At 58.4% G+C, this 55,062-nt stretch carries 62 protein-coding genes (1 of these 62 running past the window's edge); 45 read left to right on the forward strand and 17 right to left on the reverse strand.

The genetic code is table 11. The annotated features are described in order from the left end of the window. A protein-coding gene (gene moaA / locus ACR0AD_RS01095; RefSeq protein WP_480486236.1) for a GTP 3',8-cyclase MoaA crosses the window boundary here: on the reverse strand, positions 1-323 show its beginning. 685 nt of this gene lie to the left of the window's left edge; 323 of the gene's 1,008 nt are visible here — the first part of the coding sequence; the start codon lies at positions 321-323; its stop codon lies off the left edge, out of view. Between the two features lie 90 nt (positions 324-413). On the opposite strand from moaA, the gene ACR0AD_RS01100 reads away from it, so the two are divergent. Continuing rightward, a complete protein-coding gene (locus ACR0AD_RS01100) occupies positions 414-845 on the forward strand; it encodes a hypothetical protein (RefSeq protein WP_209597710.1) in 432 nt (143 codons plus the stop codon). Here ACR0AD_RS01100 and ACR0AD_RS01105 read toward each other — a convergent pair. The 4 genes from ACR0AD_RS01105 to glmU are packed head-to-tail and all read right to left on the reverse strand — an operon-like array spanning position 833 to position 5,250. After that, complete coding sequence (locus tag ACR0AD_RS01105) at positions 833-1,519, reverse strand: DNA alkylation repair protein (protein ID WP_480486234.1); 687 nt, start codon at positions 1,517-1,519, stop codon at positions 833-835. The two genes, ACR0AD_RS01100 and ACR0AD_RS01105, sit on opposite strands and share 13 nt — an antisense overlap. A gap of 5 nt (positions 1,520-1,524) precedes the next feature. Further along, positions 1,525-2,067 (reverse strand): pyridoxamine 5'-phosphate oxidase family protein, encoded by a 543-nt coding sequence (locus tag ACR0AD_RS01110; RefSeq protein WP_209597707.1) that lies wholly within the window; start codon positions 2,065-2,067, stop codon positions 1,525-1,527. Positions 2,068-2,070: 3 nt separating this feature from the next. Further along, the gene (gene glmS / locus ACR0AD_RS01115) at positions 2,071-3,894 is read right to left on the reverse strand and encodes a glutamine--fructose-6-phosphate transaminase (isomerizing) (RefSeq protein ID WP_480486231.1); all 1,824 of its coding nucleotides are present in this window, start codon (positions 3,892-3,894) and stop codon (positions 2,071-2,073) included. 3 nt (positions 3,895-3,897) lie between these two features. Continuing rightward, positions 3,898-5,250, reverse strand: coding sequence for a bifunctional UDP-N-acetylglucosamine diphosphorylase/glucosamine-1-phosphate N-acetyltransferase GlmU (gene glmU / locus ACR0AD_RS01120; RefSeq protein ID WP_480486229.1), 1,353 nt, complete (start codon positions 5,248-5,250; stop codon positions 3,898-3,900). 134 nt (positions 5,251-5,384) lie between these two features. On the opposite strand from glmU, the gene ACR0AD_RS01125 reads away from it, so the two are divergent. The 3 genes from ACR0AD_RS01125 to ACR0AD_RS01135 all read left to right on the forward strand — a co-directional run bounded on the left by ACR0AD_RS01125 (position 5,385) and on the right by ACR0AD_RS01135 (position 8,614). Then, positions 5,385-6,056, forward strand: coding sequence for an HAD-IA family hydrolase (locus tag ACR0AD_RS01125; protein WP_480486227.1), 672 nt, complete (start codon positions 5,385-5,387; stop codon positions 6,054-6,056). A gap of 39 nt (positions 6,057-6,095) precedes the next feature. Continuing rightward, positions 6,096-7,286: a DegT/DnrJ/EryC1/StrS family aminotransferase gene (locus tag ACR0AD_RS01130; RefSeq protein WP_480486225.1), complete on the forward strand. Its 1,191-nt coding sequence runs from the start codon at positions 6,096-6,098 to the stop codon at positions 7,284-7,286. A 164-nt stretch (positions 7,287-7,450) separates the two neighbouring features. Then, on the forward strand, positions 7,451-8,614 hold the full coding sequence (locus tag ACR0AD_RS01135; protein WP_267362877.1) for an isovaleryl-CoA dehydrogenase: 1,164 nt from the start codon (positions 7,451-7,453) through the stop codon (positions 8,612-8,614). A 50-nt stretch (positions 8,615-8,664) separates the two neighbouring features. Here ACR0AD_RS01135 and ACR0AD_RS01140 read toward each other — a convergent pair whose 3' ends face one another. Then, positions 8,665-9,270, reverse strand: a complete 606-nt coding sequence (locus ACR0AD_RS01140) for an OmpW/AlkL family protein (protein ID WP_209504463.1) — start codon at positions 9,268-9,270, stop codon at positions 8,665-8,667. A 136-nt stretch (positions 9,271-9,406) separates the two neighbouring features. Between ACR0AD_RS01140 and ACR0AD_RS01145 the strand changes: the two genes are divergently transcribed. From ACR0AD_RS01145 to ACR0AD_RS01300, 32 genes are all read left to right on the forward strand, one after another. Then, complete coding sequence (locus ACR0AD_RS01145) at positions 9,407-10,930, forward strand: AMP-binding protein (RefSeq protein ID WP_480486223.1); 1,524 nt, start codon at positions 9,407-9,409, stop codon at positions 10,928-10,930. Then, entirely contained in the window at positions 10,927-11,301 is a 375-nt protein-coding gene (locus tag ACR0AD_RS01150; protein ID WP_480481792.1) for a hypothetical protein, read from the forward strand. Before ACR0AD_RS01145 ends, ACR0AD_RS01150 begins: the two co-directional genes overlap by 4 nt. Then, positions 11,298-12,905 carry a carboxyl transferase domain-containing protein gene (locus ACR0AD_RS01155; protein ID WP_480486221.1) on the forward strand — a complete coding sequence of 536 codons (1,608 nt, stop codon included), beginning with the start codon at positions 11,298-11,300 and terminating at the stop codon, positions 12,903-12,905. Before ACR0AD_RS01150 ends, ACR0AD_RS01155 begins: the two co-directional genes overlap by 4 nt. 1 nt (position 12,906) lies before the next feature. Continuing rightward, entirely contained in the window at positions 12,907-13,332 is a 426-nt protein-coding gene (locus ACR0AD_RS01160) for an ASCH domain-containing protein (protein WP_480486219.1), read from the forward strand. Between the two features lie 3 nt (positions 13,333-13,335). Continuing rightward, positions 13,336-15,267: an acetyl/propionyl/methylcrotonyl-CoA carboxylase subunit alpha gene (locus tag ACR0AD_RS01165; RefSeq protein ID WP_480486217.1), complete on the forward strand. Its 1,932-nt coding sequence runs from the start codon at positions 13,336-13,338 to the stop codon at positions 15,265-15,267. Positions 15,268-15,345: 78 nt separating this feature from the next. Continuing rightward, entirely contained in the window at positions 15,346-16,197 is an 852-nt protein-coding gene (locus tag ACR0AD_RS01170; protein ID WP_480486215.1) for a hydroxymethylglutaryl-CoA lyase, read from the forward strand. 1 nt (position 16,198) lies between these two features. Further along, positions 16,199-16,981 (forward strand): crotonase/enoyl-CoA hydratase family protein, encoded by a 783-nt coding sequence (locus tag ACR0AD_RS01175; RefSeq protein WP_480486213.1) that lies wholly within the window; start codon positions 16,199-16,201, stop codon positions 16,979-16,981. A gap of 193 nt (positions 16,982-17,174) precedes the next feature. Further along, the gene (locus ACR0AD_RS01180; RefSeq protein ID WP_209504455.1) at positions 17,175-17,540 is read left to right on the forward strand and encodes an NADH-quinone oxidoreductase subunit A; all 366 of its coding nucleotides are present in this window, start codon (positions 17,175-17,177) and stop codon (positions 17,538-17,540) included. Then, entirely contained in the window at positions 17,531-18,064 is a 534-nt protein-coding gene (locus ACR0AD_RS01185) for a NuoB/complex I 20 kDa subunit family protein (protein WP_209504454.1), read from the forward strand. Before ACR0AD_RS01180 ends, ACR0AD_RS01185 begins: the two co-directional genes overlap by 10 nt. 12 nt (positions 18,065-18,076) lie before the next feature. Then, positions 18,077-18,682, forward strand: coding sequence for an NADH-quinone oxidoreductase subunit C (locus ACR0AD_RS01190; protein WP_480486211.1), 606 nt, complete (start codon positions 18,077-18,079; stop codon positions 18,680-18,682). Then, positions 18,682-18,855: a hypothetical protein gene (locus tag ACR0AD_RS01195; RefSeq protein WP_010442775.1), complete on the forward strand. Its 174-nt coding sequence runs from the start codon at positions 18,682-18,684 to the stop codon at positions 18,853-18,855. The genes ACR0AD_RS01190 and ACR0AD_RS01195 overlap by 1 nt, the downstream gene beginning before the upstream one ends. A gap of 1 nt (position 18,856) precedes the next feature. Beyond that, positions 18,857-18,979, forward strand: coding sequence for a hypothetical protein (locus ACR0AD_RS01200; protein ID WP_267362849.1), 123 nt, complete (start codon positions 18,857-18,859; stop codon positions 18,977-18,979). Beyond that, a complete protein-coding gene (locus ACR0AD_RS01205; RefSeq protein WP_171631140.1) occupies positions 18,979-20,202 on the forward strand; it encodes an NADH-quinone oxidoreductase subunit D in 1,224 nt (407 codons plus the stop codon). Before ACR0AD_RS01200 ends, ACR0AD_RS01205 begins: the two co-directional genes overlap by 1 nt. Then, positions 20,202-21,302 carry an NADH-quinone oxidoreductase subunit NuoE gene (nuoE, locus tag ACR0AD_RS01210; protein WP_480481786.1) on the forward strand — a complete coding sequence of 367 codons (1,101 nt, stop codon included), beginning with the start codon at positions 20,202-20,204 and terminating at the stop codon, positions 21,300-21,302. The genes ACR0AD_RS01205 and nuoE overlap by 1 nt, the downstream gene beginning before the upstream one ends. A gap of 30 nt (positions 21,303-21,332) precedes the next feature. After that, a complete protein-coding gene (locus tag ACR0AD_RS01215; RefSeq protein ID WP_209598087.1) occupies positions 21,333-21,554 on the forward strand; it encodes a DUF5337 domain-containing protein in 222 nt (73 codons plus the stop codon). A 12-nt stretch (positions 21,555-21,566) separates the two neighbouring features. After that, positions 21,567-22,865: an NADH-quinone oxidoreductase subunit NuoF gene (gene nuoF / locus ACR0AD_RS01220; protein WP_209504919.1), complete on the forward strand. Its 1,299-nt coding sequence runs from the start codon at positions 21,567-21,569 to the stop codon at positions 22,863-22,865. A gap of 6 nt (positions 22,866-22,871) precedes the next feature. Next, a complete protein-coding gene (locus ACR0AD_RS01225; protein ID WP_480486209.1) occupies positions 22,872-23,288 on the forward strand; it encodes an MAPEG family protein in 417 nt (138 codons plus the stop codon). 37 nt (positions 23,289-23,325) lie between these two features. Further along, complete coding sequence (locus ACR0AD_RS01230) at positions 23,326-23,676, forward strand: hypothetical protein (RefSeq protein WP_267362834.1); 351 nt, start codon at positions 23,326-23,328, stop codon at positions 23,674-23,676. Between the two features lie 98 nt (positions 23,677-23,774). Beyond that, positions 23,775-24,179 carry a DUF5333 domain-containing protein gene (locus ACR0AD_RS01235; RefSeq protein ID WP_480481784.1) on the forward strand — a complete coding sequence of 135 codons (405 nt, stop codon included), beginning with the start codon at positions 23,775-23,777 and terminating at the stop codon, positions 24,177-24,179. Between the two features lie 5 nt (positions 24,180-24,184). Beyond that, on the forward strand, positions 24,185-26,206 hold the full coding sequence (nuoG, locus tag ACR0AD_RS01240) for an NADH-quinone oxidoreductase subunit NuoG (RefSeq protein WP_480486207.1): 2,022 nt from the start codon (positions 24,185-24,187) through the stop codon (positions 26,204-26,206). Beyond that, entirely contained in the window at positions 26,203-26,418 is a 216-nt protein-coding gene (locus ACR0AD_RS01245) for a hypothetical protein (RefSeq protein WP_480486205.1), read from the forward strand. The genes nuoG and ACR0AD_RS01245 overlap by 4 nt, the downstream gene beginning before the upstream one ends. Continuing rightward, positions 26,411-27,448 carry an NADH-quinone oxidoreductase subunit NuoH gene (nuoH, locus tag ACR0AD_RS01250; protein WP_117868407.1) on the forward strand — a complete coding sequence of 346 codons (1,038 nt, stop codon included), beginning with the start codon at positions 26,411-26,413 and terminating at the stop codon, positions 27,446-27,448. Before ACR0AD_RS01245 ends, nuoH begins: the two co-directional genes overlap by 8 nt. Before the next feature lies 1 nt (position 27,449). Continuing rightward, positions 27,450-27,944, forward strand: a complete 495-nt coding sequence (nuoI, locus tag ACR0AD_RS01255) for an NADH-quinone oxidoreductase subunit NuoI (protein WP_209504445.1) — start codon at positions 27,450-27,452, stop codon at positions 27,942-27,944. Then, positions 27,941-28,351, forward strand: a complete 411-nt coding sequence (locus ACR0AD_RS01260) for a carboxymuconolactone decarboxylase family protein (RefSeq protein ID WP_152458579.1) — start codon at positions 27,941-27,943, stop codon at positions 28,349-28,351. Before nuoI ends, ACR0AD_RS01260 begins: the two co-directional genes overlap by 4 nt. Beyond that, a complete protein-coding gene (locus tag ACR0AD_RS01265; RefSeq protein ID WP_267362822.1) occupies positions 28,348-28,950 on the forward strand; it encodes an NADH-quinone oxidoreductase subunit J in 603 nt (200 codons plus the stop codon). Before ACR0AD_RS01260 ends, ACR0AD_RS01265 begins: the two co-directional genes overlap by 4 nt. Positions 28,951-29,521: 571 nt before the next feature. Then, a complete protein-coding gene (nuoK, locus tag ACR0AD_RS01270; RefSeq protein ID WP_005984024.1) occupies positions 29,522-29,827 on the forward strand; it encodes an NADH-quinone oxidoreductase subunit NuoK in 306 nt (101 codons plus the stop codon). Positions 29,828-29,833: 6 nt separating this feature from the next. Continuing rightward, positions 29,834-31,984, forward strand: coding sequence for an NADH-quinone oxidoreductase subunit L (gene nuoL / locus ACR0AD_RS01275; protein ID WP_480486202.1), 2,151 nt, complete (start codon positions 29,834-29,836; stop codon positions 31,982-31,984). Beyond that, entirely contained in the window at positions 31,984-33,528 is a 1,545-nt protein-coding gene (locus tag ACR0AD_RS01280) for an NADH-quinone oxidoreductase subunit M (protein WP_480486200.1), read from the forward strand. Before nuoL ends, ACR0AD_RS01280 begins: the two co-directional genes overlap by 1 nt. 15 nt (positions 33,529-33,543) lie before the next feature. After that, positions 33,544-34,986 (forward strand): NADH-quinone oxidoreductase subunit NuoN, encoded by a 1,443-nt coding sequence (gene nuoN, locus ACR0AD_RS01285; protein ID WP_480476104.1) that lies wholly within the window; start codon positions 33,544-33,546, stop codon positions 34,984-34,986. 54 nt (positions 34,987-35,040) lie between these two features. Further along, entirely contained in the window at positions 35,041-35,790 is a 750-nt protein-coding gene (locus ACR0AD_RS01290; RefSeq protein WP_480486199.1) for a biotin--[acetyl-CoA-carboxylase] ligase, read from the forward strand. 11 nt (positions 35,791-35,801) lie between these two features. Then, positions 35,802-36,581, forward strand: a complete 780-nt coding sequence (locus ACR0AD_RS01295; RefSeq protein WP_209504438.1) for a type III pantothenate kinase — start codon at positions 35,802-35,804, stop codon at positions 36,579-36,581. Next, on the forward strand, positions 36,578-38,245 hold the full coding sequence (locus ACR0AD_RS01300; RefSeq protein ID WP_480486196.1) for a ribonuclease J: 1,668 nt from the start codon (positions 36,578-36,580) through the stop codon (positions 38,243-38,245). Before ACR0AD_RS01295 ends, ACR0AD_RS01300 begins: the two co-directional genes overlap by 4 nt. A gap of 10 nt (positions 38,246-38,255) precedes the next feature. Here the strand turns inward: ACR0AD_RS01300 and ACR0AD_RS01305 are convergent, their stop codons facing one another. Continuing rightward, positions 38,256-38,957, reverse strand: coding sequence for an NUDIX hydrolase (locus ACR0AD_RS01305; RefSeq protein WP_480486195.1), 702 nt, complete (start codon positions 38,955-38,957; stop codon positions 38,256-38,258). A gap of 25 nt (positions 38,958-38,982) precedes the next feature. Beyond that, on the reverse strand, positions 38,983-39,381 hold the full coding sequence (locus tag ACR0AD_RS01310; protein WP_480486193.1) for a DUF983 domain-containing protein: 399 nt from the start codon (positions 39,379-39,381) through the stop codon (positions 38,983-38,985). Between the two features lie 219 nt (positions 39,382-39,600). On the opposite strand from ACR0AD_RS01310, the gene ACR0AD_RS01315 reads away from it, so the two are divergent. The 4 genes from ACR0AD_RS01315 to ACR0AD_RS01330 are packed head-to-tail and all read left to right on the forward strand — an operon-like array spanning position 39,601 to position 41,508. Beyond that, on the forward strand, positions 39,601-40,071 hold the full coding sequence (locus ACR0AD_RS01315) for an EF-hand domain-containing protein (protein WP_267362793.1): 471 nt from the start codon (positions 39,601-39,603) through the stop codon (positions 40,069-40,071). A 6-nt stretch (positions 40,072-40,077) separates the two neighbouring features. Then, positions 40,078-40,695 carry an RNA polymerase sigma factor gene (locus ACR0AD_RS01320; RefSeq protein ID WP_480486191.1) on the forward strand — a complete coding sequence of 206 codons (618 nt, stop codon included), beginning with the start codon at positions 40,078-40,080 and terminating at the stop codon, positions 40,693-40,695. Further along, positions 40,685-41,038 carry a hypothetical protein gene (locus ACR0AD_RS01325; RefSeq protein WP_480481773.1) on the forward strand — a complete coding sequence of 118 codons (354 nt, stop codon included), beginning with the start codon at positions 40,685-40,687 and terminating at the stop codon, positions 41,036-41,038. The genes ACR0AD_RS01320 and ACR0AD_RS01325 overlap by 11 nt, the downstream gene beginning before the upstream one ends. Next, on the forward strand, positions 41,035-41,508 hold the full coding sequence (locus tag ACR0AD_RS01330) for a periplasmic heavy metal sensor (RefSeq protein WP_267362788.1): 474 nt from the start codon (positions 41,035-41,037) through the stop codon (positions 41,506-41,508). The genes ACR0AD_RS01325 and ACR0AD_RS01330 overlap by 4 nt, the downstream gene beginning before the upstream one ends. A 5-nt stretch (positions 41,509-41,513) precedes the next feature. On the opposite strand, the gene ACR0AD_RS01335 is transcribed toward ACR0AD_RS01330, so the two are convergent. Next, positions 41,514-42,914 carry a diguanylate cyclase domain-containing protein gene (locus tag ACR0AD_RS01335; protein ID WP_480486188.1) on the reverse strand — a complete coding sequence of 467 codons (1,401 nt, stop codon included), beginning with the start codon at positions 42,912-42,914 and terminating at the stop codon, positions 41,514-41,516. 89 nt (positions 42,915-43,003) lie between these two features. Between ACR0AD_RS01335 and ACR0AD_RS01340 the strand changes: the two genes are divergently transcribed. The 5 genes from ACR0AD_RS01340 (at position 43,004) to ACR0AD_RS01360 (ending at position 47,378) form a co-directional block, all read left to right on the forward strand. Beyond that, entirely contained in the window at positions 43,004-43,288 is a 285-nt protein-coding gene (locus tag ACR0AD_RS01340) for a DUF3572 domain-containing protein (protein ID WP_267362783.1), read from the forward strand. A gap of 24 nt (positions 43,289-43,312) precedes the next feature. Next, positions 43,313-44,005 (forward strand): HAD family hydrolase, encoded by a 693-nt coding sequence (locus tag ACR0AD_RS01345; RefSeq protein WP_480486187.1) that lies wholly within the window; start codon positions 43,313-43,315, stop codon positions 44,003-44,005. Positions 44,006-44,123: 118 nt separating this feature from the next. Then, a complete protein-coding gene (locus ACR0AD_RS01350; RefSeq protein WP_480481769.1) occupies positions 44,124-45,683 on the forward strand; it encodes a trimethylamine methyltransferase family protein in 1,560 nt (519 codons plus the stop codon). 118 nt (positions 45,684-45,801) lie between these two features. Then, the gene (locus ACR0AD_RS01355) at positions 45,802-46,389 is read left to right on the forward strand and encodes a heme NO-binding domain-containing protein (RefSeq protein WP_480481768.1); all 588 of its coding nucleotides are present in this window, start codon (positions 45,802-45,804) and stop codon (positions 46,387-46,389) included. Further along, complete coding sequence (locus tag ACR0AD_RS01360; protein WP_480486185.1) at positions 46,386-47,378, forward strand: diguanylate cyclase domain-containing protein; 993 nt, start codon at positions 46,386-46,388, stop codon at positions 47,376-47,378. The genes ACR0AD_RS01355 and ACR0AD_RS01360 overlap by 4 nt, the downstream gene beginning before the upstream one ends. Positions 47,379-47,416: 38 nt before the next feature. On the opposite strand, the gene ACR0AD_RS01365 is transcribed toward ACR0AD_RS01360, so the two are convergent. The 8 genes from ACR0AD_RS01365 to ACR0AD_RS01400 form a co-directional block, all read right to left on the reverse strand. Then, positions 47,417-48,115 carry a CbiX/SirB N-terminal domain-containing protein gene (locus tag ACR0AD_RS01365; protein ID WP_480486183.1) on the reverse strand — a complete coding sequence of 233 codons (699 nt, stop codon included), beginning with the start codon at positions 48,113-48,115 and terminating at the stop codon, positions 47,417-47,419. A gap of 61 nt (positions 48,116-48,176) precedes the next feature. Then, positions 48,177-49,109 (reverse strand): AEC family transporter, encoded by a 933-nt coding sequence (locus ACR0AD_RS01370; protein ID WP_480486182.1) that lies wholly within the window; start codon positions 49,107-49,109, stop codon positions 48,177-48,179. A 33-nt stretch (positions 49,110-49,142) separates the two neighbouring features. Continuing rightward, complete coding sequence (locus ACR0AD_RS01375) at positions 49,143-49,961, reverse strand: MBL fold metallo-hydrolase (RefSeq protein WP_267362766.1); 819 nt, start codon at positions 49,959-49,961, stop codon at positions 49,143-49,145. Further along, a complete protein-coding gene (locus ACR0AD_RS01380; protein ID WP_480481764.1) occupies positions 49,958-50,764 on the reverse strand; it encodes a TatD family hydrolase in 807 nt (268 codons plus the stop codon). The genes ACR0AD_RS01375 and ACR0AD_RS01380 overlap by 4 nt, the downstream gene beginning before the upstream one ends. After that, positions 50,761-51,882: a DNA polymerase III subunit delta' gene (locus ACR0AD_RS01385; RefSeq protein ID WP_480486180.1), complete on the reverse strand. Its 1,122-nt coding sequence runs from the start codon at positions 51,880-51,882 to the stop codon at positions 50,761-50,763. The genes ACR0AD_RS01380 and ACR0AD_RS01385 overlap by 4 nt, the downstream gene beginning before the upstream one ends. 3 nt (positions 51,883-51,885) lie before the next feature. Beyond that, the gene (gene tmk / locus ACR0AD_RS01390) at positions 51,886-52,512 is read right to left on the reverse strand and encodes a dTMP kinase (RefSeq protein WP_480486178.1); all 627 of its coding nucleotides are present in this window, start codon (positions 52,510-52,512) and stop codon (positions 51,886-51,888) included. Further along, complete coding sequence (locus tag ACR0AD_RS01395; RefSeq protein WP_480486176.1) at positions 52,509-53,675, reverse strand: D-alanyl-D-alanine carboxypeptidase family protein; 1,167 nt, start codon at positions 53,673-53,675, stop codon at positions 52,509-52,511. The genes tmk and ACR0AD_RS01395 overlap by 4 nt, the downstream gene beginning before the upstream one ends. A gap of 16 nt (positions 53,676-53,691) precedes the next feature. Next, the gene (locus tag ACR0AD_RS01400; protein ID WP_480537462.1) at positions 53,692-54,972 is read right to left on the reverse strand and encodes an SPOR domain-containing protein; all 1,281 of its coding nucleotides are present in this window, start codon (positions 54,970-54,972) and stop codon (positions 53,692-53,694) included. Between the last annotated feature and the right edge of the window lie 90 nt (positions 54,973-55,062).

Here is a 55,062-nt window from a genome sequence, read left to right on the forward strand (position 1 = left end):
CGATGCAACTGCGAACCGTTTGTCGTCAGCGTCAGCTCTTTCAACGCACCGCTGTCCAAGTGGCGGGTCATGGCGTTGAAGAAGGTCATGATATCACGACGAACCAAAGGCTCACCGCCGGTAATGCGCAGTTTCTCGACGCCCATTCTTACAAAGGCCGAGCACATGCGATCCAGCTCTTCCAGCGTAAGAAGGTCTTTCTTGGGCAGAAAGGTCATGTTTTCGGACATGCAGTAGACGCAACGAAAATCACAGCGGTCCGTGACGGAGACGCGGAGATACGTGATAGCGCGGGCAAACGGGTCGATGAGCGGAGCAGACATGCGACATAGGTAAAGCTGTAACCTGCCTGCGACAAGTGCGAACTGCGCTTTGCACTGGATCACACCCGCATGGGGTTGTAGTTTCCGGGCATGAAAAAGGCATTTGTTTTTCTATGCGTTGTTTTGACCGGGTGCGACACTGTCCGGGCAACGACGGAACGTGTGTTCGGGTCGGGGGACGAGGCGGCTGTGGCCGTATCGGATGTCGAAACTGCGCCAGTTGTCGCTGAGGAAGTTCTTCAGCCCGAGCCTGTTGCGGCACGCCCCAGTTGGGTCGGGGCCAAAACAACCATTGCCGGGCTTGGTGATCCGACCACACCAGGGCGCTGGATGCAGACGCCGCTGGTCGATAGCGAGGTAACGGCGCGGGTTGTTGTGCCCAGAACCGGCGCGCAGGCCTATATCACCCTGGTTCCTGCCGCAGGCCCGGAAAGTAGCGGCAGCCGCTTGTCGCTGGATGCCATGCGGGCCCTTCTGGTGCCATTAGACGAACTGGTCGAAGTCGCGGTCTATGCCGACTGACTTTTCAGGTATTTGGCTGCTTCGCGGCGGGCGAACGGTTTCATGGCATCGCCATGTCTGTCCATAAACGCGATCACACGTTCGGGGTCGTGTTTGGACAGTTCACGCAGCCACCAGGCAATTGATTTCTGAATGAACCAGTCGCGGTCAGGGACATATCCGGCGGCCCAGCCGAGGATACGGTCGCGGCGTTGCAGGTCTTCGGGCTTGGGGTGGTTCTGTTTGGTCCAGGGCAGGGTTGCTACAAGAGCCGCGCGCCGGGTCCACATGTGATCGGACTGTGTCCACTGTTCGATGGCATTCAGCCTCTCGGGGTTGGCCATCAGTCGTTTTTGCATCGCCATGCAGGCATGATCGGCGACGGCCCAGGCGTCAAAATCCGGTAGCCAGCTTTGAAGTAGGTCCCAAACCTGATCGTCGGGCCTGATACGGGCCTGGGTTAGAAGCTTGGCCGCGGCAAGGCGCCCTTCGTGGATATCGGTTTGCCACAGCGCCTGGGCCAGCGCGACGCGTTTGTTCACATCCAGCTCTTGCCGCCATGCTTTGGTCAGATCGTTGAGAACCGGATTGGCGACACCCAGATAGACGCGATCCGCCTTGTGATAACTGGCCATCTGACCCGCACGTTCCGGGTCGGCATGGGCTTTGATCTGATCAAGAAAAGGGGTCAGCATTGGGGTCAGACCGGAACGCCTGTTGGCTTGCCGTCAATCGTCTGGCTGTTTTTTTCGGCCCAATAAGACCGGATGTCGCCGTCCGTCTTGCCATCGACCCACTTCTGCATCGTGTCGCGGTCGGACTGGAATTCCATGAACGGCACTGCATACCCGCAAGAGGTCTGAACCATTTCAATCGTCTGGTCGTAGATCTGCCGGGCGCTGCGGTGGTTGGGGAAGAGATTGGCCAGTTCGGCCCAGCCCTCATCTCCGACGTGCAGAGTGCGGGCCGTTCCATATGTGCGCAGGATCAGTGGGCGCGTGGTGAAGGCGCACCACATCAGTGTCATCCTGTTGACCTGCAAAAGATGCCCCGCAGTTTCGTTGCCGCTGCCGGTCAGGTTCATCCAGACGATGCGGTTTGGTCCGACCACCCGCAGCGAGTCCATACCTTTGGGTGAGATATTGACCTTTCCCTCGGACCCGGCGGTGCCGACGAAGAACATATGCTGATCTTCGATGAACTTTTGATGCGCGTCATCAAGCCGGGGAAACTGCTTGGCCATAATTCACTCCACCGTTACCGACTTTGCCAAATTGCGCGGCTGATCCACATCCGTGCCCTTGGCCACCGCCGTGTGGTAGGCCAGCAACTGTGCGGGAACCGAATAGAGGATCGGCGCAAGACTGGTGTGAATATGTGGCATCCGGATCGTGCTCCAGACTCCGTCTCCGGCCTCGTCAATTCCATCATCATCAGACACTAGGATCACTTTGCCTTTGCGCGCCATCACTTCCTGCATGTTTGACACGGTCTTGTCGAACACTGTGTCACGGGGTGCCATGACGACAACAGGCATATGCTTGTCGATCAGGGCGATGGGTCCGTGTTTCAACTCGCCCGATGCATACCCTTCGGCGTGTATATAGCTGATTTCCTTGAGCTTCAGCGCCCCTTCCATTGCCAGAGGATACATCAGGCCACGGCCCAGGAACAGAACGTCGCGCGCTTCGGACAGGCGTTGGGCTGCTTTGCGGATCGCCCGGTTCTGATCCAGTGCCGTGTTCAGCACGGTCGGTAACCCACGCAGCGCAGCGGTGTGATCGGCGATTTCCTCATCGGTCAGAGTGCCGCGGTCGGCCGCTGCCTTGAGCGCCAGCATCAGTAGAACACTTAGTTGACAGGTGAAGGCCTTGGTCGAAGCCACACCGATTTCAACGCCAGCATGGATCGGCAGGGCGATATCGCTTTCCCGAGCAATCGAACTTTCAGGGACATTGACGACAGAAACGATCTTGTCCGCCTTGCCCTCGCAATAGCGCAGCGCGGCCAGGGTGTCCGCGGTTTCTCCTGACTGGCTGACAAACAGCGCCAGTGTGCGACCCGTGATCGGAGGTTCGCGATAGCGAAACTCGCTGGCGATATCGACCTCGACCGGCATCTTGGCCAGTTGTTCGAACCAGTATTTCGCGGTCAGGCAGGCGTAAAACGCGGTGCCGCAGGCGACCATGGTCAGGCGGTCCAGCTTGCTGAAATCCAGCTCGGCGTTGGGGAACACCACTCGATCACCGCCCGTGGGCAGGTAGGATCGGATGGCCTCGGCCACGACGATAGGCTGCTCAGCGATTTCCTTGGCCATGAAATGCTTGTGCTCGCCCTTGTCGGCGCGCGCATGATCCAGCTTGATCTTGCGCTTTTCCCGGTTGGCCAGTTCACCGGCTTCGTTGCGGATTTCCAGCGATGTTCGGGTCAGAACCGCGCGGTCGCCTTCCTCAAGATAAGTGATCTGGTTGGTCAGCGGCGCAAGGGCAATGGCGTCCGAACCCACATACATCTCACCATCCCCGTGGCCGATGGCCAGGGGTGATCCTTTGCGGGCGGCTATAATCAGGTCGTCCTCACCATCGAACAGGAACGCAAGGGCGAAAGCACCTTCCAACTTGTCGATGGTCTTGAAGGCGGCCTCGACCGGGGACATGCCTGTGTTGAGGTGATGTTCCGTCATCAGCGCGACGGTTTCCGTGTCGGTTTCGGTTTTGAAGGCGACACCGTGTTTGGCCAGTTCGGCCCTCAGGTCGCGGTAGTTTTCGACAATTCCGTTGTGAACCACGGCCACCGGGCCCGCCTTGTGGGGATGCGCGTTGTTGACGGAAGGCGCACCATGTGTGGCCCATCGGGTGTGACCAATGCCGGATTTACCGGGCAGCGGATCATGCACCAACAGATCGCTGAGGTTGACCAGTTTGCCGACCGCACGCCGACGACCCAGGACACCGTCATTAACGGTTGCAATCCCGGCGCTGTCATAGCCGCGATATTCCAGCCGTTTCAGGGCTTCTACCAGAATAGGGGCCGCTTCATGCTGGCCCAAGACACCTACAATTCCACACATATCTCAGGCCTCGTTATCGCGGCGAGCCTTCTTCGCCTTCAACATATCAAACAGTTTTCGCGCGTAGCCGGGTTTGTTTTCCTGCTTGGCGCGCGCCACGGCCAACGCCTCGGGCGCTACGTCTTTGGTCACCACGGTGCCTGTCGCTGTCATTGCGCCATCGCCCACAGTGACTGGGGCCACGAGCATGGTGTTGGAGCCGATAAAGACATTCGCACCAATGGTGGTTTTGTGCTTCATCACGCCATCATAGTTGCAGGTGATTGTTCCCGCGCCGATATTCGTCGCAGCACCCACTGATGCGTCCCCGATATAGCTGAGGTGGTTGACCTTCGCGCCTTCGGCGATTTCTGCATTCTTGATCTCGACGAAATTGCCAACCCGCGTGTTTTCGGCCAGTTCCGCACCGGGGCGCAGCCGCGCGTAGGGGCCGACAATGGCGCCGCGACTGACATGGCACCCTTCCAGATAGGAAAAGGCCCGGATGGTTGCACCGCTTTCGACGGTCACTCCGGGGCCGAAGACCACGTTGGGTTCGATTACTGTGTCACGCCCAATCACAGTGTCTGCGGACAAGTATACCGTATCCGGTGCCATCAATGTGACACCCATATCCAGCAGTTCTGCCCGCGCGCGCGCCTGAAACACCGCGTCGGCGGCGGCCAGATCAGCGCGTGAGTTCACGCCCAGCGTCTGGGCCTCGTCACAGGCGACGGCGGTTACGTTCAGACCGCGGTTGCGGGCGATCTCAACTACGTCTGTCAGGTAGTATTCACCTGAGGCATTGTTGTTTTCAACGGCGTCAATCAGCGAAAAAAGCAACTGGGCATTACAAGCTAAAAGGCCCGAGTTGCAAAATGTTATGGCGCGCTCTTCATCTGATGCGTCTTTGAATTCGACAATGCGTTCCAACGTGTCGCCATTCATGACCAACCGGCCATAGCGGGCCGGATCAGCCGCATCGAACCCAAGGATGACCAGGTCATTTTGGGATCGAGCCTCGACCATCCGTTCCAGCGTGTCGGGTTGTAAAAACGGGGTGTCGCCGAAAAGAACCACGATATCACCGTCGAACCCTTCCAGTGCTGTCCTGGCCTGACCGACCGCATGGGCCGTACCCAACTGTTCTTCCTGAACGGCTATCCGGGCATCTTCGTCTTCGTCCTGAGCAACCTTTGCTACAGCCTCGAACCCGTGGCCGGTAACGATCACCGTACGTTCGGGCGACAGGACAGACCCGGCGCGCATCGCGTGAACAAGCATCGGAGCCTGAGCGATGGGATGCAGGACTTTGGGAAGATCCGAATTCATCCTGGTGCCTTTTCCGGCGGCAAGGATGACAAGGGCAATGGTCATGAAATCGTTTTCTCTTTGTGTTTTGTTGCCGACCGTTTTATCCGCTGAGGGCAAAGGCGCAAGCTGTTCGGCCATCAAACAAGATTGCCGATTGAAACAGGACACGGCGAAAACCTGCCGAAACAGGAGGCAACATGCGGACCGTCATCTTCGATCTGGACGGCACATTGGCGGATACATCGGGCGATTTGCTGACAGCGGCGAACCATTGTTTTCGCGAAATGGGGTATGGTGATGTCCTGGTTCATGGGCAGGATGCAGGCATCGCGCTGCGTGGCGGTCGCATGATGTTAACCCAAGGGCTGAAACGCGTCGGAGCTTACGATGAGGACACCGTTCAGGCCTATTACCCGGTTCTGCTTGAGGCTTATGCGCAGGATATCGACACCCACACAAGTTTCTATCCGGGAGCGTTGCAGGCCGTCGAGATGCTGAGTAACGCGGGCTACGGTGTCGGCATTTGCACCAACAAGCCGGAACATCTGGCCGAATTGTTACTGACACGCATGGGAGTGCGGGATCGTTTTGCCTCGTTGGTCGGGGCGGATACGCTGCCAGTGCGCAAGCCGGACCCGGCCCCTCTGCGCGAGGCTGCGCGACGGGCCGGGGGGGATCCGGCTTGGTGCGTGCTGATCGGAGACTCGGATACCGACCGCAATACCGCCCGAGCGGCAGGGGTCCCATCGGTTTTGGTGACTTTCGGACCGTCAGGAGAGGACATGGCAGCGCTGGAGCCCGAAGCCCTGCTGCATCACTTTGACGACTTGCCTGATCTTGTGCCTGATCTGATCGGTGCGGCAGCCTGAAACCTTGACCGGAACCTGTCGGAGATCCAGAAAAAGACCATGACGGAAACATTCACTGGTAATTTCACACAGCAGGAACCCCTTCCAGACGACGCTATCGAGGCAGCGCTGGCTGTTCTGCGTCACGGGCGGCTGCATCGCTATAACGTGGTCCCCGGTGAGTTGGGGGAAACGGCCCTGCTAGAGCAGGAATTTGCTGCACAGATGGGGTCCAAGTATTGCCTGGCGGTTTCCTCTGGCGGGTATGCGCTTGCCACCGCGTTGCGGGCCGTCGGTGTGCAGCCGGGCGACCCGGTTCTGACCAACGCGTTCACTCTGGCCCCGGTGCCGGGATCAATTGCCTCGGTCGGGGCGCGTGCGATCTTTGTCGGCGTCTCCGAAAACCTGACCATCGATCTGGAGGATCTTGAGGGCAAACTGGATCAGGCCCGTGTCCTGATGCTCAGCCATATGCGCGGGCATCTGTGCGACATGGATCGTCTGATGCAGATGTGTGACGCGGCAGGCGTTATCGTGATCGAGGATTGCGCACACACGATGGGCGCGGCTTGGCGCGGTCAGTTGTCGGGACGGCAGGGCGCGGTCGGGTGTTATTCCTGCCAGACCTATAAGCACGTAAACTCGGGCGAGGGCGGTTTGCTGGTTACTGATGACGCGGAACTGGCGGCCAAGGCTACAATGCTGTCGGGCTCATACATGCTGTATGAACGCCATCTGGCGGCGCCGGGACCTGAAGTGTTCGAGCGGATAAAGTACACCACACCCAATGTGTCCGGTCGCATGGACAATTTGCGTGCCGCCATCCTGCGCCCTCAGTTGCGGGATCTGGACCGGCAGGTGAAACGGTGGAACGAGCGCTATCGCGAGATCGAGACCGGGCTGCGCGGCACTCCGGGCCTGACGATAGTCGAGCGACCCGAAGAGGAAACCTATGTCGGGTCTTCGATCCAGTTCCTGCTTTTGGATTGGTCGCCTGAGCGGATAGCGGACGTTATCAGCCGCTGCGCCGCGCGTGGGGTCGAGATCAAATGGTTTGGCGGGGCTGAGCCAACAGGGTTCACGTCGCGCTATGACAGCTGGAGATATTTCGAAAGCGAACGGATGCCGGAAAGTGACCGTGTTCTGGCAGGCATCATGGATATGCGTGTGCCGCTGACCTTTTCGCTGGAGGATTGCCGGGTTATCGCGCGCATCATCCGAGCCGAAGTGGGCGCAGTTTATCAATCCTAGCCAAACAGAGTGCGCTTTCAGCGCACGCTCGACCCTTGAGAGCGCCGCCCGGTCCGGGCGGCGTTTTGTGTTTTGGTCCAGGCTTTCACAAAGATTGACCGGAGACAGATTCGCTGCTAGAGATTTATTGAACACTTGTTCATTAATGCGGAGGGAGGACACAGATGTTCATGGCCACGATGAAGTTTGATCTGGGTGAGGATGTGAACGCCCTGCGCGAAATGGTACATCGGTGGGCGCAGGAGCGCGTCAAGCCGATGGCGGCTGAGATTGATGCCAAGAACAGCTTTCCGAATGAACTGTGGAAAGAAATGGGAGAGCTTGGTCTTTTGGGTGTCACCGTGCCAGAAGAATACGGCGGTGCGGGCATGTCCTATTTGGCGCATACAATTGCTGTCGAAGAGGTCGCGCGCGCCTCGGCCTCGGTTTCGTTGTCTTATGGGGCGCATTCCAACCTGTGTGTGAACCAGATCAAGCTGAACGGTACGGAAGAGCAGAAACAGAAATACCTGCCGCGCCTGGTCTCGGGCGAACACGTAGGCGCGCTGGCAATGTCGGAACCTTCCGCAGGTTCGGACGTGGTGTCGATGAAGCTGCGGGCGGAAAAACGCAACGACCATTACCGCCTGAACGGCAACAAGTACTGGATCACAAACGGGCCGGACGCGGATACACTGGTGGTTTATGCCAAGACGGACCCCGATGCCGGATCAAAAGGCATTACCGCATTTCTGATTGAAAAAGAGATGAAGGGTTTTTCGACCTCACCCCATTTCGACAAGTTGGGGATGCGCGGGTCGAACACGGCTGAACTGATCTTTGAAGATGTTGAAGTGCCGTTCGAGAACGTACTGGGTGAAGAGGGCAAGGGCGTAGCCGTGCTCATGTCAGGTCTGGATTATGAGCGCGTGGTTCTGGCCGGGATCGGCACCGGCATCATGGCCGCCTGTCTGGATGAGGTGATGCCGTATCTGGCCGAGCGCAAGCAATTCGGCAAACCGATTGGCAGCTTCCAACTGATGCAGGGCAAGATTGCCGACATGTATACCGCGATGAACTCGGCCCGGGCCTATGTCTATGAGGTGGCTAAGGCCTGTGATCGTGGGGACGTCACCCGGCAGGATGCAGCGGCGTGCTGTCTTTACGCATCCGAACAGGCGATGGTTCAGGCGCATCAGGCGGTTCAGGCGCTGGGCGGGGCAGGGTTTCTGTCTGACGCACCGGTTAGCCGGATCTTCCGGGACGCCAAGCTGATGGAGATCGGCGCAGGCACCAGCGAGATTCGACGGATGCTGATCGGCCGGGAAATGATGAACGAAATGCGCTGAATGAAGACGCCCCGCAGACGAGGTTACAGCGGGGCGTTTCGATCAAAGGATCAGAAGCGATGAACGTAGGAAATACCGACCAGCCAAGGGTCGATGTTCGCAGTGCCAATATCGGCTCCGTTCAGAGTGACGTCCGAGTCGATGTCGAACCAGCGTACATTCAGACGGACTGCACCTTTGTCGGTGATCATGTAGTCGAGACCGGCTTGCAGCGAAACGCCGAAGGAATCATCGACCTTGAGGTTGCCAAGGGCAGATTGCTCGTCAAAGAAGATGGTATAGTTCAGACCGGCGCCGACATAGGGCTTCCAGGCGCTATTGGTCGGGAAGTGATAGTTCAGCGACAAGGTGGGCGGCAGATGCTTGACGCTGCCAGCGTCCACGCTTCCGCCCAAAGTGACGTTATGTTTGAACGGGGTCGCGGCCAGCAGCTCGATCCCCAGATTGTCCTGGATGAAATACTCGGCGGTGAAGATCGGGCGCGTATCCGAGTCGATATCGGCGCTCAGGCCGGCCAGTGTTCCGTTGTTGGATTTCGGGTCCAGATAACCCACACCGATTCCGAGCGTCCAATCCCCCTGAGATTGGGCAAACGCAGGAGCAGCCAGAGCCACCAACGCGGTGGAAAGGGTCAATGCGGCGAGTTTCTTGGTCATTGTCTTGCCTTTGGTTCTGTTGATGACCTTGGTGTTGCAGCGATTGGAACTGCCCACTCTGATCTGCATCAAGTTTATGTGAAGGAGTTGGTTGCAGTTGAACCGCGAAGTGCAGGAAATATAGGGAAAATTCGCCGTGCTAACCGCTGAGCGCATACCGGGTTTGCGCCCGGATGGAGGCTGGGATCTGCCGGACAGGCTGAACATGGCGCAGCAGTGCCTGCGGCATGCGGGGGACCGGGTCGCGCTGATCGATTTGACCGGACCGGACCCGCAGCACATCAGCTTTGCGCAGCTGTCGCAAATGACAGACGGAATAGCCCGCGCATTATTGCGCCATGTGCAACCCGGTGATCGCGTCGGAGTGTTGCTGAGCCAGTCGCCATGGTGTGCGGCGGCTCATCTGGCGATCTGGAAGATCGGGGCGGTGTCGGTCCCTTTGTTCAAACTGTTCAAGCAGGACGCGCTGCGGTCGCGGGTCAGTGACGCAGGTGCCGGGATTGTACTGACCGACGCCGAAGGGGCTGATCTGTTGGGTGATCTGGCCACGCCCTTGATTGCAGCGGAAATTGGCGAAGACGGTCCCGCTGTACCATTTGCCGCGACCGGCCCTGACGATCCGGCTGTGTTGATCTATACCTCGGGCACAACCGGCAGCCCAAAGGGCGCGCTGCATGGACACCGGGTTCTGACCGGGCATCTGCCGGGAGTTTCGATCAGCCATAATCACTTGCGCGAAGGTGACTGTCTTTGGACCCCGGCAGATTGGGCGTGGATCGGCGGGCTGTTCGACGTGCTGATGCCGGGTCTTGCGCTGGGCATTCCCGTCGTTGCCGCGCGGCTTGAGAAATTCACCCCCGATGCCTGCGCTGACATCATCGCGCGTGGCGGGGTGCGGAACGTCTTTTTCCCACCAACGGCGCTGCGAATGCTCAAGGCAGCGGAACAGGTGATCCCCGATCTGCGCTCGGTCGCATCCGGGGGCGAACCGCTGGGGGCCGAAATGCTGGCATGGGGTCAGAAGGCGTTCGGCCTGACGATCAACGAATTTTATGGCCAGACCGAATGCAACATGGTCGTATCCTCCTGCGCCGAAGATTTCCCTGTGCGCCCCGGCTGTATCGGCCAACCGGTGCCGGGGCATCAGGTTGCGGTGATTGATGAGGACGGAAACCCGACCGGGGACGAGGGCGACGTCGCCATCCGGCGCGGCTCGGCCTCGATGCTGCTGGAATACTGGAACCGTCCTGAGGCGACGACTGAGAAGTTCCGGAATGACTGGCTGATCACCGGCGACCGCGGCGTGTGGGAGGGCGACTATCTGTGCTTTGTCGGTCGGGATGATGACGTGATTACCTCCGCCGGGTATCGCATTGGCCCAGCTGAGATCGAGGATTGCCTGCTGACCCACCCGGCAGTGGCGACGGTTGGCGTGGTCGGCAAACCCGACCCGCTGCGGACCGAGATCGTGAAGGCTTATGTGGTGTTGAAGACGGGGGCCGAGGCGGCGGAACAGGAGTTGCAGGACTGGGTCAAAGACCGTCTGGCGCATTATTCGTATCCGCGCGAGGTGGCGTTTCTGGACGAGTTGCCGATGACGGTGACCGGGAAGGTAATCCGGAAGGAATTGAAAGCGCGGGCGGCGGGGGAATTGAAATGAATAAGATTCTGCGGCGTCTGTCAGGGTTAAAGTGCCCTAAATGTGGGGTGCCGCAGCCCTTGAGTGTTTTGAACACTATGGTTGGCAGTGAGGAGTACGTGCCAGCTGTAAGGTGTGGTAACTGCGAAGCTTGGCTGCGCGTTAAGTCCAAGAATGGGGTTTTTCATTTCTTACTATTGCTTTTTCTGATGACGCTGCCTTTGCCATTCTTGGCACTGGATGAGATTAGTATCAATTTGAACAACCCTGAAGGGCTGTTCAATTGGCCCCTCTCGTCTTCTGCAAAGAGCGTAATCTTCTACATAATTTACTTCGCAGTGGTGGTCTTGCCCATAAGTAATCGGGCATTGAAGGTGGATATCTACAAATGAAACTCACATCCAAAGCCATGCCCGGCTCCGAGGGCTTCAAGACAAACCGCACCGCTCATCTCGATGCGCTGGCGCAAATCTCTGCTGCTGCCGAAGCAGCCCGCATGGGCGGGGGCGAGAAATCCCGCGCGCGGCATGAATCCCGAGGCAAGATGTTGCCGCGCAGGCGGGTGGCGAACCTGCTTGATCCGGGGTCGCCGTTCCTTGAAATCGGGGCGACAGCGGCACATGGGATGTATGGCGATGCAGCACCCTGTGCCGGGGTCATCGCGGGGATTGGCCGGGTGCAGGGGCGCGAAGTCATGGTGGTGTGTAACGATGCCACCGTGAAGGGCGGCACCTATTATCCGATGACCGTCAAGAAGCACCTGCGCGCGCAGGAGATTGCCGAGGAAAACAATCTGCCGTGCATCTATCTGGTCGACAGTGGCGGCGCGAACCTGCCCAATCAGGATGAGGTGTTCCCAGACCGCGACCACTTTGGGCGTATCTTCTACAATCAGGCGCGGATGAGCGCGAAGGGTATCCCTCAGATTGCCGTGGTGATGGGATCATGCACGGCGGGTGGGGCCTATGTTCCTGCAATGTCCGATGTGACGATCATCGTAAAGGAACAGGGCACGATCTTTCTGGCAGGGCCACCATTGGTCAAAGCTGCAACGGGTGAGGTTGTCAGCGCCGAGGATCTGGGTGGCGGCGATGTGCATACGCGCCTGTCGGGTGTGGCAGATTATCTGGCCGAAGATGATGCGCATGCGCTGGCATTGGCGCGGCGGGCTGTCGGGTCATTGGGGGGTGCCGGGCTGAAGCCCGGCCTACGGTTCGACGCACCCGAGGAGCCTGCTTATGATCCGGAGGAAATTCTGGGAGTTGTTCCCGCCGACCTGCGCACGCCCTATGACATCCGTGAAGTGATTGCGCGGCTGGTCGATGGGTCGCGGTTTGATGAGTTCAAACCCCGGTTTGGCGAGACACTGGTCACCGGCTTTGCCCATGTCAAAGGGTGTCCCGTCGGGATCATTGCCAACAATGGGGTGTTGTTCTCGGAGGCCGCGCAAAAGGGCGCGCATTTCGTTGAGCTGTGTTCGCAGCGCAAAACGCCCCTGGTCTTCCTGCAGAACATCACCGGCTTCATGGTCGGCCGCAAATACGAGAACGAGGGGATCGCCCGCCACGGCGCCAAGATGGTGACGGCAGTTGCAACGACGAGCGTTCCCAAGATCACGATGCTGGTGGGCGGCTCGTTCGGGGCCGGGAACTATGGCATGGCTGGACGCGCCTATCAGCCGCGGTTCCTGTGGACATGGCCGAATTCGCGGATTTCGGTGATGGGGGGCGAGCAGGCAGCCGGTGTTCTGGCCACCGTCAGGCGCGATGGGATCGAACGACAGGGCGGCACCTGGTCGGCCGAGGAAGAGGCCGAGTTTAAACGTCCGACGCTGGAGATGTTCGAAGAGCAATCGCACCCGCTTTATGCCTCGGCCCGTCTCTGGGATGACGGCATCATCGACCCGCGCAAAAGCCGCGATGTGCTCGCCTTGTCTCTGAGCGCCGCACTGAACGCCCCGATAGAGGAGACACGTTTCGGCGTGTTCAGGATGTAAGATGAACGTTTCATTGAATGACGTCATGGCACGCTATCCGGGTGCCCAGACTTTCAAGTTTGGTGACAATGCCCGGCTGAGTGCTGAGCTGCTGGCTCTGGTACGATCAGGGCGGAAAACGGCAACCTGCGGTGCGTTGCGCGACTATCCCGAAGGTAGCCCTGACACTCCTGTTGTCGGGCGGAGAGACATTGCGCTGGATTGGGATGATCGTCCGGCCTTGGTGATCGAAACGGTCGACGTCTCGACCTGCCGATACTGCGACGTAACCGAGGATTTCGCGTTGGCAGAGGGCGAAAATGAAACGCTCGAGGGATGGAGAGAGGGGCATCGCCAGTATTTCGAACGCAATGGCGGGTTTGATCCGGAGATGGAGCTGCTATGCGAGCGATTTCGACTTGTCGAAGATCTGGTGGTTGAGGGGTAAGCTATGTTCAACAAAATCCTGATTGCCAACCGGGGCGAGATTGCTTGCCGGGTTATGGAAACCGCTCAGAGGATGGGCGTATCTTGCGTTGCTGTTTATTCCGATGCGGACGCGGCGGCCAAGCATGTGCAGATGGCGGATGAGGCCATTCATATCGGCGGCCCCGCCCCGGCGGAAAGCTATCTGAAGGGCGATGTGATTATTCAGGCTGCGCTGGATACCGGCGCGCAGGCGATCCATCCCGGTTATGGCTTCCTGTCAGAGAACCCCGATTTCGTTGACGCGGTCGAAGCTGCTGGTTTGACCTTTATCGGCCCATCAGCGGATGCGATCCGCAAAATGGGCCTCAAGGACGCGGCCAAGGTGTTGATGGAGCACGCGGGCGTGCCCGTGGTGCCCGGCTATCACGGCGACAATCAGGACCCCGAGCATCTGGCGGGGGCGGCTGACACCATCGGCTATCCGGTTCTGATCAAGGCCGTTGCAGGCGGTGGCGGCAAGGGAATGCGCCTTGTTGAACGGCCTCAGGATTTCGCCGCCGCGCTCGACAGCGCGCGGGGCGAGGCCAAGACCGCCTTTGGCAACGACGCCGTGCTGGTCGAGAAATTCGTGGCCAAACCCCGCCATATCGAAGTGCAGGTGTTTGGCGATGGTAAACATGCCGTGCATCTGTTCGAACGCGACTGCTCGTTGCAACGCCGCCATCAGAAGGTGATCGAAGAGGCTCCGGCGCCGGGTATGACGGCTGAGATGCGTGAGGCGATGGGGCAGGCGGGCGTGCGCGCCGCCGAGGCGATAGGTTATAAGGGTGCAGGCACGGTTGAATTCATCGTCGATGCCTCGGACGGGCTGCGCCCCGACAGATTCTGGTTCATGGAGATGAACACGCGCCTACAGGTGGAGCATCCGGTGACAGAAGCCATCACCGGCGTCGACCTGGTGGAATGGCAGTTGCGCGTTGCGGCTGGAGAGAGCCTTCCCAGGCATCAGGATGATCTGTCGATCTCGGGTCACGCCTTCGAAGCCCGGCTTTATGCCGAGGACGTGCCGAAAGGATTCTTGCCGGCGACAGGTACACTGACCCATCTGGTTTTCCCGGCCAATTGCCGTGCGGATAGTGGTGTTCGCACAGGTGACACCATCAGCCCGTGGTATGACCCGATGATTGCCAAAGTGGTGGTGCACGGTCCAACCCGCGCCGTCGCGCTTGAGACGTTGCACCGAGTGCTGCGGGAGACCGAAGTGGCGGGCACCGTTACGAATCTCGCCTTTCTGGGCGCGCTGACCCGCCATGATGGATTTGCCTCGGGCGATGTGGATACGGGCCTGATCGGGCGTGATCTTGACGGGTTGGTGCAGGAATCGCCGACTTCGGCCACAACCGCTGTTGCGGCTGCGATGACCGCACTGAATCTGGTGGATGTCGCGCCTGACACCGGGTTTTCCCTATGGGCTCCGTTGCATCGAGCGGTGCAGCTGTCCGATCAGGGAGAGATTCTTGATCTGGACGTGCAGGTCGACGGGCCGGATCGCCAGCTTTGGCAGCTGGGCGAACACCGTGTCGTGGCCGAGCGGATCTCGGGGCGGTGGGCGCTGAACGGTATGTCGATGCCCCGGGTGGCTGTCAGCGAAACTACTTTGACCGTATTTACTGACTACGGTCGCAGTTTCGACGTTATCGATCCGCTTGACCGGGATGCCAGCGCGACGGGTGACACCAACGTGATCGAGGCGCCGATGCCGGGTCTGGTCAAGGCAGTCTTTGCCACCGCGGGGCAGACCGTTCAAGAAGGCGACCGTTTGGCTATTCTCGAAGCGATGAAAATGGAGCATGCGTTGCTGGCCGCACGAGATGGTGTGGTGGCCGAGGTGCTGGTCGAAGATGGCGCGCAGGTCGAGGCTGGGGCGGCTTTGGTGCGTTTGGAAGAAGAGTGATCTGTACCCGCGCGGTTTGACGTGGCACGGTCGCGCGATCCGTATTTGGAATGAGAACAAGCCATAAGGGGTTCTGACATGGGTGATCTGGTCGAAATCTACGAAGTTGGACCGCGCGACGGGCTACAAAACGAAACCCGTGAGATACCGGTTGCCGACAAGGTGGCGCTGATCGACTGCCTTAGCCGCGCCGGATATCGACGGATCGAAGTTGCAAGCTTTGTCTCTCCCAAATGGGTGCCCCAAATGGCGGGATCGGCGCAGGTTCTGGCCGGCATAACCCGGGCGGACGGAGTGCGGTACGCGGCGTTAACGCCGAATATGCGCGGATACGAGGATGCGCTGGCCGCCAAAGCGGATGAGATTGCCATTTTTGCGTCGGCCTCCGAGGGGTTTTCCAAAGCAAACATCAATGCCTCGATCGCCGAGTCAATCGAACGGTTCACGCCGATACTCGAAGCGGCGCGCCATATCGACCTTCCGGTTCGCGGCTATGTCTCTTGCGTGACGGATTGCCCTTATGACGGCCCGACCCCGCCGGAGAAAGTGGCCGAAGTTGCCGATCGTCTGTTTGCGTTAGGCTGTTACGAGGTGTCATTGGGGGACACAATCGGGCAGGGCACACCAGACAAGATCGCTCATATGCTTCTGGCGGTTAGGGAAAGGGTTCCTGTGACGCGGCTTGCCGGGCATTTTCATGACACCAATGGGCGTGCAATCGACAATATCGATGCGGCACTTTCGCTGGGGGTGCGCGTGTTCGACGCGGCCGTGGGTGGGCTTGGCGGTTGCCCGTATGCTCCGGGGGCCGCAGGCAATGTCGCGACTGAAACCGTTGCAGCGCATTTGCAACGGTTGGGCTATCAAACCGGTCTGGATATCGATGTGGTCGAAGAGGCCGCACAGATGGCCAGGGCGTTGAGGGGCTGACATGTTCGAAACAATCTCGATTTCAGCAGACGAACGCGGTGTTGCCACGTTAACTCTGGACCGGGCAGATAAGCACAACGCGCTGTCGGGTCAGATGATTACCGAGCTGACACAGGCCGCGTCGCAGTTGGGGCAGGATGGCGCTGTCCGAGCGGTCGTTCTGGCTGCTGCGGGAAAGACGTTTTGCGCCGGTGGTGATCTGGGATGGATGCAGGACCAGATGGCGGCCGACAAGGCGACGCGATTTGTCGAAGCGCGCAAGCTGGCCGAGATGTTGCAGGCGTTGAACACAATGCCCAAACCCCTGATCGGGGCGTTGCAAGGCAACGCCTTTGGCGGAGGTGTTGGAATGGCCGCCGTGTGCGATGTTGCCATCGGTGTAGATAGTCTGAAGATGGGACTGACCGAGACCCGGCTGGGGCTGATTCCGGCGACAATCGGCCCTTATGTTATCGCTCGTATGGGTGAGGCGCGGGCACGGCGTGTGTTCATGTCGGCCCGGTTGTTCGATGCGCCCGAAGCGGTTGATCTGGGATTGCTGGCAAAGGCTGTGCCCTCCGAGCAGCTTGCGGCCGCGATAGAAGAGGAAGTTCGGCCCTATCTTTCGTGCGCGCCGGGGGCGGTTGCATCTGCCAAGGCGCTGGTTCGAACTCTGGGACCTCGTATTGATGATGCCACAATCGACCAGACCATCAACGAACTGGTCGAACGCTGGGAAACGGAAGAGGCGCGTGAAGGGATCGCGGCGTTCTTCGAAAAACGTAAACCTGCATGGAATAAGTAAGTTTACCGAGTTTCCGCAAGCCAATGCAAAACGCGCGAAATGCGATTCTATGCCGCGCTGTCAAGCGTATGTTTGATGGTGAACGGGGCTGTGTTCGGTTGACCCTCTGACCCGGCGGGGATAGAGAATGTCCAGTCAACACGCCAATTGACGGCGCACCCGACAAGATGCGTGCGCAAGAAAGGAGCTATTCGTGGAAGACCTGCTGCGGGAGTACCTCCCGATTCTGGTGTTTCTGGCCGTTGCCGTAGGCCTTGGAATCGTCCTGATTCTTGCCGCCGTTGTACTGGCTGTCCGCAATCCCGACCCCGAAAAGGTCAGCGCATATGAATGTGGCTTCAACGCCTTCGACGATGCGCGAATGAAATTTGACGTCCGATTCTATCTGGTCTCGATTCTCTTCATCATCTTCGATCTTGAGATCGCATTCCTGTTTCCCTGGGCCGTCGGGTTCCGCGATATCAGCGATGTCGGCTTCTGGTCGATGATGGTGTTTCTGGCCGTGCTGACCATCGGCTTTGCCTATGAGTGGAAGAAAGGGGCCCTGGAATGGGAGTGATGACCGGTGCAAACACCGCTGGCGTCGACAAGGAAGTCGCCACCCAGGCCCTGAATGCCGAGTTGCAGGACAAAGGTTTTCTGCTGACCTCGAGCGAGGATATCATCAACTGGGCTCGTACCGGTTCGCTGCACTGGATGACTTTTGGTCTGGCCTGCTGCGCGGTTGAAATGATGCACACCTCGATGCCGCGCTATGATGCGGAACGTTTCGGCATCGCCCCGCGCGCCTCTCCGCGCCAATCTGACGTGATGATCGTGGCCGGCACGCTGACCAACAAGATGGCCCCTGCGTTGCGCAAGGTTTACGACCAGATGCCCGAGCCGCGCTATGTGATCTCGATGGGGTCCTGCGCGAATGGCGGTGGTTACTACCACTATTCCTATTCTGTCGTGCGTGGCTGTGACCGGGTAGTTCCGGTGGATATCTATGTGCCCGGCTGCCCTCCGACCGCCGAGGCGCTGCTTTACGGTCTGCTACAGCTACAACGCAAAATCCGCCGCACCGGCACAATTGTACGCTGAGGGGAAGGGTAGATGAGCGAAGCACTCAAAGAACTCGGCACCCAGCTTGAACTGAAACGAGCCGATTGTGTTCTGTCCTGGGATGTGACCCATGGTGAGCTGAACGTCGATGTGGCGCCGTCGAACCTCGTGGAATTCGTAGAATTCCTGCGGTCGGACCAAAATTGCAAGTTCTCGACACTGGTGGATATCACCGGCGTCGATTACCCCGAACGCGCCAAGCGGTTCGACGTGGTGTATCACTTCCTGTCGATGTACCAGAACCAGCGCATCCGTCTGCGGGTTTCGATCCGCGAAGATGACATGGTGCCTTCGATAGTCGATATCCACCCCTCGGCCAACTGGTTCGAGCGTGAGGTGTTCGACATGTTCGGCATCCTGTTCTCGGGCCATCCAGACTTGCGGCGCATCCTGACGGATTATGGCTTCCGTGGCCATCCGCTGCGCAAAGATTTCCCGACCACGGGCTACACCGAGGTGCGTTATGACGAGGCGCAGAAACGCGTCGTCTACGAGGCGGTCAGTCTGGTGCAGGAGTACCGTCAGTTTGATTTCATGTCCCCATGGGAAGGTGCGAACTACATTCTGCCAGGGGATGAGAAACAGGAGACCGAATAATGGGTGGCATCTGGTGGCTGATCCTGTCTGCGCTGACCATCATTCCGATGGTGAAGATTTTGCCGTTCTTCGGGATCAACAAATACTGGTGCCTGCTGTGTCTGGTTCCCTTTGGCACGATCGCATTGCTGTGGTGGGTCGGGCTGAAACTGCAAGAGTTGGAGCGCCGCTGAGATGATAGGTGAGTTGATCATTCTGGGCGCGTTTGGGGTTCTACTGGCCGGGTCTGCGGTCAAGGCGGTCGAGGCCGAAAAGGTCCGGGTTCGGGCCGAAGCAAAGAAGAAACGAGGGCGTTGATGGACGGCTCAAGATATGATGACGGCAGCACGGACGCGCTGAGCGGCGAGCAGAAGATCCGCAACTTCAACATCAACTTTGGCCCGCAACACCCCGCGGCGCATGGAGTTTTGCGTCTGGTGCTCGAGTTGGACGGCGAGATTGTCGAACGTTGCGACCCGCATATCGGCCTGCTGCATCGTGGCACCGAAAAGCTGATGGAAAGCCGGACGTATCTGCAAAACCTGCCGTATTTCGACCGTCTGGACTATGTGGCACCGATGAACCAGGAACATGCCTGGTGTCTGGCCATCGAAAAGCTGACCGGGGTCGAGGTGCCGCGCCGGGGTTCGCTGATCCGGGTGCTGTATTCCGAGATCGGGCGCATTCTGAACCACCTGCTGAACGTGACGACACAGGCGATGGATGTGGGCGCTCTGACCCCACCGCTGTGGGGTTTTGAAGAACGCGAAAAGCTGATGGTGTTTTATGAGCGTGCCTGTGGCGCCCGCCTGCACGCCGCTTATTTCCGCCCCGGTGGTGTCCATCAGGACCTGCCGCCCGAACTGCTGGACGATATCGAGGCCTGGAGTCACGAATTCCCAAGCGTTCTTGATGACATTGACGGGCTGCTGACCGAAAACCGCATCTTCAAGCAGCGCAACGCCGATATCGGCGTGGTGACCGAGGATGACATCCAGAAATACGGCTTCTCGGGCGTGATGGTGCGTGGATCGGGTCTGGCCTGGGACCTGCGTCGCGCGCAGCCCTACGAGTGCTATGATGAGTTTGAATTCCAGATTCCCGTCGGCAAGAACGGCGATTGCTATGACCGCTATCTTGTCCGCATGGAGGAAATGCGCCAGTCGCTGCTGATCATCCGTCAGGCCATCGCCAAAATCCGCGAGTGTCCCGGTGACGTTCTGGCCCGCGGCAAGATCACTCCACCGAAACGCTCGGACATGAAGACCTCGATGGAGAGCCTGATCCATCACTTCAAGCTGTATACCGAAGGCTTCCACGTGCCTGCCGGTGAGGTCTATGCTGCCGTCGAAGCCCCCAAGGGCGAGTTCGGCGTCTATCTGGTCGCCGACGGCACCAACAAACCCTACCGCGCCAAACTGCGCGCGCCGGGTTTCCTGCACCTGCAAGCCATGGACCACGTTGCCAAGGGCCACCAACTGGCCGACGTCGCCGCAATCATCGGCACCATGGACGTCGTATTTGGAGAGATTGACCGCTAATGCTCCGCCGTCTTCACCCCGAACAACCCGATAGCTTTGCCTTCACCACTGCCAACCAGCAATGGGCCGAAGCGCAGATCACCAAATACCCCGAAGGCCGTCAGGCCAGCGCGGTCATTCCGCTTCTGTGGCGCGCGCAGGAACAAGAGGGATGGCTGAGCCGTCCGGCGATTGAATCCGTCGCCGACATGCTGGGTATGGCCTATATCCGTGTGCTTGAGGTTGCTTCGTTTTACTTCATGTTCCAACTGCAACCCGTTGGGTCGGCTGCGCATATTCAGGTTTGTGGTACGACCTCCTGCATGATCTGCGGAGCAGAGGACCTGATTGCGGTCTGTAAGGAAAAGATCTCGGCGAAACCGCACGAACTGTCGGCTGATGGCAAGCTGAGTTGGGAAGAGGTCGAATGCCTTGGCTCCTGCACCAATGCGCCGATGGCGCAGATCGGCAAGGATTACTACGAAGACCTGACCGCCGAGAGCTTTGGCAAGATCCTCGATGATCTGGTGGCGGGGAAAGTTCCGACGCCGGGCCCACAAAACGGACGTTATGCTGCTGAACCGCTCAAAGGGCTGACCAGTCTGACCGATCATGAGGCCGGAAAGGCCCGGTATAACGCCAGCGTCGAACTGGCCACCGGTATTGGCGATACGGTCAAGCGCATCGACGGGACCGAGGTTCCGATCCTCACCCCTTGGTTGGGCAAGGATGGCAAGGCGGCAGCGACAAAAGCGGCACCGAAGCCGCCCAAAGCGCCAGCCCCGGCGAAACCTGCTGCGAAACAGGCCGCTGAGGCGAAGGCAGCGAAAGAGGACCAGCCCGAAACACTGGCAGGCGCGCGCGACGGCAAGGCAGATAACCTGAAACTGTTGAAAGGCGTAGGCCCCAAGCTGGAGCAGACGCTGAACGAGCTGGGCTTCTTCCACTATGATCAGATCGCTGCCTGGACACCGGAACAGGTCGCCTGGGTCGATGCACGGTTGAAGTTCAAGGGCCGGATCGAACGCGATGGCTGGATTGAACAGGCAGCCAAGCTTGCGGCGGGTGAGGAAACCGAATTTGCCAAACGTGCCAAGGAAGATGGCACCTACAAAGACTAAACGGGTGCCCTATCCGGGCATCGGGGGATGATGGACAAGGACAAGGATCAGGCTATAGCCCGAAAGGGCCGACATATCGGCATCGTCATTGCGGTGACGATGGTGATCTGGCTTGCCATGAACCTGTTCATTGGCCCTGCGCTGGGTTTAACGGCCCGGCACGCGCTGCTGTTTGATTTTGCCGCTCTGGCGGCATTCATTTATGCGGGTGTGAACATTTTTCAACTCTGGCGCATGCGTCAGGACAGCTGAAGGTAACGAATGATGCTGAAGGATCAGGACCGGATCTTTACCAACATCTACGGGATGCACGAACGCACGCTGAAAGGCGCGCAAGCCCGCGGGCATTGGGACGGCACAGCTGGCCTGATTGAAAAGGGCCGGGACTGGATCATTCAGACAATGAAGGATTCCGGGCTGCGCGGACGCGGCGGTGCGGGCTTCCCAACTGGCCTGAAATGGTCGTTCATGCCAAAGGAAAGCGACGGTCGCCCTTCCTATCTGGTTGTGAATGCCGATGAATCCGAGCCCGGCACCTGCAAGGACCGTGAGATCATGCGCCATGATCCCCACACGTTGATTGAAGGGTGTCTGATCGCCTCTTTCGCGATGAACGCACATACCTGCTATATCTACCTGCGCGGCGAATACATCCGCGAGCGTGAGGCATTGCAGGCTGCGATTGATGAGGCCTATGACGCGGGGCTTCTTGGCAAAAATGCCGCTGGTTCGGGCTGGGATTTCGATCTTTTCCTTCATCACGGGGCAGGGGCCTATATTTGTGGCGAGGAAACCGCCCTGATTGAAAGCCTTGAGGGCAAAAAGGGCATGCCGCGGATGAAACCTCCGTTCCCGGCGGGTGCCGGGCTGTACGGATGTCCAACCACTGTGAACAACGTGGAATCCATCGCGGTGGTGCCGACCATTCTGCGTCGGGGTGCGGATTGGTTCGCTGGATTTGGTCGCCAGAACAACGCCGGTACCAAGCTGTTTGCGATCTCGGGCCACGTGAACAACCCATGTGTCGTCGAAGAGGCGATGTCGATCCCGTTCGAACAGCTGATCGAAACCCATTGCGGCGGCATTCGCGGCGGGTGGGATAATCTTCTGGCGGTTATCCCTGGTGGATCCTCGGTTCCCTGCGTGCGCGGTGAAAACATGCGCGACGCGATCATGGATTTCGATTACCTGCGCAACGACCTGGGGTCGGGTCTGGGTACGGCAGCGGTGATTGTGATGGACAAATCCACCGACATCATCAAGGCGATCTGGCGCCTGTCGAAGTTTTACAAGCATGAAAGCTGTGGCCAGTGTACGCCGTGTCGCGAAGGCACCGGCTGGATGATGCGTGTGATGGATCGTCTGGTGCGCGGCGAGGCTGAACTGGAAGAGATCGACATGTTGTTTGACGTGACCAAACAGGTCGAAGGACACACTATCTGCGCTTTGGGCGATGCGGCCGCCTGGCCGATCCAAGGCCTGATCCGCAATTTCCGGGAAGAGATCGAAGACCGCATCAAGGCTCAGAAATCGGGCCGTATGGGTGCGATGGCAGCGGAGTGAACGAAGATGGAAGTGTTTGCTGAATATAGCCACGCGATTGCGTCGGTTGTGCTATTCACGCTGGTTGTATTGTTTCTGGCGCCGTTATCGGCACTGGCCAAACAAGCCAAAGGGCTGGCACCCGGTGCGACACCCGAGCAGGACTATGCCGACAAGGCGTATCGTCTGAACCGGGCCTATCTGAATGGAACGGAAACACTTCCTGCGTTTGTGACTGTCATAACAGCGGCGATTTTGCTGGGCGTCAGCCCGTTCTGGGTAAACCTGCTGGCCTCAGTGGCGTTGGTTGCGCGCTTGGCGATGCTGGTTGTGCACCTGAAAGGGATTGGCAAGCCAAGCAGCGGTCCGCGGACAATTCTGTATGTGATCGGCTGGGTGTGCATGGTCGTGATCGGGCTTATGGCATTGGTGGCGGCGTTTTGATGGCGACGCAGCGGAACAGAAAACAAAGAGGGAAAGTATGAAGGCCCCCAAAGCCCTTATTGTTGTGTTGGCGCTGGCTGGTGTTTCTGCATGCGGTCTGGTGAAGCCGTCGGCAGACCGGCTTTTGTTCGACGGCAAGTCGTTCAGGGCCAAGGCGAAGGTGGTCAACAAGAAAACCTCGCCCGCGGACTTTACGGTTGTCGTCAAAGGCGTCTCTGCTTCACTCGATGGTGCGCGCGAGGCCGGACGTCATGAAGGTACCAAATTCTGCATCCAGAACTTCGGATCGTCTCGGATTGCTTGGAAGGTGGGTCCGGATACTGACCCGCAGAACCTCAGCGTCAGCAATGATCAACTGACATTTGCAGGAACCTGCCAGCGGCCATGACCGGTGTTTTTCCATATCTTCGGTGGGCGGGCAGGGTGTTATTGCCTAGCAGCGGCAAACCGCTTCGTCTTGGACAGTCCAAGACGAAAGGAAAACCCATGTCTGTTGTAAAACTAGTTGCCCTCGCATCGCTGATGGCCTTGCCGACGGTGACAGAAGCAAAGCCGCCCTTGAGGGATGTCAAAGAGATCGACAACGAACTCTACTACATCGCCATTGCAAATGAGATTTCCGAGTTCTGCCCGTCGATCAGCGGGCGGCGATTGAAAGCGATCAGTGTGATGTGGGGACTGCGGTCCAAAGCGAATAATCTGGGGTACTCGGACACGGAAATCCGCTCCTATGTCGAGTCGGATGCTGAAAAGGATCGGATGCGGACCAAGGGCGAGGCTTATCTGGCGAATAACGGCGTGTCCTACGACAACCCCAAAACATTCTGCTCTCTGGGGCAGAAAGAAATCCAAAGAAACAGCGCCATTGGCGTTTATTTGAGAGCGAATTGAGAGCCATGTCTGACCTCCGCAAGATCAATATCGACGGGCAGGAAATCGAAGTCGATGGTGCGATGACCCTGATACAGGCTTGTGAACAAGCCGGGGTCGAGGTACCGCGTTTCTGCTATCACGAGCGTCTGTCGATTGCGGGAAACTGCCGGATGTGTCTGGTTGAGGTAGTGGGCGGTCCGCCGAAACCGGCTGCCTCGTGCGCGATGCAGGTGCGCGATCTGCGCCCGGGGCCGGAAGGGCAGCCGCCGGTAGTCAAGACGAACTCTCCCATGGTCAAGAAGGCCCGCGAAGGGGTGATGGAGTTCCTGCTGATCAACCATCCATTGGATTGCCCGATCTGTGATCAGGGCGGAGAGTGCGATCTTCAGGACCAGGCGATGGCTTATGGCCTGTCCGGTTCGCGGTTCAAGGAAGCCAAACGCGCGGTTGATGATCTGGATCTGGGACCGCTTGTGGGCACCGCAATGACCCGCTGTATCAGTTGCACCCGCTGCGTGCGCTTCACCACCGAAGTCGCCGGGATCACTCAGATGGGTCAGACAGGGCGCGGTGAGGATGCCGAGATTACCTCGTATCTGAACCAGACGCTGGATTCGAACCTGCAGGGCAACATTATCGACCTGTGCCCGGTTGGGGCACTGACCTCGAAACCTTATGCGTTTACCGCCCGCCCGTGGGAATTGACCAAGACCGAAAGCATCGACGTCATGGACGCGCTGGGATCGAACATTCGTGTCGATACCAAAGGGCGCGAGGTGATGCGCTTCCTTCCTCGCAATCATGACGGAGTGAACGAGGAGTGGATCAGCGACAAAACCCGCTTTGTCTGGGACGGGTTGCGGCGTCAGCGTCTGGACAAGCCTTACATCCGTGAAAACGGCAAACTGCGCTCGGCCTCATGGTCCGAAGCACTGACCAAGGCCGCTGAGGCGCTGAAAAGCGCTGAGAAGCCAGCCGGTATCGTCGGTGATCTGGCGCCGGTCGAGGCTGCGTTCGCTTTGAAGCAGATGATCGAAGGGCAGGGCGGTGTTGTCGAATGCCGCACCGATGGAGCCAAGCTTCCGGCTGGGAACCGTGGCGCATATGCCGGGACCGCCGCGATTGAAGACATCGATACGGCCGAGCGTATTCTTCTGATTGGCACCAACCCGCGCGATGAAGCACCGGTTTTGAACGCGCGTATCCGCAAGGCGTGGGCGCATGGGGCCGAAGTCGCTTTGGTAGGTCCAGCGGTCGATCTGACTTATGCGTACCATCATGTGGGCGACGACCGCGCGGCGCTGCAAAAGGTTGTCGACATGGGGGGCGACGATGAAATCAGGGGCAAACGCTCGCTGGTCATCGTCGGGCAGGGAGCGCTGCAGGAGGCGGATGGTGCCGCTGTTCTGGCTGCCGCGCAAACAATTGCCGCAAATACGGAAAGCGGCCTGATCATTCTGCACACTGCGGCGTCGCGCGTGGGCGCGATGGATGTGGACGCGACCAACGCAGGCGGCATGGAAGCGATCAATGCTGCGGATGTGATCTATTACCTTGGTGCGGATGAGGTCGAAATTGGCGAAGGCGCGTTTGTGATCTACCAGGGCAGCCACGGAGATCGGGGCGCACACCGCGCAGATGTGATCCTGCCGGGCGCGGCCTATACTGAGGAAAACGGTCTGTTCGTGAATACGGAAGGCCGTCCGCAACTGGCGATGCGTGCCGGGTTTGCGCCGGGTGAGGCCAAGGAAAACTGGGCCATCCTTCGTGCGCTGTCGGCTGAACTGGGGGCGACGCTCCCCTATGACTCGCTGGCGCAGTTGCGCACAGCCTTGATCGAGGCGGTCCCCCATCTGGCCCGCATCGACGAGGTGATCGAGAACGAGGTTCAAGCGCTTGAGGCCGGATCTTTGGGCCAGGCGACCTTCCGCAACGCGATCAAGGATTTCTATCTGACCAACCCGATCGCACGGGCCTCGCAACTGATGGCCGAGCTGTCGGCGCAGGCGCAGGTCCGCAAAGCCGAGAAGATTGCGGCGGAATGAACCATAGCAGTTTCATATCGCAAGCCAGCGCTGTGGTTGGGTCGCACCTGACTGCGCCGGAAATGTGCGGGAAACGAAAGAAAAAGGGTGGCGCTATGGCGGCAGATGCTGTTTACACCAACGCGCCGACCCAGCCGCAGTTTGCGCAGGCATCTGGCCTTTGCATCGCGCGCGAAAAACGGAATACCCACGGTGTGAGGACCAATGGCTGAATTCTTTAACACCCCCGGCGGAATAGCCATCATCATTCTGGCGCAAGTGCTTGCTGTTGTTGCCTTTGTGATGATCTCGCTGTTGTTCCTTGTTTATGGCGACCGCAAAATCTGGGCCGCTGTCCAGATGCGCCGCGGGCCCAACGTGGTCGGCGTCTACGGTCTGCTGCAATCGGTGGCAGATGCGTTGAAATACGTCGTCAAAGAGGTCGTTATCCCCGCAGGAGCCGACCGCACGGTTTTCATCCTCGCGCCGCTCACCTCTTTCGTGTTGGCGATGATCGCCTGGGCGGTGATCCCGTTCAACGATGGCTGGGTCCTGTCGGATATCAACGTCGCAATCCTCTATGTCTTCGCCGTATCCTCGCTTGAGGTTTATGGCGTGATCATGGGCGGTTGGGCGTCGAACTCAAAGTACCCGTTCCTCGGGTCGTTGCGCTCTGCCGCGCAGATGATTTCATACGAGGTCTCCATCGGCCTGATCATCATCGGTGTGATCATCTCGACCGGGTCGATGAACTTTGGTGACATTGTGCGGGCGCAGGATGGGTCGTTCGGGTTCTTCAGCTGGTACTGGCTGCCGCACTTCCCGATGGTCTTTCTGTTCTTCATCTCGGCGCTGGCTGAGACAAACCGGCCACCGTTTGACTTGCCCGAAGCGGAATCGGAACTCGTGGCGGGTTATCAGGTCGAATACTCCGCCACGCCCTTCCTGCTGTTCATGGCGGGTGAATACATCGCAATTTTCCTGATGTGCGCGCTGACCTCGCTGCTGTTCTTCGGCGGCTGGCTGTCGCCGATCCCGGGCCTGCCCGATGGTGTTTTGTGGATGGTCGCCAAGATGGCGTTCTTCTTCTTCATCTTCGCGATGGTCAAGGCCATCACGCCCCGCTACCGCTATGACCAACTGATGCGGCTGGGCTGGAAAGTCTTCCTGCCGTTCAGCCTCGTTTGGGTGGTTTTCGTGGCCTTTGCTGCAAAATTTGACTGGTTCTGGGGCGCGTTCGCCCGTTGGAGCGTAGGAGGCTGATATGACCCAAATCGACTACACCCGCGCTGCCAAGTATTTCTTGCTGCAGGATTTCTGGGTCGGCTTCAAACTTGGCATGAAGTACTTCTTCGCTCCCAAAGCCACCGTGAACTACCCACACGAAAAGGGCCCTCTGTCCCCGCGTTTCCGCGGCGAACACGCACTTCGCCGCTATCCGAATGGCGAAGAGCGCTGCATCGCCTGTAAACTGTGCGAGGCGGTCTGCCCGGCGCAGGCCATCACCATCGACGCCGAACCGCGCGAGGATGGCTCCCGCCGCACCACGCGCTATGACATCGACATGACCAAGTGCATCTATTGCGGCTTCTGCCAAGAGGCATGCCCGGTCGATGCCATCGTCGAAGGCCCGAACTTTGAATTCGCGACAGAAACCCGGGAAGAGCTGTTCTACGACAAGGAAAAACTCCTGTCGAATGGCGAGCGCTGGGAAGCCGAGATCGCGCGCAATCTGGAACTGGACGCACCGTACCGATGACTGACAGCCCGACAAATCCGTTCGAGCTGATGATGAAGCAGGCTCAGGACATGGCCAAGGCGATGAACCCGGCGATGGAAAGCTTCTCGCCCAAAGGGTTCGAGGCGCTGTGGCCGACCATGCCGAAAGAGGTCATGGAGATGATGTTCGGCAACACCGTCAACAAAGACGGGCTGGATGCCAAAACGCGCCTGCTGCTGACGCTGGCCGGGCTGACCTGTCAGGGCGCTCAGGCGGATTCAGCCGTTCGCCAGACCGTACGTCATGCGCTGGAAGCGGGCGCAAAGAAACAAGAGATCGTGGAAACGATCGGTCAGATGTCGGTCTTTGCCGGCATCCCGGCCATGACCCGCGCGCTGGATCTGGCGCAAGAGGTCATGGGCGACAACGAGGATGAGGATCAATGACCGTCTTTGCCTTCTACCTGTTTGCCATCAGCGCCATCACCGGCGGGCTGTTTACGGTGATCAGCCGCCAACCGGTGCACTCGGTCCTGTGGCTGATCCTGGCGTTTCTGTCCTCGGCAGGGCTGTTCGTGCTGCTGGGGGCCGAGTTCGTGGCGATGCTGCTGGTTATCGTCTATGTCGGCGCGGTCGCGGTTCTGTTCCTGTTTGTGGTGATGATGCTGGACGTGGACTTTGCCGAGCTCAAGGCCGAAATGGCGCGCTATATGCCGCTGGCCCTGCTGATTGGTCTGATCATTCTGATGCAGTTTGTCATGGCCTTCGGGGCATGGGACAGCGCACAGGGTGCCGCGGCCAATCTGGCGCAGCCGGTCCCGACCGACCGCCACAATACCGAGGCGCTTGGCCTCATCCTTTACGATCAATATTTCCTTCTGTTCCAACTGGCGGGCCTGATCCTGCTGGTGGCCATGATCGGCGCCATCGTTCTGACGCTGCGCCACCGCAAGGACATCAAGCGTCAGGACATCATCGGCCAGATGATGCGCGACCCGGCCAAGGCGATGGAGTTGAGGGACGTGAAACCGGGGCAGGGGTTGTGAATCATAACTCCACCATAGTACTTGCGCTCGCCACGTATGTGATGAGTAACGCGGCAATGGCCTGTTCGCCCGCGCCTGCTAACGAGGGATGGAAGTTTAAGTCGGTCCACGCTGATTGTTCTTTTGAGAATGCTGGGCGTGGAAAATGGAACTCCTTCAGGGGAGAGCCAGTCGTCGACTTGGGCAACGGTCGCATTGGGCAAAGATTGAACAGTGGTGATGCGTGTTTCTCTCAGCAAAACCTCTTTTTTATGGACTGCTCAAATGCGGACGGAATTGTCATCGGTGGGCAACTCGTAGGCTCGCAGACGGTAGTTGGAGTAGATGGCCAGAAGGTTGTATCGCTTCCGATAGGAACTCATGAGTCAATCGAACTCATTCAACAGCCGCTGGGCCCAATTGGCCTAAATGAGCAGACTACTGTGTCTGAATTGCAAGGTATCGCAAGAAACCACCGTTATCGCAGTACCTCTAGCGTCGGTTCATTCTTCGGCAGGACTGCGGATCAAAAGAAAGTCGACTACACCTGCGGCTGCAAACTCTTCTACCCCGACTCGCCAGGAGCGAAGTTATGATCGGACTTGAACACTACCTTACGGTCGCGGCGACGCTGTTCGTCATCGGCATCTTCGGTCTCTTCCTGAACCGCAAGAACGTCATCATCCTGCTGATGAGCATCGAACTGATGCTGCTGGCGGTGAATATCAACCTCGTGGCGTTTTCCAGCTTTCTCGGCGATCTGGTCGGTCAGGTGTTTACGCTGTTCGTTCTGACCGTTGCGGCGGCCGAGGCAGCAATCGGGCTGGCCATTCTGGTCTGTTTCTTCCGCAACCGTGGCACCATCGCGGTTGAAGACGTCAATATGATGAAGGGGTAAGGGAACATGGAAACCACCATCCTCTTTGCCCCGCTGGTGGGCGCGCTGCTCTGCGGGTTCGGCTGGAAGTTCATTGGCGAGAAAGCCGCCATGTGGACGGCCACGGGCCTGCTGTTTCTGGCTTGTCTGCTGTCCTGGATCGTGTTCTTCACCTTCGACAGCCACACGCAGCAGATCGAGATCATGCGCTGGATCGAAAGCGGCTCGCTTTCGACAAGCTGGGCCATCCGTCTGGACCGACTGACGGCAATCATGCTGATCGTGGTGACGACCGTCTCGGCGCTCGTGCACCTGTACAGCTTCGGCTACATGGACCACGATCCGCAATGGCGCGAAGGCGAAAGCTATAAACCGCGCTTCTTTGCCTATCTGTCCTTCTTCACCTTTGCCATGCTGATGCTGGTGACGGCGGATAATCTGGTGCAGATGTTCTTTGGCTGGGAGGGCGTCGGCGTCGCTTCATACCTGCTGATCGGGTTCTATTATCGCAAGCCTTCGGCCAACGCGGCGGCGATCAAGGCCTTTGTGGTCAACCGGGTCGGCGACTTTGGGTTTGCTCTGGGCATCTTCGCGCTGTTCTTCCTGACCGACAGTATCAATTTCTCGGACATCTTCGCCTCTGCCCCTGCCTTGGCCGAAGAAAAGCTGCATTTCCTGTGGGGGGAATGGACCGCGATCGAAGTGATCTGCGTTCTGCTCTTCATCGGGGCGATGGGTAAATCGGCGCAGTTGATCCTGCACACATGGTTGCCGGACGCGATGGAAGGCCCGACGCCTGTGTCAGCGCTGATCCACGCTGCGACCATGGTGACCGCAGGTGTCTTTTTGGTCTGCCGCATGTCCCCGCTGATGGAGTTCGCACCGGGCGCAACAGGGTTCATCACTGTTCTTGGGGCCTCGACTGCGTTTTTTGCGGCCACTGTTGGTCTGGTTCAAACCGATATCAAACGTGTCATCGCGTATTCGACCTGTTCCCAGTTGGGCTACATGTTTGTGGCGGCGGGCGTCGGCATGTATTCGGCGGCGATGTTCCACCTGTTCACGCATGCCTTCTTCAAGGCGCTGTTGTTCCTTGGGGCCGGTTCCGTGATCCACGCGATGCATCACGAACAGGAGATGACCGAATATGGCGGTCTGCGCAAAAAGATCCCCTATACCTTCTGGGCGATGATGATCGGCACTTTGGCGATTACCGGTGTTGGCATCCCGCTGACCACCTTTGGTTTTGCCGGTTTCCTGTCAAAAGACGCAATTATCGAAAGCGCCTATGCGGGCGGATCAAGCTATGGCTTCTGGTTGCTGGTCGTCGCTGCCGCGTTCACCTCGTTCTACAGCTGGCGTCTGATCTTCCTGACGTTCTATGGTGAGCCGCGCGGCGACAAGCACACGCATGATCACGCACATGAAAGCCCGATGGTGATGTTGGTGCCGCTGGGAGTTCTGTCGCTGGGTGCGGTATTCGCGGGCATGATCTGGTACGGAAACTTCTTTGGCCATGCGGACAAGGTTGGCAAATTCTACGGTATTCCGGTTGCAGAAGCTTCAGAGCATGCCGAGGCCGGTGATCACGCGGCGGCGGATGCGTCGCACGGTGAGGACAGCCATGCGGATGAAAGCCATGCGGCTGACAGCCATGCTGATGAAGGTCATGGTGAGAAGGATGTCAAGGGTGGCGATCATCACTATGTCTTTGCGGGCGAGCCGGGTGAAGGTGCGCTTTATATGGCGCCGGACAACCACATTCTGGACGATGCGCATGCGGCCCCGAAATGGGTCAAGGTTTCACCCTTCGTCGCCATGTTGCTTGGCTTTGTCGTGGCCTATTGGTTCTACATCGTGAACACATCGCTGCCGGCACGTCTGGCCGCGAACCAGCGTCCGCTGTACCTGTTCTTGCTGAACAAATGGTATTTCGACGAAATCTACGACGCGATCTTTGTCAAACCCACTATCGCTCTTGGCCGGTTCCTGTGGAAACGCGGTGACGGCAACACGATTGACGGCTTCCTGAACGGGGTTGCAATGGGCGTTGTTCCCTTCTTCACCCGCCTCGCAGGCAAGGCGCAGACCGGGTACATCTTTACTTACGCCTTCTGGATGGTTTTGGGCATTGCGGCCCTTGTCACCTGGATGTCGATCGGCGGAGGCGCACACTAATGGACAATATCCTATCTATTGTCACCTTTATCCCCGCCATCGCAGCAGGCATTCTGGCGCTGTTCCTGCACGGCAGCGACGTCGCAGCGCAGCGCAACGCCAAGTGGATTGCATTGCTGGCGACAACTGTGACGTTTCTGGTGTCAATTGGCATCTACACAGGCTTTGATCCTTCGAACACCGGCTTCCAGATGGTGGAAGAGGGTGAATGGCTGATGGGTCTGAAATACAAGATGGGTGTGGATGGCATCAGCGTTCTGTTCGTGTTGCTGACCACCTTCATCATGCCGCTGACCATTCTGGCCAGCTGGAATGTGACAGACCGCGTCAAGGAATACATGATTGCCTTCTTGCTGCTGGAAACGCTGATGCTGGGCGTGTTCATGGCGCTGGATCTTGTGTTGTTCTACCTGTTCTTCGAGGCGGGTCTGATCCCGATGTTTCTGATCATCGGTATCTGGGGCGGCAAGGATCGTATCTATGCCAGCTTCAAGTTTTTCCTTTACACCTTCCTTGGCTCGGTACTGATGCTGGTGGCCATGGTCGCGATGTATGCTGACGCGGGCACCACGGATATCGAAGCTCTGATGGCCCATCAGTTCGCATCCGAGAGTTTCAGCGTGTTGGGTGTCTATGTCACCGGCGGTATGCAGACGTTGATGTTCCTGGCCTTCTTTGCATCTTTTGCGGTGAAAATGCCGATGTGGCCGGTGCACACCTGGTTGCCCGATGCGCACGTTCAGGCGCCGACGGCGGGCTCGGTTGTGCTGGCGGCGATCCTGTTGAAGATGGGCGGCTACGGCTTTCTGCGGTTCAGCCTGCCGATGTTCCCGGTTGGCTCGGCGGTGATGACTGATCTTGTGCTGTGGATGTCAGCCATAGCGGTTGTCTACACCTCGCTGGTGGCATTGGTGCAGGAAGACATGAAAAAGCTGATCGCGTATTCCTCTGTCGCGCATATGGGCTTTGTCACGATGGGCATCTTTGCTGCGAACCAGCAAGGCATTGACGGCGCGATTTTCCAGATGCTGAGCCACGGGTTTATTTCGGCCGCGCTCTTCCTCTGTGTCGGCGTGATCTATGACCGGATGCACACCCGCGATATCGATGCCTATGGCGGTCTGGTCATCCGGATGCCCGCCTATGCACTGGTCTTCATGCTGTTCACCATGGCCAATGTCGGACTGCCGGGCACCAGCGGGTTTGTTGGTGAGTTCCTGACACTCATGGGCACATTTCAGGTCAACACCTGGGTGACTGCAGTTGCGGCGACCGGTGTGATCTTTTCGGCAGCCTACGCGCTGTGGCTCTATCGCCGGGTCGTGTTTGGGGACCTGATCAAGGAAAGCCTGAAGGCGATGACCGACATGAGCTCTCGCGAGCGGCTGATTTTTGCCCCGCTGATCGTAATGACGATCCTGTTGGGGGTCTACCCGTCGCTGGTGACCGATGTGATCGGGCAATCGACGACGGCACTCATTTCGAACTATGACACGGCTCTGGCCGCGGCTGAGGCTGCGACCCAGACTGCCGCTTCGCATTAAGGGAGCTTTGGAGACATGATCCAGGCTGATCTGACAATTATCCTGCCGGAAATCGTTCTGGCGATCTATGCGATGGTGGCTCTGTTGGGGGCAGTCTACACGTCGAAAGACGGGCTGGCTTCGGTTCTGGTCTGGACCACGGCGGGCCTGATGGCGGTCCTGGCGATCTGGATCGCCACCCAGGGCAGTGGCACCAACGTGGCCTTCAACGGCATGTTCGTAGATGACGGGTTCGCGCGTTTTGCCAAAGTTGCCATCCTTTTGTCGGCAGGTGCCGTTCTGGTGATGAGCCAGGAATACATGGCGCGCCGGGGTCTTCTGCGCTTTGAATATCCGCTGCTGGTGGCGCTTGCTGCCGTTGGTATGATGATGATGGTCAGCGCGGGCGATCTGATGTCTCTTTACATGGGGCTCGAGCTGCAATCCCTTGCGCTGTATGTTGTTGCCGCGCTGCGTCGTGACAGTGCGAAATCAACCGAAGCAGGGCTGAAATACTTTGTTCTGGGCGCTCTCAGTTCAGGTCTGCTGCTGTATGGTGCGTCGCTGGTCTATGGGTTCACCGGCACGACACTGTTCTCGGGCATTATTCAGACGGTCCATCATGGGGACGTCTCGGTTGGTCTGTTGTTTGGCCTGATCTTCCTGATCTCGGGTCTGGCATTCAAGGTGTCGGCGGTTCCGTTCCATATGTGGACGCCAGATGTCTATGAAGGGTCGCCGACGCCAATTACGGCTTTCTTTGCCACCGCGCCGAAAGTCGCAGCAATGGCCTTGTTTGCACGTCTTCTGCATGACGCCTTCGGAGGCGTGGTCAAAGACTGGCAGCAAGTGATTGTTTTGCTGTCGGTGCTGTCGATGCTGCTGGGGGCGGTTGCCGCAATTGGTCAGCGCGACATCAAGCGACTGATGGCGTTCTCGTCGATTGCCCATATGGGCTATGCGCTGATCGGTCTGGCGGCTGGTACCGAGTTGGGTATTCAGGCGATGCTGATGTATCTGGCGATTTACGTGACCATGAACATTGGCACGTTTGCGTTTATCCTGATGATGGAACGCGACGGCAAACCCGTCACTGACATTGATGCGCTGCGCCAGTATTCCAAACGTGATCCGGGCAAGGCCCTTGCTGTTCTGATCCTGATGTTCTCGCTTGCCGGTGTCCCACCGATGCTGGGTTTCTTTGCGAAGTTTGGTGTTTGGCGGGCTGGTGTAAGTGCCGATTTGACCGGCCTTGTTGTGGTCTCAGCCATCGCATCGGTAATTGGCGCCTTCTATTACCTGCGGATCGTGTTCTACATGTATTTCGGGGCCGAGAACGAGGACCCGATCGAAACGCGGTCGACACCCGTTCTATGGGTCGCCCTGATGGGATCCGCGGCGCTGATGCTGATCGGGGTCTTCTATCAGTTCGGGATCGAGGGCGCGGCCGCTGCCGCGGCGGCGACTCTTGTCAACTGAACGTTTTGCACAATCTGAGAGAGGGGCTCGGTCGCGTGACCGGGCCTTTTTGATATGACCAAGTGGCCACAAGGCTATGGTCTGCACGAAGTGCAGGAAGTCGATAGCACGCTCAACGAAGCGGCGCGGATTGCCCCCAATGCCCGTGGTCCTGTCTGGATCATGGCGCATCATCAGACGGCTGCGCGTGGACGACGCGGACGGTCATGGGCCAACCCCATGGGCAACCTTGCAGCGACCCTTCTGATGCGCCCCGAAGGTGCGCCAGAACAGGCGGCACTGCGCAGTTTTGTTGCGGCATTAGCCCTGTTTGACGCTTGTGTCTCTGTGACGGGGCGTGCCGCGGGGTTGTCGTTGAAATGGCCCAATGACGTACTACTGAACGGAGGTAAGCTTGCTGGTATTTTGCTGGAAAGCGCCGGTCAGGGGCGCGGTGTAGCGCATCTGTCGATCGGTATTGGCGTGAATTTGGCCAACGCCCCAGACGCCGACGTGGTAGAACCGGGCGCGATCCGTCCCGTCTCGCTGTTGTCGGAAACCGGTGCAAACGTCACGCCCGAGGATTTTCTGACCGAGCTTGCCTCGGCCTATGCCAAATATGAAACTCAGTTTGTTACCTACGGGTTCGAACCCATTCGCACTGCGTGGCTGTCCCGTGCTGCCCGGCTGGGCGAGGTTATCACGGCCCGTACCGGCACGTCTGAGACGGTTGGGACCTTCGAAACGGTGGACGCAGCCGGTAACCTTGTCTTAAACACCGCCAAAGGTCGCGTGAGCATTCCTGCGGCGGATGTCTATTTCTGAAAGGGGCACAGATGCTTCTGGCCATTGATTGCGGCAATACCAACACAGTCTTCTCGATCTGGGATGGTCAGGAATTTCTGTGCACCCTGCGCACCTCGACCCATCACGCACGCACGGCGGACGCCTATTTCACCTGGTATTCGACGCTGGTGAAACATTACGGGATCGAGGCGAATATCTCGGATGTCATCATTGCCTCGACCGTGCCGCGCGTCGTGTTCAACCTGCGCATCTTTGCTGATCGCTTTTTTGGGTGCAGGCCGCTGGTGGTGGGAAGGCCGGATTGCCTGCTGCCCGTGCCGCCGCGTGTGGATCAAGGAACTGTGCCGGGCCCGGATCGACTGGCCAACGCAGTTGGCGCATTTGACCGTCATGGCGGCAATGTCGTCGTGGTGGACTTTGGTACCGCAACAAATTTCGACGTTGTCGCCGCGGACGGTGCCTATGTGGGGGGCGTCATCGCTCCGGGTGTGAACCTCAGCCTTGAGGCTTTGCATCAGGGCGCAGCCGCACTGCCGCATATCGACATCACGCGTCCCGAGAAGGTGATCGGTACAAATACGGTTGGTTGTATCCAGTCGGGCGTGTATTGGGGATATTCCGGCCTGATCGAAGGGCTGATCGCGCGGATCAAGGCCGAATATGGAATGCCGATGAAAGTCGTGGGAACCGGAGGGTTGGCCCCCTTGTTCGATCAGGCCGACGTGGGGTTCGACGTAATCGAAGATGATTTGACGATGCACGGCTTGACCGTGATTCATCGCTACAACAAGGAAAATGGCTCGATATGAGCAGTGAAAGATTGATCTACCTGCCGCTGGGTGGCGCGGGCGAAATTGGCATGAATGCCTATGTGTACGGATATGGTCAGCCCGGGCAGGAACGCCTGATCCTGGTGGATCTGGGCGTCACCTTTCCCGATATGGACACAACTCCGGGCGTCGACCTGATCTATGCGGATATTTCATGGTTGAAAGAACGGGCCGACCGGCTGGATGGCGTTTTCATCACCCATGCGCATGAAGATCATGTCGGCGCGGTGGCTCATTGCTATGAGGCTCTGGGAGCTCCGATCTATGCCCGGGCTTTCACGGCCAATATCGCGCGTCGCAAGATGGAAGAATACGCGCACCCGACCGATGCGGTGACAACCGTGTCCGCTTGGCCTGAAACGGTTTCAGTCGGACCGTTTACCGTCGGTTTCCTTCCGGTTTCACACTCGATCCCGGAAAGTGCTGCGTTGGTCATCGACACGCCCGCAGGACGCGTGGTGCACTCGGGTGATTTCAAGCTGGATGCAAACCCGGTCGTGGGCGAACCCTTCGATCCCGACCTGTGGGCCGAGATTGCCAAGCCGGGTGTCAAGGCGTTGGTTTGCGACAGCACGAATGTTTTCTCGGCGCATCCGGGCCGTTCGGAATCCGAGGTCGGGCCAGAGATTACAAAGCTAGTCGAAAGCGCCGAGGGCATGGTTGTGGCTACCACCTTTGCATCGAACGTGGCACGGGTCAAAACATTGGCCGAGGCGGGCGCACGCGCGGGGCGTTCAGTTGTGTTGCTGGGGCGCGCAATGCGGCGGATGATCGAGGCCGCGACCGAAACGGGTATCCTGTCGGACTTCCCCAAGGTGATCAGCGCAGAAGAGGCGTTGGACCTGCCGCGCCAGAACCTGATGCTGATCGTGACCGGCAGCCAGGGCGAACGCCGTGCGGCAAGTGCGCAACTGGCCCGTGGCAAGTACCGAGGTCTGGAACTGTCCGAAGGCGATCTGTTCCTGTTTTCGTCGAAAACCATTCCCGGAAACGAACGTGGCGTGATTTTCATCATGAACCAGCTCAGTGAAAAGGGCGTGGATGTGGTGGATGACAGCTCGGGCCTCTATCACGTCTCTGGCCATGCGAACCGGCCTGATCTTGAGAAGGTGCACGCGCTGATCGATCCGCAAGTTGTGATCCCAATGCATGGAGAGCACCGGCACCTGCGCGAGCATGTCAAACTGGCTGAGCAGGGTGGCAGAACGGGTGTGCTGGCCGTGAACGGCACCATGCTGGATCTCAGCGGCAATGCACCCGTGGTGGTCGACTATGTCGAAACCGGGCGTACCTATCTGGACGGTACGGTGAAAATCGGTGCGATGGACGGTGTGGTACGGGACCGTATTCGCATGGCGCTGAACGGCCACGTAACTGTGACAGTCGTTCTGGACGAAGAAGACGAGCCGCTGGGCGAACCGTGGTGCGATACGATGGGTCTGCCCGAAGTCGGAACGTCCCGCGCCGGATTGGTCGAAGTATTGGAAGAAGACCTGAACCAGTTCCTGATGCGGGCTGCGGCCAAGACCCTACGGGATGACGACAAGCTGGAAGACGAAATGCGCCGGATTGTGCGTCAGACGGCAAAAGCGGAAATCGGCAAAAAACCTGAAGTGACGGTGGTTGTCAGCCGGATGCGGTGAAACTGATCGGTCAGTCGTGCTCGGGCATCGGATAGCCTCTGAGTCGCAGGAACAGATTGGCTTCTTCGTTGTTCTGATAGAACGGAACCGATACTGGCGGCTCGGGTGAGGTCACCCGGGCCGCGACCTCGGCCAGAACAACCTCGGTGATAAACGGCAAATCTAGGTCGCGCGCCCGATCCAGTTCCACCCATTGCAGATGCGACAGCTCGTCCGAGGCATGGCTGAAATCATCCGGATCGCCCTGCAGCGCATCGGCATCGACCAGAAAAAACCGCGCATCGAACCGGCGGGGGCGGCCGGGCGGTGTGACTGCGCGAAAAACAAATTGTAGCGCAGCTGCCGACGGCACGTAACCCATGGCGGAAAAGCTCTGCCAGTCGTCGGGAATGCTGCCCGGCCAGTGTCCTGTCTGGCCAAGGACAAGTCCTGTCTCTTCCCAAAGCTCGCGAATTGCTGCGGCGGCAAGGGCGTGTTGTTTTCCGGATTCCGCCTGTTCCGCCAACCGCTCAGAACACAGGTCAGGCAGTGCGGTCGCAAGCGGTACATCCGCATCCGCCGGATCGACCGCTCCACCGGGGAACACGAATTTGTTGGGCATGAACACGGCCTTGGACCCACGTTGACCCATCAGGATCGACGGATTGGTCCACCTGTTCCTCAGCACGATGACGGTTGCGGCGTCGCGGATGGCGGTTTTGTCGGTCATCATGCCTAAAACAATCGCTTCTTCCGGCTCATGAATCGTTGCCAAAACCGTGCATACGACGCGCCCACTGATAGGCGACCACAGCGCCTTTCAAACGGGGGAGCAAAAACAGCGACAGTGCAACGCAAGCAATGGAAAACCCGATGGCCATCACCCATGGGTCCGGGCGCCAGTTCACATACGAGACGTGCAGGGCCGGGGCCAACAAATGCCCGACCAGCAGGATCGTCAGATAAGCTGGCCCATCATCGGCGCGATGATGAAACAGTTCCTGTCCACAGTTCGAGCAGGTGTCATTCACTTTTAGGTAGCTGTGCAACAGCTTGCCTTCGCCGCAACTAGGGCACTTGCACCGAAACCCTTTGACCAAAGCGGGCCAGGTTTCACGCTCGTTCTGGGTTGTGGTGTCGATCGTCTGATCCGTCATAATATAACTCGCGCAGTAATCTTTGGCGGATAATGCGCCTGAACGGGTGGTTTTTAAAGGGGGGTGCGTCGCTTTGCAACGCACCTAGGGTGAACCACGTCGTGAAATACCGAGATGGTTCAAAAAAAGTTGCTGACACTGCGACGGAATTCCCTGCCTCGCGCGTTTGAATGGATATGAGCAGCGGCACTCAGGCCGCGTCAACAAGGGAAAACCGAAATGAAAAACGCAAAGTTCATCACGGCGATTGTCCTGTCGGGTGTTGCAATCACCGGCACGTCTGTTCTGGCGGCTGGCCCGGGTGGTCGTGAGCCAGTGTCCTTTCAGGAATTGGATGCCAATGGCGACGGTCAAGTGACTCAGCAGGAGATGGAAGCACATCGCACCGAGCGTTTCTCGGCCGCGGATACTGATGGGGACGGCCAGCTCAGCCTTGAGGAGATGCAGGCCGCCGCTCAGAAAAAAGCAAACGACCGCGTCACCAAAATGTTCGAAAACAACGATGCGAACAAAGACGGGTTCCTAAGCCAGGACGAGTTGCCGAAACCGCGCCGGGGTGACAAGATGTTTGACCGGATGGATGCAGATAACAGTGGTGGAATATCGGAACAGGAATTTGCCGATGCCAAAGACCGGATGGGACGGCACCATAAGAAAAAGCACCACAAGTCGGGTGCAATCGACAACTGATGCAGGGTGGAGGACCTGACCTCCCACCTACACGATGTTCGCGGTGCGGGTTGCACCGCGAGCTCTCTCAGCGACGATGTGTTGCTGAGCCAATTTGCTGAGGGTGACGCACAGGCTGCGCGGGTCTTAACCGATCGCCTTGGGCCGCTTTGTTATTCCGTCGCGTTGCGTATGTTGGGCAATCGGGCCGAGGCAGAAGACGTAACGCAGGAGGCGATGATGCGGATGTGGCAGATGGCGCCGGAATGGGTGCCGGGTCAGGCCAAAGTGTCGACATGGCTGTATCGCGTGACGTTGAATCTGTGTGTGGACATTCGGCGCAGGAAGTCCCCCGGCAGGTTGTCGGATATTCCTGAGCCAGAAGATGGCAAAGCCAGCGTAGCCGACCGACTGCAGGATGAGGCCCGCGTGGATGCGTTGCAGCTTGCCCTGTCTCAGCTGCCCGAAAGGCAGAGGCAGGCAGTGATTCTGCGCCACATCGAAGAGTTGCCCAACCCTGAAATTGCCGGGATTATGGGAATTTCAGTAGAAGCGGTCGAAAGCTTGACCGCGCGGGGCAAACGAAGTTTGACCGCGATTTTGGCCGGGCGACGTGAAGAACTGGGGTATGACGATGACGGATGAAAACCTGGAACTGGATCATTTGTTTGCGCAGGCTCGGCAAAACCGACCGGCGCTGCCCGACGATCTGGCCGTGCGCATTCAGACAGATGCTGAAAAACTCCGCCTCAGTCGCCTAAGGCCTGAACCGCGTCCTCAATCTTCGATCTGGCATCGAATGATGGACAACGTAGGTGGCTGGCAGGGGTTGGGCGGCTTGATCGCCGCCAGTGCGGCGGGGCTCTGGATCGGCTTTTCCGCGCCGGGGTTCCTGCCTGATCCCGCCAATCTGCTGGCATCGCAGGAGACGATCCTTTTTGTGGCGGACCTTGGATATGACACGAGTTTTCTGGAGAGCACTGAATGAATGCTGCCCCTAAACCGAAACGCCGGTGGATGACGGTTTTGCTGGTTTCGTCATTGGCACTGAACCTGTTGGTTGTCGGTGTTGCAGTTGGAACCGTGCTGCGCCTGAAGGATGGAGATCACACCGAGGCACCGCCGGGATTCGGTCCTGCGCTGTATCGCGCTTTGCCGAAAGATGACCGCAAAGCGATGCGAGGGGAACTGTCTGCGCTGCGCGAAAAAGACTTAAGGGGGCGCAGACAGGACTTTCAAGCCCTGAGCCTGGCGCTGCGCAGGGTGCCCTTCGATCCGGTCGCCGTTGAAGTGTTGTTGCAGCAACAGTCGCAGGCGACGGCAGAACTGCAACTAGCATTGCAGACACAATGGCTGGCTCGCGTCACCGCCATGAGTGACGCAGAGCGGCAGTCTTATGCGGACAGGTTGCAAAAGATCGTCGAACGCGGGCCGCATGGGCACAAGAAAAAGGATTGACGGGTTCAGGCTGCGCTTTGCCTGATACTCACCTGATTGCGCCCCGCTTTTTTTGCCGCGTAAAGTGCTTTGTCGGCGGCTTTCAGGATATCTTCTACAGGAACGGGTGTGCGTTCTTTTCCCGGCGTACCCGATTGCGGCATCTCCAGCCCAATGCTGATCGTGACGTTAACCTGCAAACCTTGGTCCGATAGTCGAAACGGGGCGCGACAAATGCTGTCGCAGATGGTCTCAGCCAGTTTTCTGGCTTGCTTTTGTGACACATCAGGCACCGCAAACATGAACTCTTCACCGCCGATACGGGCGACAAAACCTTTGGATCCAAGTGCGCTTTGCATGCGTTTTGCGGCCTGCGTCAGAACACAATCACCGGCGCCATGGCCATGGCAGTCATTGATGGTCTTGAAGTGGTCCAGATCCGCCAGCATGACGGCAAAGCCACGTCCGGTACGGGCAGACTGGCGCGCGATCTGATCCAATGCCCGCATGGCGTAACGACGATTGTGCAGCCCGGTCAGCGGGTCAATCCAGGACTCGGCGATCCCTTTTCTCAGTGATACGCGCAAGTGATCAAGCCGTGCCTTGCGCGCAATCTGATTGTTCAGCCGCAACAGGATCTCTTGCGCGCAGAACCCCCCCAGGCACACGGCGTCCGCTCCTCTGTCCAGCGCTTCCGAGGCCTGCACGGCGTCGTTGTCCTGCAGGATGCCAATCAGGACAGTGTTCCGGGTTGCTGCGCGTGACCTGAGATCCGCAAGGATATTCAGCGCGGACGGGGGTGAGCCCAGTTCGACCACAATCGCGTCCGGTATCGGCCCGGACAAAACGCCTTGCAGGTTCGATTGAAGATGCCAGGACAGATCGAAATGGTGGTGGCCTTGCAAGGCCTTGTGCCAAAGGGCACCAGTTCGGACAGTATCGGTCAAGATATCAACCCGGGCCGCGTTTGGTGGGCTGATCATGACAGGGGCGGGTTCCCCAAACCCAATAGGTTGCGATCCGTTGCTGACCTGCAAATCTTGAGTAGCTGCGCGCGCGCGCAAAAGGCTGCGAATGCGTGCCAGTAGCAACGTATCTTTGAAAGGGTGCGTCAACACATCGTCCAGCCCGTCTTTCAGGGCACGCAGGCGCGCGTTTTTGTCATTCTGTGCTGCCAGTACGACAACGGGCACGTCATCAAGGCCTGATACTTCGGCGAGGGCTTTCTTGACATCTGCGGCTGTTCCATCGGGCAATGTTTGGGCCGTCAGAACAAGGTCTGGCTGCACGCGACGGGCAAGGGCTTGTAGCCCTTCAAGTTTTCCACCCTGCACCACGTGGTACCAGGCAGCAGTCAGTTGAACCTTCAGCATTATGCGGTTGGTTGATACCCCGTCGAGGACAAGGATGGTGCCTTGCACAGACATAGTCGTTCACCGTTGATTGCATGCGTGAACAAATTGTTTATGAGTCTGGTTAACAAACTCTTTCCAACACCATTCTCTGAGCGCGGTTTATGCCCCTATCGCCCGATTTAGCCGAGACTCTTGCTCTGACAGCCCTGGGGTGGCTGGTCAGCAATGACGAGCTTTTGCCTGTATTTCTTGGCTCGACAGGCGCTTCGATCGGGGATGTTCGCAATCGGGCCGGTGATAGGGACTTTCTGGCTTCGGTTCTCGATTTTCTGGTGCTTGACGATTCGTGGGTCATGGCGTTTTGTGACGCCAACTCGATCGCCTATGATCACCCGGCCCAAGCGCGGGCCGTTCTGTCAGGCGGTGGCGATGTACACTGGACCTGAACACCTTTTCCGCAGGAGCACGCGATGCCAATAGAAGCAATCGTCTTCGACAAGGATGGCACTTTGTTCGATTTTGCCAAAACCTGGGGAACCTTCGGGCGCTCGTTGCTGATGCGTCTGACAAAGGGGGATGTAGACCGGGCGGTGGAACTCGGGAGCGTCATCGGGTTTGACTACGAGCAAGAGCGGTATGTCACAGATAGCATTGTGATCGCCGCAACGGTCGAAGAAATCGCCGAGGTGCTTATTGCGCATGTTGACGATGTGACATTGCAGGAAGTTGTGGACATGATGAATGCCGAGGCCGCAGCCGCTCCTCAATCCCCTGCCGTGCCGTTGGGCCCATTCCTGAAAGGGTTGCAGCAATCCGGGATCAAACTGGGCGTTGCGACAAATGACAGTGAGCACCCGGCATTGCAGCATCTGGAATCTGCTGGAATACGCGAACACTTCGATTTTATCGCCGGGTATGACAGTGGTCATGGGTTCAAACCGGGGCCCGGTCAGTTGCTGGCCTTTGCCGCACAGGTCGGGGTCGAGCCGTCGCGCATTGCAATGGTGGGTGACAGTGTTCATGACCTGCAAGCGGGGCGCGCAGCCGGGATGATCACCATTGGCGTTTTGACCGGATTGGCAGAAGCAGATGCGCTGGCACCGATGGCGGATGTGGTCTTGCCGGATATCGGTCACATTCCTGCATGGCTGGCCGAAAAATGATGCGTTGATCCGGAAAATCGACGCTCAATTATAGAAAACCGACAAGCTCTGTCGCAGATGGAGCGGCCAGAAATGCGTCTTCGGGTCTTGCTTGTATCAAGCCAGAACGGAGGCAACCATGGCCGAGACCAACACACGCAAACGCCGCGGCGGAGGACGCGCAGGTGCGGCAGCACGCAGGGGCAGCGCGGTGATTGACCAGATGCCGTGGGACCCACCCATCAATATAGATCGCCCGACTGAACCGCTGGATCAGGCCGGGATCGAAGCGATCCATGAAGGGGCCATGCGAATTCTGGAAGAAATCGGGATCGAATTCTACAACGAAGAGGCAATCGGCATCCTGCGCGAGGCGGGGTGCACGATCGATGGTGACAACGTCCGCATGGGGCGCGATTTCGTCATGGAGATGATCGCCAAGGCGCCCAGCCAGTTTTCCATCACGCCCCGCAATGTTGACCACAGGATCGAGATCGGTGGAAAGAACATCCTGTTCGGCAACGTTTCGTCGCCGCCTAATTACTGGGACATGGAGATTGGAAAGAAAGTGCCCGGCAATCGCGAGATGTGCCAGAATCTTCTGAAACTGACGCAGTACTTCAACTGTATTCACTTCGCAGGCGGATATCCTGTAGAACCCGTCGATATTCATGCCAGCGTCCGGCATCTGGATGTGCTGTATGACAAGCTGACCCTGACCGACAAGGCGATGCACGCCTATTCGTTGGGTAAGGAACGTGTCGAAGATGTGATGGAAATGGTGCGCATCGCGGGCGGTCTCAGCCATGAGGAATTCGAGGCCTCGCCACGGATGTACACCAACATCAACTCGACCTCGCCGCTGAAGCATGACCATCCGATGATTGATGGCTGCCTGAGATTGGCGCGGCGCGGGCAGGCGATTGTCGTAACCCCCTTTACGCTGGCGGGGGCAATGGCACCGGTAACGATGGCGGGGGCGGTTGCCCAGTCCCTGGCCGAAGCCTTATGCGCTATCGCTTTGTTCCAATATGTGCGCCCCGGTATTCCCTGCGTAATCGGAACGTTCACGTCGAACGTGGACATGAAATCAGGCGCGCCCGCTTTCGGGACGCCGGAATACATGCGCTCGACCCAGATGACCGGGCAGATGGCGCGATATTATGGGCTGCCGCTGCGTTCATCCGGTGTGTGTGCGGCCAATGTGCCAGACGGGCAATCCGTGTGGGAAACCTCGAATTCGCTCTGGGCGGCCGTGCAGTCGGGCACCAACATGGTGTACCACGCCGCCGGTTGGTTGGAAGGCGGCCTGATCGCAAGCCCGGAAAAATTCATTATGGATTGCGAGGTTTTGCAGCAAATTCAGCGTTATATGAACCCTGATCTAACCGCGACCGGACCGGATGAGATTGCTTTGGATGCCATCCGCGCGGTTGGCAATGACGGTCACTTTTTTGGAATCCAACACACACAGGATCGCTACACCACGGCCTTCTACCAGCCCTTCCTGAGCGACTGGAAGAACTATGAGGGCTGGGAGGCCGCCGGAGGCATCTGGACGGCTGAGCGTGCGCATCACATGTTCAAAGAGATCATCTCGAGCTTTGAGGCACCTCCGATGGACGATGGTATCCGCGAGGAACTGGCCGAGTTCGTTGAACGCCGCAAGGCTGAAGGCGGCGCGCCGACGGACTTCTGACTGGGCGGGTAGTGTCGACTTGATACTCCGTTGCTTTCACAGCAACTCGGGGCGAATTTTGGCTATTTGTTAAGGTTTCTCAGACCACAGTGCCAAGGACACCAAACTGAGGCATCCGATGCATGGTCTGATCAATCGGGCGATACAGTCCTTTGTCGGCGCGACCTACGGGCAATCCTGCTGGGTTCGCGTGACCGAAGGTGCGCGGCTAGGGTTTGTCGAATTTGAAGCCATGCTCATCTATGATGATGACATGACGACGCGGTTGCTTGAGGCCCTGAGTATTGACCTCAATCGACCACAGGCCGAAATCCTCGAAGATCTGGGAACATATCTGGTGTCCCATCCGAACATGGAAGGGCTGCGCCGACTGCTTAGGTTTGGGGGTGTCACCTATGTTGAGTTCCTTCATTCCCTTGATGATCTTGCGGATCGTGTAAGACTGGCTGTCTCTGATCTGAATTTGCCTGCGCTTGAGTTGAGAGAGCTTTCAGCCACGGAATACCAGTTGTGCTGCCTTCCGGACTTACCAGGATTTTCCAGTGTTATGGTCGGGGTCCTGCGCGCGATGGCCGATGATTATGGTGCGCTGGTGATGCTGTCGCATGAGGGTCGTCAGGAGTGTTGTGAAATCATTTCAATCATTTTGGTCGAAAGCGCCTTTGCCGAGGGGCGCCATTTTGATCTGGGGGCTCGGAACAGATGACACATACTCAGGAACTGGCAGATCTTCTGGAAACGCTTTGCCCGATGTTCCTGTTGGTGGACCGAAGCGGACGCATTCAACAAGCGGGTCCGACACTGCAAAAGCTGCGGCCCGAATTGCCTTTGGTCGGGCTGGGTGTTCTGGACGTGTTCGAGCTGATCCGCCCCAGAACAGTCACCACCCTTCCCGCGTTGATGTCGATGGCCGGTGCCAAACTGCATCTGAGATTTCGCGATGAACCGCGTACGACCCTGAAAGGCCTGGTCGCGCCCTTGCCCGACTCGGGCGGTGCAGTCATCAATCTGTCATTCGGTATTTCGATTTTGGATGCGGTTCGGGATTACGCCCTGACAAGCGCTGATTTTTCCGGCACTGACCTGGCGATCGAGCTGTTGTATCTGGTCGAAGCCAAATCCGCCGCGATGGAAGCGTCTCGTTCACTTAATCTCAGGCTTCAGGGGGCAATGCTAGCCGCGGAAGAGCAGGCATATACCGATACATTGACAGGATTGAAGAACCGCCGCGCGATGGATCATTTGTTGGGGCATCTGATCCTGGCAAATTCTACATTTGCCCTTATGCATCTGGATTTAGACTTCTTTAAATCCGTGAATGATCGGCTGGGCCATGCCGCCGGGGATTACGTTCTGCAACAGGCGGCCCGCATCATGCTTGAAGAGACGCGTGGAGACGATACGGTTGCCCGGGTTGGTGGGGATGAGTTTGTCATAATTTTCAAGGGCCTGACGCGGGAAGAAACTCTGGAGTCCATCGCCGGCCGTCTGATCGCAAGGTTGAATGAACCCATGATGTTTCAGGACCAACCGTGCTGTATCTCTGCAAGTATCGGAACGGCCTTGTCCACCCAGTTCAAGGTTCCCAAAGCCGCCGACATCCTTCACGCCGCCGACGTCGCCCTTTATCAGGCCAAGCGAGACGGCCGGTCCTGCCACCGCCTGTATTCCACGCTGATCAAAGCGCAAACCTGAGTTTTCCTGCTTCCGGGTCAAAGATTTCAGGCGAATTTTCAAGCGAGCTGAACGGCCTTTGTTAACTGCTTGGCAATCTGGTGCCGGATGGGTGGCAGTTCCCCTACCACTGGCAGCAGAACGCCTTTGAACCCTGCTTGGCTCAATCCGGCGGGCACGTCGTCCACTGCGTGCCCCCCGGTGCAGGCAAAGAACGGAAGGCACAGCGCCTGAGCCCCCGTGCCGGTTGCGGCTTCGGAAATGTATGGCGGTTCTTCAACAAACCCAACGCGGACAGATTTGAAAGCCAGCATTTCTTGAAGTTGCGATGCGAAGTTCAGAGCCACGACCGAGGGGTTTCGGCTACGCCCTGACCCATGTGCTGCAATGACCAGGTCGGTCGACGCAGCTGCCCAATTCCTTTCGGACAATTCGGATTGCAGGGCGCGTGCGGTCAATTCCGGTAGCTCTGGGTCAACACCCAACGGGTCTAGAATGCGCGCTTTGTGATCCCCTAATCGTTTGGGCAAAGCGCTGGTGACAAACCATCCATTTGCCATGAAAAGCGGATAAATGACCGTGTTTTCCGGCAAGCTGCTCAGCTTAGCCTCGAACGCGCCGGGCGCGGCCAGAGTTGCGGCATGCACCGTTACATGCTCGGTCAGGGCGTCGACCGTAGCCGCGAACGCAGCCAAAGCAGCCTCGGCCGGTTCTGGATCGGACGGCTGACCATGTGCGACGATGATGGCATGTGGCATTTGGATCTCCTGACACGAAATGCGTTAGGTGCCTCTGTGCGAACCGAAGTCAACACTACTGTTAGCCCAGAACCGTTAGCCAAAGCCAGACAGTCAGGATAGATGTGGCTGTCCCAATGAGAACAGCCGAAGCTGCCACCCGCTTGGCGCGGCCATACATGTTAGCAAAGATATAGGCGTTGAACCCCGGCGCCATGGCTGCGTTCAACACGCCCGAGCGGAACAGGTCCTGAGGCAGCCCTGTGGATTTGCCGAATATCCACACAAGGCTGGGATGCAGCATCAGCGAGATACAGCAAACAAAAGCGATGGTGCGCAGATCGCCTTCGGGTTTGTATTTGACCAGTACCCCGCCCAGTGCAAACAGGGCGCCAGGCAGGGCGGCCCGCGTGATCAGACCAAGGGCTTCGTCCACCACAGCCGGGATGTCCAAACCGGATAGATTAACCACGAATCCCAGTGCAATACCAAGGATCAGCGCGTTCTTGAACATTGCCGACAGAACAGAACGCGCCATGCGTACGCCACCGTTTCCGCGATTGCGGACAACCTCCATCACCGTGATCCCTACGCCGTAACAAAACGGGGAATGGAAGGCGATAATCGCATAGTTGCCTGTCAGGTTCTCGGGACCATAAGCGCGTTCGGTAATCGGCAATCCCAGCAGAACCGAGTTAGAGAACAGGCAACAAAACCCGATTGCCACGCAGTCTTCCCATTCGCGGCCGAAAATGATGCGCGCACCAAAAAGACCAGCGATGAAACACAAGGCGGCGGCGGAATAGAAACTGGCCAAAAGCCGGGGATCGAAACTGGCGCTGAGGTCCAGATGCGCGATGGCAAGAAACAACAGGCATGGGATCGCGAACCCTTGAGTAAATCTCATCAGCCCGTCGACATGGTCTTCTTTGAAATATCCTGTTCGTGTTGCCGTGTAGCCGGCACCGATCACAAGAAAGACAGGAAGAATGACGTCAATCAGACTTTGCAGCATTTGGCCCCCGTGCAACGGCCAGGTTGCGATATCTTATGCAAAAGGAACAGGGGCCTGAAACGCGTGATGTATCACCATCCCGTCATAGGCGGGGGTGATATTGTCCGGAGTTTCTGCATCGAGGGTCATATAATCCAGATCGATGTGCATGTTGGTTAGAATCGCCTGTTTTGGTTGCAGCTTCTCAATCCACTCAAGCGTTTTTTCCAGATGTGCATGTGTGGGATGAGGGCTTCGGCGCAGGGCGTCGATTATAAGATATTCCAACCCTTCCATTTCAGGCCATGCGTCGTCGTATATTTCGGCAACATCCGGCAAATAGGCGAGCCGTCCCATGCGAAAACCTAGAGAATCTATCGAGCCGTGATTGACCTTGAATGGACGAAACGGAATGGGCCCGCCCGGTCCGTCGATTTCGAACGGCCCGTCGATGGACTTGAGGTCGAGGATCGGAGGATAAGGTGACCCTTCGGGTTGAATGAAGGCGTATCCAAACCGCCCCAGCAGGGCGTTCTGAGTATCACCATCAGCCCAGACCGGTACACGGGTTTTCATGTTGAACACGATCATGCGCAGGTCGTCGATTCCATGGACATGATCCGCGTGAGAGTGTGTATAGACTACACCATCAAGCCGCCCGGTGCCCGTGTCCAGCAACTGGCTGCGCATGTCCGGGGTCGTATCAATCAACACTGAGGTTGTGCCGCCGGGGCCGTCACGCTCGACAAGCAGGGAACAGCGCCGGCGAATGTTCCTGGGGTTAGCAGGATCGCAAGCACCCCAGTGGCCACCCAACCGGGGTACGCCGCCTGACGATCCGCAGCCCAGAATGGTAAATCGCAATTCGGTCATGCAGCGGCCCTGTTCGTTGCCGCCTTGCTGAACAGCCGGTCAAAGTTCGCCTGAGTTTGGGCGGCAAAAGCCGGATACTCCAGACCGAACACTTCAGCCCCTTTTCGGGCTGTATGTGCGGTATAGGCCGGTTCGTTTCGCTTGCCACGATAAGGGGGCGGCGCAAGATAGGGCGCATCGGTTTCCACCAGAATGCGATCCACCGGCGCGCTTGCGAAAATGTCGCGCAACTCCTGGCTTTTGGGAAAGGCCGCAATGCCGGACATGGACAGATAAAACCCAAGATCCAGCGCGGCTTTGGCCAACTCGGCCGAGGACGAGAAACAGTGCATCACGCAGGAATAGGGCGCATTGCGATACTCTTCGGCCAGAATTTGGGCCATATCGTCGTCTGCCGCGCGGGCATGAATGATCAAAGGCAACCCTGTGCGCTGGGCTGCTTCGATATGAATGCGCAGGGATTGCTTCTGAAGCTCAGCGCTGTCGGCGGTATAGTGGTAATCCAGACCTGATTCACCGATGCCCACAAATTTGGGATGTTGTGCCAGCGCAACCAATTCATCGACCGAGACCATAGGCTCGTCAGCGGCGCTCATCGGATGGGTGCCTGCGGCGTAGAATACCGGTGCATGGGCTTCGGCAATTGCACGGACTGCGGGTTCATTGCGCAGTTTGGTGCAAATCGTCACCATCCGGGTCACGCCAGCCTCGGCCGCGCGCGAGATGATGTCGTCCAACTGACCGTCAAAATCCGGGAAGTCCAGATGGCAGTGACTGTCGGTGATCTGGGGGGTGTCGCTCATCTGACCTGGCCGGCGGTTTCCTGTATCTTGAACACCGTATCTAGGACCAGAGCGGCAGGGTCAAGGTTCACCGCCTGACCATGTCGCGCGCGGGCTGTGATTGTCGCTGCGACTTCGGCCCAGCGACGGGCCTGATCCGAAGAATCCGACAGTCTGGCCAGCGTTTCAGCTTCGTTCGGGGCGGCCTCAGAGGTCGGCGGTGCTCCGGTTGCCCCGGTCAGGGCCAGCCGAGACAAGGCGATATCGATCAGTGTCAGCAGCAGATCAAAGCGCTCGGCCGCGCCGCGTTGTGCCGCGGCCTCGGCCAGGGCCAGCGCGCGCTGCCGGTCCAGGCGGGGCAGGGTGCCCAGAATGGCAATCAGTTCGGCATAGATTTCAAGTCCGCCCAGATTGATCAGGCGAACGGCCTCCCCGACCGAGCCAGCGGCCAATGCGGCGAGATATTCGGGATGCGTCGGTAAGGTCGTCCCGGTTTGCGACAGCGCGTCCTGCATATCCTCGGCACTCAGGGACCCAAGACGCAAGGTCCGGCACCGAGAGCGGATGGTCGGCAACAAGCGCGAGGGTTGGTGCGATACCAGCAAAAGAGTTGTACGCGCCGGAGGCTCTTCCAGCATCTTCAGCAAAGCATTGGCGGCGCTGACATTCATCTCATCCGCCGAATCCACGATTACAATCCGGCGCCCACCATCGGCAGAGGACAGGCCAAAGAACTTTCCCAGCTTTCGGATGTCGTCCACAACGATTTCGTTGCGCAGCCGCCCCTGATCATTCAGCGACCGGGCTATCGCGGCCAATCCCGGCTCGGCCCCGGCCAGAATGCGACGTGACACCGGGTGGTCGCGATCAATGTCGAGCGTCTCTGGCGGTGGCGGCGCGCCAAACAGCCCACCGTCGTTTGCCAAAGGTGTTGCCAGCAAGAACCGCGCAATCCGCCAGGCCAACGTTGCCTTGCCGACGCCACGCGGCCCGGTCAGCAACCAGCCGTGGTGCAGCCGGTCCGAGTTGTAGGCGGTCAGAAACGCCTGTTCCGCCGCATCCTGACCAAAAAGCCGGACGGTCTCGCGGGGATGCGGCGCACCGGGCACCTGATCCGGAGAGGGGATTTCGTCATTCATCGTCTATCGCAAAGCAGCCTGGACGATTTCTGTCACATCCTGCGCAACGCTGTCCATGTCCCGGTTACCGTCCACCACGCGGAAACGGTCGGAAAACTCATGGGCCAGTGCCAGAAAGCCAGCCCGCATTTTCCTTTGTAGGTCCGGGCCGAAATCTTCGAACCGTTCTTCCGCGCCTTGCCGCCCTTTGGCGCGGGACAGGCCGGTATCGGGGTCCATGTCGATCAGCAGCGTCAAGTTCGGCTCGCGCTTGATCATCAGGCTGTGCAGCTGATCAACAAGGCCGCGCAGATCGCCCCGCGACAGGCCCTGATACATACGTGTGCTGTCGGCAAAGCGGTCGCAGATCACCACTTGCCCTGCGGCAAGTGCGGGTTCGATCGTACGTTCCAGATGGTCGCGGCGGGCGGCCGTGAAAAGCAGGATTTCCGTTTCGGCCGACCAGCGGTCGGGATCACCTTCCAATACCAGGCTGCGGATTTCCTCCGCGCCGGGTGAGCCGCCCGGTTCACGCGTCAAAACGACCTCATGACCCTGCGCCCGCAGTTGATCCGCCAGCATCCGCGCCTGAGTTGACTTGCCTGATCCGTCAATGCCTTCGAAAGTCAGAAATAACCCCGCCTTGGTCACATCGACTCCAGTGGGTTATTGATCACGTCTTTCAGAACTATGCCGCCAACGGTCAGCATACGGACGACAAATCCACCAATTGCAACGTCTTCCGCTGCCACCAGTGGACGTCGAATTTCCGGCAATCCTTCAGGCTTGATGACAAGTTCGGCCAGTTGCTGGCCTTTCTTGACCGGCGCATTGATAGGACCCTGATAGACAACTTCAGCCTTGACGTTTTGTGTGCCCAGAACCGGAAACAGAACCGTCAGATCGCCGTCAGGTACAAGACCAACAGTCTTTTTCTCGCCCATCCACAGCTTGGCTTCGGCTATCGGCGTTTCCGCGTTGGCAACTGTCCTCTCGACAAAATTTCGAAACGACCAGTTAACCACGGCCTCAGCCTCCTCTGCCCGTTGACCGGTGCTGTCCAGCCCGCTGAGGACAAAGATGACACGGCGATCGCCTTGTTTGGCAGACCCGACCAGGCCGTATCCGGCCTCCTGCGTGTGGCCGGTTTTCAGGCCATCCGCGCCAATGCTCAGTTTCAGCAATGGATTGCGGTTACGGGCATTCGACGGCGCACGGCCATCGAATTCGAATACCTCTTCTGAAAACAGGGGGTAGTATTCGGGAAAGTCGGTAATCAGCCTGTCGGCCAGAACCGCAAGATCATGAACCGACATCATATGTCCGGCGGCAGGCCAACCGTTCGAGTTCGCGAAATTCGAGTTGTTCATACCGATCTGCTTTGCGCGCTGGGTCATATAGCGGGCAAACCCGGCCTCTGTCCCGTCAGGGCTTAGCGCCTCGGCGAGGACCACGCAGGCGTCGTTGCCTGACAGAACGATGATGCCGCGCAGCAGGTCCTCGACCCGAACCCGGTCCTGCGTGTTCAGAAACATGGTCGAGCCGCCATAGCTCATCGCGTGTTCGGACACGGGCAGGGTTTCGTCCAGCGTCAGTCTTCCGTCACGCAGCGCTTCGAAAGCAACATACAGCGTCATGAGCTTGGACATGGATGCAGGAGGCAAGGGCTGATCGGCGTCTTTTGCCAAAAGCACCGTACCGGTGGTCTGATCGATCACATAAGCCGCGCGGGCGGATGTATCAAAAGCCTGAGCCGGGATTGCCAGTACAGCAAGCCCAATGGCCAGAACAGAAGTTCGCAATGAGGATAGCATGTTACGCCTCCTTGTATCAGTCGGACACGGTGAACGCATCTTTGAAACCAAGGTCCTTTACATCTTTTTGAATGGCCTTGCGTTCGGCCCGGGTTGCGGCAGGGCCAACCAGGACCCGCCATACTGTTTTGTTTTCGGTTTTCAGTTCCCGCACAACAGTCGACATGCCATTCCGGCGCACTTTCTCGGCGGCGGCATTCGCATTTGCTTCGACGCTGAACGTGCCGATCTGCACAAATGGTTTGCTCAGCGGAGACGCAGCGCCTGTTGCCGCCGCTGCGGCAGGAACCGCTTCGGTCGCGTCAATCGCGGATGCAGCGCCTTCGATGGGATCCAGTGGCGTTTCGGTGATCTCAGTGGGGTCTTTCTTTTGCCACCACTTCCGTTTTGCAGGCTTTTCAGCGGGGGCTTCGACCGGCGCGTCCGACAACGCCGGTGCAGCTGCGGCTGCCGCAACATCTGCGGCCACATCAGCACCGCCTGTTGCTGCACCCGCCGCAGCCACGGTGGCTCCCGCCGCTGCCGCTGCTGGCTCTTTTTTCTGCCACCACTTCCGCTTGGCGGGTTTTTCTTCAGCGGGCTCTGTTGGGTCCTCAGTGGCTGATGCCGCAGCTGTGGTCGTGTCCGTACCTTCGGTCGCTGCGTTGGCAGAACTTGCCGCATCCGCCGCAACCGCTGCCGAACCGGCTGCTGCCGCTGGCGCCTTCTTTTGCCACCATTTCGGCTTGGCCGGTTTTTCGGTATCTGCCGCGGATGGATCGCCGGTGGCCGCGGTGTCCGACACCGCAGCCGTATCTGCCGCCTCGTCTTCCGGTGTGGGCGCGTCCTCTGGTGGTGATTCCTTTACAGCTTCACGGCGCAAAGCGACCACACTGACCTTTGTCGGCGCGCCCGCCAGCATTCCGAGCTGTTCCGCAGCAGCAGATGACACCTGAAGCGCCGGGCCGGGCAGGTTGCGTTCACGTCGGAACAGGGCCCCTGTTACAGACTTGTTGTTTGCGGTGTTCGTAATTACGACACGCTCGGGCTGGGATACTTCCGGGTAGGCAACCCAGATCCCGCCCAGCGAGGGCCTGCCATCCCAAAGCCCCGCTTCGGTGACCTGAAAAACCTCGGGAGCTTCGACGTCACGCTGCGAGCCCGAGGCTACCTCGGGAAGGAGTTCGGTTTTGTTTGAGTTTTCTTCAGGTTTTTCAGCCTCTTGAAGAATATCTTCACACCCGCTTAAAACTGTCAAAGTCAACGCCAGATACGCCAACCGTTTCGGTCCCGGGCGTGTCATGATCGCTCGCTTCATCTGCTTATCCCTTGCCTGAAGGGGTCTCGTCCTCGGAACCCCGCTGCCGGTCTGCTGGTTCTGCTTGCCAGCCTGTTTCGGTCTATTTCG

The organism is Ruegeria sp. BH8 (assembly GCF_056538065.1).

Coding starts and splice junctions, on each gene's coding strand:
- nuoF (WP_209504919.1), top strand. CDS start 21,567: ATGCTGAAGGATCAGGACCGGATCTTTACCAACATCTACGGGATGCAC.
- ACR0AD_RS01280 (WP_480486200.1), top strand. CDS start 31,984: ATGGACAATATCCTATCTATTGTCACCTTTATCCCCGCCATCGCAGCA.
- nuoE (WP_480481786.1), top strand. CDS start 20,202: ATGCTCCGCCGTCTTCACCCCGAACAACCCGATAGCTTTGCCTTCACC.
- ACR0AD_RS01195 (WP_010442775.1), top strand. CDS start 18,682: ATGGGTGGCATCTGGTGGCTGATCCTGTCTGCGCTGACCATCATTCCG.
- ACR0AD_RS01305 (WP_480486195.1), bottom strand. CDS start 38,957: ATGATGACCGACAAAACCGCCATCCGCGACGCCGCAACCGTCATCGTG.
- ACR0AD_RS01325 (WP_480481773.1), top strand. CDS start 40,685: ATGACGGATGAAAACCTGGAACTGGATCATTTGTTTGCGCAGGCTCGG.
- glmS (WP_480486231.1), bottom strand. CDS start 3,894: ATGTGTGGAATTGTAGGTGTCTTGGGCCAGCATGAAGCGGCCCCTATT.
- ACR0AD_RS01400 (WP_480537462.1), bottom strand. CDS start 54,972: ATGAAGCGAGCGATCATGACACGCCCGGGACCGAAACGGTTGGCGTAT.
- ACR0AD_RS01165 (WP_480486217.1), top strand. CDS start 13,336: ATGTTCAACAAAATCCTGATTGCCAACCGGGGCGAGATTGCTTGCCGG.
- nuoK (WP_005984024.1), top strand. CDS start 29,522: ATGATCGGACTTGAACACTACCTTACGGTCGCGGCGACGCTGTTCGTC.
- ACR0AD_RS01215 (WP_209598087.1), top strand. CDS start 21,333: ATGGACAAGGACAAGGATCAGGCTATAGCCCGAAAGGGCCGACATATC.
- ACR0AD_RS01160 (WP_480486219.1), top strand. CDS start 12,907: ATGAACGTTTCATTGAATGACGTCATGGCACGCTATCCGGGTGCCCAG.
- ACR0AD_RS01175 (WP_480486213.1), top strand. CDS start 16,199: ATGTTCGAAACAATCTCGATTTCAGCAGACGAACGCGGTGTTGCCACG.
- ACR0AD_RS01225 (WP_480486209.1), top strand. CDS start 22,872: ATGGAAGTGTTTGCTGAATATAGCCACGCGATTGCGTCGGTTGTGCTA.
- ACR0AD_RS01380 (WP_480481764.1), bottom strand. CDS start 50,764: ATGAGCGACACCCCCCAGATCACCGACAGTCACTGCCATCTGGACTTC.
- ACR0AD_RS01355 (WP_480481768.1), top strand. CDS start 45,802: ATGCATGGTCTGATCAATCGGGCGATACAGTCCTTTGTCGGCGCGACC.
- ACR0AD_RS01150 (WP_480481792.1), top strand. CDS start 10,927: ATGAATAAGATTCTGCGGCGTCTGTCAGGGTTAAAGTGCCCTAAATGT.
- nuoN (WP_480476104.1), top strand. CDS start 33,544: ATGATCCAGGCTGATCTGACAATTATCCTGCCGGAAATCGTTCTGGCG.
- ACR0AD_RS01140 (WP_209504463.1), bottom strand. CDS start 9,270: ATGACCAAGAAACTCGCCGCATTGACCCTTTCCACCGCGTTGGTGGCT.
- nuoL (WP_480486202.1), top strand. CDS start 29,834: ATGGAAACCACCATCCTCTTTGCCCCGCTGGTGGGCGCGCTGCTCTGC.
- ACR0AD_RS01230 (WP_267362834.1), top strand. CDS start 23,326: ATGAAGGCCCCCAAAGCCCTTATTGTTGTGTTGGCGCTGGCTGGTGTT.
- ACR0AD_RS01315 (WP_267362793.1), top strand. CDS start 39,601: ATGAAAAACGCAAAGTTCATCACGGCGATTGTCCTGTCGGGTGTTGCA.
- ACR0AD_RS01395 (WP_480486176.1), bottom strand. CDS start 53,675: ATGCTATCCTCATTGCGAACTTCTGTTCTGGCCATTGGGCTTGCTGTA.
- ACR0AD_RS01260 (WP_152458579.1), top strand. CDS start 27,941: ATGACTGACAGCCCGACAAATCCGTTCGAGCTGATGATGAAGCAGGCT.
- ACR0AD_RS01360 (WP_480486185.1), top strand. CDS start 46,386: ATGACACATACTCAGGAACTGGCAGATCTTCTGGAAACGCTTTGCCCG.
- ACR0AD_RS01235 (WP_480481784.1), top strand. CDS start 23,775: ATGTCTGTTGTAAAACTAGTTGCCCTCGCATCGCTGATGGCCTTGCCG.
- nuoI (WP_209504445.1), top strand. CDS start 27,450: ATGACCCAAATCGACTACACCCGCGCTGCCAAGTATTTCTTGCTGCAG.
- ACR0AD_RS01100 (WP_209597710.1), top strand. CDS start 414: ATGAAAAAGGCATTTGTTTTTCTATGCGTTGTTTTGACCGGGTGCGAC.
- ACR0AD_RS01385 (WP_480486180.1), bottom strand. CDS start 51,882: ATGAATGACGAAATCCCCTCTCCGGATCAGGTGCCCGGTGCGCCGCAT.
- ACR0AD_RS01330 (WP_267362788.1), top strand. CDS start 41,035: ATGAATGCTGCCCCTAAACCGAAACGCCGGTGGATGACGGTTTTGCTG.
- ACR0AD_RS01310 (WP_480486193.1), bottom strand. CDS start 39,381: ATGACGGATCAGACGATCGACACCACAACCCAGAACGAGCGTGAAACC.
- ACR0AD_RS01370 (WP_480486182.1), bottom strand. CDS start 49,109: ATGCTGCAAAGTCTGATTGACGTCATTCTTCCTGTCTTTCTTGTGATC.
- ACR0AD_RS01170 (WP_480486215.1), top strand. CDS start 15,346: ATGGGTGATCTGGTCGAAATCTACGAAGTTGGACCGCGCGACGGGCTA.
- ACR0AD_RS01335 (WP_480486188.1), bottom strand. CDS start 42,914: ATGTCTGTGCAAGGCACCATCCTTGTCCTCGACGGGGTATCAACCAAC.
- ACR0AD_RS01130 (WP_480486225.1), top strand. CDS start 6,096: ATGACGGAAACATTCACTGGTAATTTCACACAGCAGGAACCCCTTCCA.
- ACR0AD_RS01245 (WP_480486205.1), top strand. CDS start 26,203: ATGAACCATAGCAGTTTCATATCGCAAGCCAGCGCTGTGGTTGGGTCG.
- ACR0AD_RS01340 (WP_267362783.1), top strand. CDS start 43,004: ATGCCCCTATCGCCCGATTTAGCCGAGACTCTTGCTCTGACAGCCCTG.
- ACR0AD_RS01350 (WP_480481769.1), top strand. CDS start 44,124: ATGGCCGAGACCAACACACGCAAACGCCGCGGCGGAGGACGCGCAGGT.
- ACR0AD_RS01155 (WP_480486221.1), top strand. CDS start 11,298: ATGAAACTCACATCCAAAGCCATGCCCGGCTCCGAGGGCTTCAAGACA.
- ACR0AD_RS01135 (WP_267362877.1), top strand. CDS start 7,451: ATGTTCATGGCCACGATGAAGTTTGATCTGGGTGAGGATGTGAACGCC.
- ACR0AD_RS01200 (WP_267362849.1), top strand. CDS start 18,857: ATGATAGGTGAGTTGATCATTCTGGGCGCGTTTGGGGTTCTACTGGCC.
- ACR0AD_RS01185 (WP_209504454.1), top strand. CDS start 17,531: ATGGGAGTGATGACCGGTGCAAACACCGCTGGCGTCGACAAGGAAGTC.
- ACR0AD_RS01345 (WP_480486187.1), top strand. CDS start 43,313: ATGCCAATAGAAGCAATCGTCTTCGACAAGGATGGCACTTTGTTCGAT.
- ACR0AD_RS01295 (WP_209504438.1), top strand. CDS start 35,802: ATGCTTCTGGCCATTGATTGCGGCAATACCAACACAGTCTTCTCGATC.
- nuoG (WP_480486207.1), top strand. CDS start 24,185: ATGTCTGACCTCCGCAAGATCAATATCGACGGGCAGGAAATCGAAGTC.
- ACR0AD_RS01375 (WP_267362766.1), bottom strand. CDS start 49,961: ATGACCGAATTGCGATTTACCATTCTGGGCTGCGGATCGTCAGGCGGC.
- ACR0AD_RS01300 (WP_480486196.1), top strand. CDS start 36,578: ATGAGCAGTGAAAGATTGATCTACCTGCCGCTGGGTGGCGCGGGCGAA.
- ACR0AD_RS01125 (WP_480486227.1), top strand. CDS start 5,385: ATGCGGACCGTCATCTTCGATCTGGACGGCACATTGGCGGATACATCG.
- ACR0AD_RS01110 (WP_209597707.1), bottom strand. CDS start 2,067: ATGGCCAAGCAGTTTCCCCGGCTTGATGACGCGCATCAAAAGTTCATC.
- ACR0AD_RS01265 (WP_267362822.1), top strand. CDS start 28,348: ATGACCGTCTTTGCCTTCTACCTGTTTGCCATCAGCGCCATCACCGGC.
- ACR0AD_RS01365 (WP_480486183.1), bottom strand. CDS start 48,115: ATGCCACATGCCATCATCGTCGCACATGGTCAGCCGTCCGATCCAGAA.
- nuoH (WP_117868407.1), top strand. CDS start 26,411: ATGGCTGAATTCTTTAACACCCCCGGCGGAATAGCCATCATCATTCTG.
- ACR0AD_RS01105 (WP_480486234.1), bottom strand. CDS start 1,519: ATGCTGACCCCTTTTCTTGATCAGATCAAAGCCCATGCCGACCCGGAA.
- glmU (WP_480486229.1), bottom strand. CDS start 5,250: ATGACCATTGCCCTTGTCATCCTTGCCGCCGGAAAAGGCACCAGGATG.
- ACR0AD_RS01205 (WP_171631140.1), top strand. CDS start 18,979: ATGGACGGCTCAAGATATGATGACGGCAGCACGGACGCGCTGAGCGGC.
- ACR0AD_RS01190 (WP_480486211.1), top strand. CDS start 18,077: ATGAGCGAAGCACTCAAAGAACTCGGCACCCAGCTTGAACTGAAACGA.
- ACR0AD_RS01290 (WP_480486199.1), top strand. CDS start 35,041: ATGACCAAGTGGCCACAAGGCTATGGTCTGCACGAAGTGCAGGAAGTC.